The following is a 55,677-nucleotide window of genomic DNA, read 5'->3' as shown; positions in this document are numbered from 1 at the left end:
TTCGAGCACCTGGCCGCCGTCGAACTGCCGGTCCTCTTCGACGACTTCGGCCTGGACGCCGAGGCCAGGCGGGCGCTCACCGCCTACGTCGAGGAGCTGCGCGACTGGATGGCGGCGATCCTCCTGTGGCATCAGCGGACGCGCCGCTATGTCGAGTCGGAGCTGGAGCGGCCACCGGCGTTGGCGCGGCCGTTCGGCGGCCCCACGGGCCTCGGCACCTCGGCCGCGCGGATCGCCGCGCTGCTCGGCGTTCGTGGTGGCGTTCGTGGTGACGCGAGGTGACGGCCTTCGACGCCGGGGACTCCCGGGCACAGGGCCTGCCAGCCGTACAGAACCTGAGCCTCGGCACGGCGGCGGCGCGCAATCTGGCGACCACGGCGAAGTCGTTGCCGCAGATGCGGGAGATCACCTCACGCCACCTGCTGCGGGTGCTGCCCTGGGTCGAGGTGACCGGCGGCACCTACCGGCTCAACCGGCGGCTGAACTACCGCTCCGGGTGGGGGCTCCGGCGAGCCGAGGCCGGCGCTCCCGCGCCTCAGAACAAGTACGGCGAGGCGGCGATCGAGCTGGCCGCGGGGCATGTCGGCGAGGTGACGCTGCCGGGCACGTTCGTGGACTACGAGCTGGAGCCCCGGGAGTACGAGCTGAGCGTGGCGCAGACGATCCTGCGCGTACACACGCGGGTCGGCGACGTGTACAGCGAGCCGATGGACCAGACCGAGCAGCAGCTCAGGCTCACGATCGAGGCGCTGCGGGAGCGGCAGGAGCACGAGCTGGTCAACAACCGCGACTTCGGCCTGCTGCACAACGCCGACCCGCGGCAGCGCATCCGCAGCAGAACCGGCTGGCCCACCCCCGACGACCTCGACGAGCTGCTCTGCCGGCGGAGGAAGTCCCATTGCTTCGTGGCGCACCCGCGGGCGATCGCCGCCTTCGCCCGGCAGTGCAACCGGCGGGGCATCTACCCCGACACCGTCGAAGCCGGGGGATCGAGGGTCACCGCCTGGCGCGGCGTGCCGATTCTGCCGTGCGACAAGATCCCGATCAGCGGGCAGGGCCTCAGCTCGGTCATCGTCATGCGGATCGGAGAGGAGGACCAGGGCGTCATCGGGCTGCGGCGCACCGGCCTGCCCGACGAGTGTCAGCCCGGCCTTTCGGTCCGCCTGACGGGCGTGGACGACAAGGCGATCGCGTCCTACCTCCTCACCACGTACTACTCCGCGGCCGTCCTCGTCCCCGACGCCCTCGGCATTCTGGAAGCCGTCGACGTGACCTGAGTGTGCGGGTTCCTCCGTGGCCGGCCGCGGAAACGGCGGACGCCGGGGTGGCGTGGGGGCGGCGGAGGCTGGGGTGACCTGGAGCGGCGGAGGCACTGATTACGTTTCTCCCGGTCAGCTTAGCCGTCCAGGAATCCGTGCATGATCACGGCCAAGGGGGGTCGGCGTGCGGGGCTGAATGATCATGGATTACGGGACAATTCTCGGGTGACCGACACCCCCCATTCCGTCGTTCGTCTCCGGATCGCCACCCCTTCGCTGCGCTTCTTCGCCGCTGTGGTCGACAGCCTCGTGCTCGCTCTGGTCGCCTGGGGGACGGACAACGCGGCGGAGATCTTCACCCGGTCGTGGGACGAGATGATCGCGCCGGTTCCGGATTTCCTGTATTTCTGGCTGCTTCACGCCCGCTACGGCCAGACGTTCGGCAAGTGGCTCTTCGGCATCAAGGTGGTCTCCGTGCACACCGCCGTGCCGCCGTCGGTTCGCTCCTCCGCCATCCGGGCCGGATTCTTCGTGGGGGTCCCGCTGATCCCCCTTGTGGGCGGGTTCATCGGCGTGCTGAATCTGCTGCACATGTTCGGTGACGGGCGGCGCCAGTGCTATCACGACCGCTTCGCGGACACGGTCGTCGTCATCGTGCCGGCCCAGTCCCCGGCCGCGCCGCGGCCCTCCGATCGGTCCGAGCTCACGGCCGCCTGACCTCGTCGGGGGCGACGGCCCGGGCGAGAATGAAGAGTGGGCCGCTGGGTGTTGCACGTCGATCTCGACCAGTTCGTCGCCGCCGTCGAGCTGCTGCGCCGTCCGGAGCTGCGGGGGCTCCCGGTCGTCGTCGGTGGTGACGGTGATCCCACCAAGCGCGGCGTGGTCAGCACGGCCTCCTACGAGGCCAGGGCGTATGGCGTGCACTCCGGCCTTCCGCTGCGCACGGCGGCCCGGCGATGCCCGGACGCGGTGTTCCTGCCGGTCGATCGGGAGACTTACGAAGCGGCTTCGTCGGAGGTGATGGCCGCGCTGCGGGAGCTCGACGCCGTGCTGGAAGTGATCGGCTGGGACGAGGCATTCCTCGCGGTCGACACTGAGGACCCGGAAGAGATGGCGCACCTCGTCCGCCGCCGCGTGCGCGAGTCGACCGACCTCGAATGCACCGTCGGCATCGGCCGCAACAAGCTCCAGGCCAAGCTCGCGACCGGCTTCGGCAAGCCCGGCGGGGTCTTCCGGCTGACCGGTGAGACGTGGTTCGAGGTGCTCGGCGACCGGCCGGCCGACGCGTTGTGGGGCATCGGGCCCAAGACCGCCAAGCGGCTCGCCGCGGTGGGCCTCACCACGGTGGCGGAGCTCGCGGCCGCCGATCCAGCCGCCCTCGCCGCGCACTTCGGCCCGGCGATCGGGCCGTGGCTGGTCCGCCTCGCCCACGGCCGGGACGACTCGCCCGTGACGGCCACGCCGTACCTCGCGCGGTCGCGCAGCCGGGAGACCACGTATCAGCACGACCTCGGCGACTGGGAGGAGGTGCGGCGTGAGGTCGCCCACCTGGCGCGGCGGGTTGCCGAGGACGTCGCCGCCGAGCGGCGGCCCGCGACGCGGGTCGTGGTGAAGGTGCGCTACGCCCCCTTCGTCACCCACACCCACGGCCACGCGCTCCCGGCGCCGACCGCCGACGTCACTGAGATCGAGCGGGCCGCCCTGGCCGCCCTCGACGAGTTCACCGAACGGCGGCCCGTACGGCTGCTCGGCGTCCGGGCCGAGCTCCCCCGGGAGCTGTGAGGCCGCCCTACAGGTCGATTCGGCCCGGCGAGGATCTACGCGGGAGCGTGGAATGGGTGCCGGGCTGACTCTCACGGTTTCAGGGCCGCGGCAGTGGACCGGTCGGCCGCGAGGTGGAGCGCGAGGCCGGCGAGCACCGTGCCCATCACGTAGCGCTGGGCGCTCAACCACCTCGGCCGCCGCGCGAGGAAGGCGGCGACGGTGCCCGCGGTGAGCACGATCAGCGCGTTGACGGTCAGCGCGATGCAGATCTGGGTGAGCCCGAGCATGAGGCTCTGCAGGGCGACCTGGCCGCGCGCCGGATCGACGAACTGCGGAAGCAGCGACACGTACAGGATCGCGATCTTCGGGTTGAGCAGGTTGGTGATCAGCCCCATGGTGAACAGCTTGCGCGGCGGATCGACCGTCAGCTCCTTGGGAGCGAAGGCGGACACGCCGCCGGGCCGTACCGCCTGCCACGCCAGCCAGAGCAGGTACGCCGCGCCGGCGAGCTTGATCACCGTGTACACCGCGGGCACGAGGGCGAAGACGGTCACGATGCCCGCCGCCACGGCGGTGAGGTACACGAAGAACCCGGTCGCCACGCCCATCAGCGAGATCAGTCCCGCGCGCCGTCCCTGCGTGATCGACCGGGAGACCAGATAGATCATGTTCGGTCCTGGCGTCAGGACGAGTCCGAGGGCCACCAGCCCGATACCGACGAGAGCGTCGATGCTCACCATGTCGCCCGTGTCCCCCGAATCCTTGGAAACCCCTCGAAATACCTGTTCCGCAACCGACGATTCGAGGCTATGGCTGGAGCAATTGCGCGTGCAATAGTTATATTGTCCTCGGTGCAATCTCGGTGAATGCGGTGAGGTGCGATGGAGGACTACCGGCTCGTCGCCGATGACGTGGCGGCGGAGATCGCGGCCGGCAGCTTGCGGCCCGGGGACCGGCTGCCTCCGCAGCGGGCGTTCGCCCGGCGGCGCGGCATCGCGAACTCGACGGCGGGCCGCGTCTACGGCGAGCTGGCCCGGCGTGGCCTGGTCGTGGGCGAGGTCGGCCGCGGCACCTTCGTCAGGGCCGCCCAGCCGCCGCCCGGACCTGCGCTCGCCGAGCCCGCCGCCGCCAGGATCGACCTGGAGCTCAACTATCCGGTGGCGCCCGGCCAGCCCGCCCTGCTGGCCCGGGGGCTCGGCCCGATGCTCCGGCCCGACGTGCTCGGCGCCGCGTCGCAGCCGCTCGGGGCGGCGGGCACGCCAGCGGCGCGGGAAGCGGTGGCGCGCCTGCTCGGCCGGGCGGGCTGGCGGCCGGAACCCGCGCGTGTGCTGTTCGCGGGCAACGGACGGCAGGCCATCGCCGCCGCCATCGCCGCGCTCGTTCCTCCGGGCGAGCGTCTCGGCGTGGAGGCGCTCAGCTATCCCGTCGTGAAGGCCCTCGCGCACCGGCTCGGGGTGACGCCGGTTCCACTGGCCGTCGACGACGAGGGACTGTGCCCCGACGCGCTCGCGGCCGCGCATCGCGGCGCCCCGCTCCGCGCCGTCTACCTCCAGCCGACCCTGCACAACCCGCTCGGCATCACCATGGGCGAAGCGCGGCGCGAGGAGGTCGCTCGCACGATCCGCGAGCTGGGGGTGTGCGCGATCGAGGACACCATCTGGGCGTTCCTGCACGACAGCGCGCCGCCGCCGCTCACGGCCCTGGCCCCGGACCACGCGATCCTGATCGACAGCCTCTCCAAGCGGCTGGCCCCCGGCCTGACCGTCGGCTTCGCCGTGGCGCCCGCCCGGCATGCCGAACAGCTCGCCGCCGCCCTGCGCTCAGGCGCGTGGACCGCCGCCCGGTTCGCCCTCGACGCCACCACCCGGTGGATGGCCGACGGCACCGTGGCCGCCATCACCGAGGCCAAGCGGGCGGACGCGGCCGCCCGCCAGCGGATCGCGTCCGAGAAGCTCGCGGGCTTCGCCGTACGTGCCGACCCGCAGGCGTATTACTGCTGGTGGGAGCTGCCGGACCAGTGGCGGGCCGATACCTTCGTCGCTGCCGCGGCCCGCAGGGGGATCGCCGTCACGCCCGCCGCCTCGTTCGTCGTCGGCTCCCGCAGCGCCCCCAGCGCCGTACGGCTCGGCCTCGCGTCCCCGCCCATGGAGACCCTGTCGTACGCGCTGGAAGAGCTGGCCCGCATCGCCCGCGGCACCCCGGAGGACGCGGCGGAAGACTGACCCGGCACCGGAGGGAAGGCAGGGGGGCGCTCAGGTGCGCAGGGATTAGAGCCCCAACCTAATTGAGAGCGATCAGGCTGAGGTCGTTGGAGCCACGCTGATTGTCGGTGGGACACGGCACGATGTGCGCATGACTGACGCACCGCATGCCACGCCGCTTGCCGACCAGGCCGAATACGCCCAGGCCGTCCAGGTGGCCGTCGACGCCGCCGCCGCGTACTACGGGTCGGGCGACTCCGCCCTGGACGACGATGCCTACGACCGGTTGGTGCGCGGCATCGAGGCGTACGAGGCCGCGCATCCTGAGCATGCGCTGCCCGGCTCTCCTGCGGGGAAGGTCGCCGGCGGGGCCGTCGTGGGGGACGTTCCGCACACCGTTCCGATGCTGAGCTTGGACAACGTGTTCTCGGCCGAGGATCTCGCGGGGTGGGTCGCCGGGCTGGAGCGGCGCCTGGGCCGCCCGGTGGAGGCGTGGAGTGTGGAGCCGAAGCTGGACGGGCTTGCGGTGTCGGCCCGTTACCAGGGCGGTCGGCTGGCCCAGCTCGTGACCCGCGGCGACGGTGTGGCGGGGGAGGACGTCTCGCACGCGATCGGCACCGTTGTCGGCCTGCCGGAGAGATTGCCGGAGCCGGTGACGGTGGAGATCCGCGGGGAGGTGCTGATGACCAGTGCCCAGTTCGAAGCGGCGAACGTGGCCCGCACCTCGTTCGACGGGGTGCCGTTCGCCAACCCGCGCAGCGCCGCGGCCGGGACGTTACGCGCGAAGGACCGGAAGTACCGCTGTGAGATGACGTTCTTCGGGTACGGCGCGTTGCCCTTGCCGTTCGAGGACGGTTCCCCTCTAGCCGTGCGGTTGCGGGAGCTGCCGCACAGCCAGATCATGGAGCTGGTCGTCGGGCTCGGTGTGCAGACCACCGGCGCGACCCCGGTCGGTGTGATTGCCGTCGCCACGGTGGATGAGGTGCGGGCACGGGTCGAAGAGATCGCCGGGCTGCGCGCCGAGCTGCCGTTCGGGATCGACGGGATCGTCATCAAGGCTGACCTGGCCGCCGACCAGGAGCTGGCCGGGTTCAGCTCGCGAGCACCCAGGTGGGCGATCGCGTACAAGCTGCCGGCCGTCGAGAAGATCACCAAGCTGGTCGAGGTCGAGTGGAACGTCGGCCGCACCGGGATCATCGCGCCCCGCGCGGTGCTGGAGCCGGTACGGCTCGACGGGAGCGTGGTCACCTACGCCACGCTGCACAACCCCGCCGACATCACCCGCCGCGGCCTCATGCTCGGCGATCATGTGACCGTCTACAAGGCGGGCGATGTGATCCCGCGAGTAGAGGCTCCGGTGGTGCATCTGCGGACCGGTGACGAGCGGGCGGTCGTGTTCCCGCAGGTCTGCCCGCGGTGTGGTGGCGACATCGACACCTCCCAGCAGCGATGGCGGTGCGTCCGCGGCCGGGCCTGTCACGCGGTCGCGTCGGTCAGCTATGCGGTCGGCCGTGACCAGCTCGACATCGAAGGACTCGGGGAGACTCGAATCGTCCAGCTCGTCGACGCCGGGCTGATCGTCGACTTCGCCGACCTGTTCACCCTCACCCGTGAGCAGATCCTGGCCTTGGACCGGATGGGGGAGACCAGCACCGACAACCTGCTGGCCGCCATCGAGCGGGCCAAGGGCAAGCCGCTGAACAAGGTGTTCTGCGCTCTGGGCGTCCGGGGGACCGGCAGGTCGATGTCGCGCCGGATCGCCCGCCACTTCGCCTCGATGGACGCGATCCGCGCCGCCGACATCGACGGCCTTCAAGCCGTAGAGGGGATCGGGCCGGAGAAGGCGGCGATGCTGGTGGAGGAGCTCGCCGAGTTGGCGCCGCTCATCGACAAGCTCGTGGTGGCCGGGGTCACCATGACGGAGCCCGGCGCGACGGGACCTGGCACTGGAGCCGCCGATGAAGCCGAGGCGGACGCGGACCCCGCGGTCTCTCTACCGCTAACGGGCATGGCCGTCGTGGTCACCGGCTCCATGAGCGGTCCGCTGGAGGCGTTGTCGCGCAACCAGATGAACGAGCTCATCGAGCGTGCCGGAGGCAAGGCCTCCTCCAGCATCTCCGCCCGCACGGCTCTGCTCGTCGCGGGAGAGAAGGCCGGCTCGAAGAAGGACAAGGCCGCGGCGCTGGGCGTGCGGATCGCCACCCCCGAGGAGTTCGCCGCCATGGTCCACGACTTCATCTGACGGAAAGATTCGCGACGGGATAGGAGCCGTCGCCCCATCCGCGGATCCTGGCCGGGGCGCAGGGCCATCTCCCAGGTGGCGGCGGGCCGGTGTTGGATGGTGAGCTTGACCGCCGCTACTCGTATGTGTTCGGGGTCATCCGCCCAGCGGACCAGAGCGAGACTGACGTCGTACTCGCCGGGGCGAGTCTCCACGGTGAAGGGTTACGGATCGGTGTCAAGCCACCCCATGTCGGCTGCGGTCAATCGGCCGGTCGGCATCACCAAGGTGCCGCCGGGTCTGACCTCGGTGATGACCTCGCCCGCGTCCGCTGACATCCCACGCTCGCCCGCTGAGGAACGGCCGAGCATCGATTGGGTCTTGCGGACGGTGAGAGTTGTGCCTACGATCACTTCAAATTTTAGGAAAGTTTCTTAACAGAAGCCTAAGGCGGATCCGTCCGAGGTTCAGCCGACCGCACCGCTCGACCCCCCATGTGGTGCTCTCCACCACGTACCCGCCCCGAAGAGGTGTGTGATGCGCCGTACTCCGATAATCGCCGGTGCCCTGGCCGTCCTTCTGTTATTCCTGGGCCTGGGGGCGATGACCGCCTCGGCCGCGACCAATCTGCTGGCCAACCCGGGCTTCGAGAGCGGTCTGTCCTCATGGTCGTGCGCGGCGGGTGACTCGGTCGTCTCCGGCGGCGCGCACGGCGGCACGTCCTCCCTGGCGGGCGCGACCACCGGCTCGGACACGGCGCAGTGCACGCAGACCGTGACCGTGGTGCCCAATTCGCACTACACGCTGACCGCGTGGGTGAAGGGCACCTACGTCTACCTCGGCATAACAGGCGGCGCGAGCATCTGGACGCCGTCGGCGACGTCCTGGTCGCAGCTCTCGACCTCGTTCGACACCGGCGCGTCGACCACCAGCGTGCAGGTGTTCCTGCACGGCTGGTACGCCCAGGGCACCTACGGCGCCGACGACGTCGTGCTGGCCGGGCCGGGATCGGGGCCGACGGGATCGCCGTCGCCGTCACCGACGGTGTCGCCGTCGCCCTCGCCCACGCCGACCGTGTCGCCCTCGCCTTCACCGTCGCCGACGCCGACGATCACCCCGACCCCGCCGCCTCCGGGAGCCTGGCACCCGAACTACCTGGCGATCGGCACCGTCTACACGCCGGGCTCCACGGTGGACACGTTCTTCACGCAGCTCGCCACCCATGGCCCGCTGCCCAACTACGGGTACAAGTACCTGCTCGGCAACGAGATGACGAACTGGGCGAGCGTTGCCGGCACCCAGGTCAGCAGCGCCAAGAAGCTGGGCATGACGCCGGTCCTCGTCGAGTACGGCATGAACGGCAACATCGACGGGGCCGACGCGGCCTGGAACAACATGCGGAACTCCGGCTGGGTCTCGCAGTTCTTCACCGCGCTCAAGGCGGCCGCGCAGTCGGCCGCGTCGAAGGCCGGCGGCACCCCGGTCGGCTGGATCATCGAGCCGGACATGCTGGGCTACATCCAGCAGGGCCACGGATCGGCCTACGGCAACGACGCGACCAGGATGTCGGCGGCCACCTCGGCGGCGTACTCGTCGGGCGTCCTCGGCGCCGGCGACCCGACCTACCCGAACACGCTCACCGGCCTGGTCCAGGCGATCAACCACACCATCAAGAAGTACAACCCCAGCGCGTTCATCGGCTGGCAGGTCAACACCTGGGCGGTGCGCAGCACGATCAAGGACACCGACACCATGGGCGTGACCGCGGGCCACACCTCGGTCGTCAACACGGCCAACCAGGTGGCGGCGTTCCTGGCGACCGCGAAGATCGGCAGTGAGGCCGACCTGGTCGCCTTCGACCAGTGGGGTCAGGACTTCGGGTACTTCCGCGACCCCAACCCGGCCGGCAACATCCGCTACCTCAACGCCACGCACTGGAACAACTACCTGCTCTACGTGAAGACGATCCGGGGAGCGCTCAAGCTGCCCGGCGTGCTGTGGCAGATCGCGGCGGGGCACCTCAACTCGACCCGGACCGCGAGCCCGACGTACTGGAACTCCAGCGGTTCGTTCCCCGACCTCGACGACGTGTCGCCGAACCGCTACCAGGACTCCGCCTCGACCTACTTCTTCGGCGACCGGTTCGCCACCAGCGGCAACTACCTGTCGTTCTTCGGCTCCAACGCCGACGGCGACCCGAAGGTGTCGGTCAGCGGCGGCACGGTGACGTGGGGCTCGCACATCCCGGAGGCGGCGGCCGCGGGCATCGTGGCCATCATGTTCGGCGCCGGCACCGGGACGGGAACCTACAACGTGCCGGAGATGGTCGGCGCGTACCAGAGCACGCCGTCGGACTACTACTACTGGGCCACGCGGACGCAGTCCTACCTGAGGGCGCCCACGCCCCTGTAGACGGCGAGTGCCCCGGCCGGCCGCGAGGCGCGGCCGGCCGGGCGCACGCCTATTTCGCCTGCTTCCAGTCGAGCTCGCCCTTGGCGACGGACGGCCGCCAGCCGCGGAGGGAGCATCTCTTTACGGGCTTCCCTCCGCCGGCTTGGCCGGGACGATCTCGATCTTGAGAAGTTCATGAGGGGTTGGTCGCTTTGCTCGCTGTAGTCGGCTGCCGCGCACAGCGCGTTCATCTCCGGCATGTAACCCATGGCGCAGCCTGGCGGGATGTCGTACCGGATGGCCCGGTAGCCATGGACGGACCTGGTGCTGCCGTCCTTGGCGGTGCTGGTGATGTCCACCAGGCCGAGCTCTTCGATGCCTCGCGCGCGCATGTCGGCGGCGTTTCATAAAGACCAGAGTGCGCAGGTTCTTCACGCCCCGGTAGCGGTCGTCGTTGGAGTAGATGGTGGTGTTCCACTGGTCGTGGGAGCGCACGGTGGCCAGCGTGAGTCTCCCGGGGGCCGGGACGACGTCCGGGAGTGGCGCGGTCGAGAACTCCGCCCGGCCGGACGGCGTGAGAAAGATGAGCTCCCGGGCGGCCTGCCGGATGCGGAAGCCGAGGGGAAGGCGGACGCGTCTGTTGAAGTCCTCGAAACCGTTGAGCACCGCAGACATGGTGTCGCGAATGCGGTCGTAGTCCTCGGCGTACTCCTCCCTGCGTGAGCCGCGGTCGTACTGGCTGCCGCTCACCGTCGCCTTCGTCCTCAGACCCGACCTCGGCTCGGTCTACACGCGAGCGATCCACCGGTCGCTCGGAACGCTGCTCGGCGTCCTGCTGGCCGGAGCCCTGCTCGCCGTGTTCACGTCCCCCTGGGCCCTATCGCCGTCGCCGCCCTGTGCGCGGCACTGCTGCCGATCACCGTCGCACACCACTATGCGTTCTACACCGCGGCCGTCACGCCGCTGGTGCTGCTCCTCGTCCAGCTCGGCGGAGGGCCCGGCATCGACGCCCTGGGCCCGCGGCTGCTCGACACCGTCATCGCGAGCCTGATCGTGCTGCTGCTGGGGTACGCACCGTGGCCCCAGGCGCGCGCGGCACGGATCACCCCTCGGCTCCGGACGCGCGACGTGCCGCGTTCGACTGGCCGGCGACCACGAAAGCCGCTCTGGCGCCAATGGCCGGTCGGCTGATCGCTCGCCCGGTACGGCCACCGGCCGCACCGGGCGCCGCGCTCAATCCCCGACGGCCAGGATCAGGTCGGAGGCCTTGATGACCGCTGTGACCTGGCTGCCCTCGGCCAGCCCCAACTCCCGAGCGGCCTCCACGGTTATCGAGGCAACCAACCGCACTCCGCCCGCGTCGAGTTCGACGTTCGCGATCGCCTCACCGTGGGCGATCGCGGTGACCCGGGCGGGAATCTTGTTACGGGCGCTCAGCCGCATGACGTCCCCTTGCTCGCACCATCAAAAAGGCCGCCCCTGCGTTCGGGGTGGCCTGCCTCGACGGTAGACGATCAAACGCGGAAGAAGAACGACCCCGGTCGGGACGGTGAGGATGTCATCCATGGGGAACCCGCTCTCGTCGCTGACGTCCACGCTTCCACGCTTCCGCGCAGGCGGAACGGACTCCGGGGGTCCTTTCCGCGAGTCGTCGACGCCGGGCTCACCGTGGTGGTGCTCGCGGCCACGTTCTGAGCATTCAGGAAATTAGCCGACTCACCTTTTTGCCAGGCTGCGAGATCATTTGGTGATGCCATGACGACAGGATTCTTCTCACAGGCGTCAGTCTTCTGGGGGATCCGAATGAAACGTCTCGCAGTCATAGTCGCGGTGGCGGCATTAACCGGCGATACTCAGGCTGGTGATCTCGAAGGCCACCAGTCCCAAGCCTGGGGAGTATCGAGGCACCCTCACCGCCAAGGAGCTGTACAAGGACAGTTATGTCTTCTCCGACGTGGCCAAGATCTCCTTCAGGCTCTTCGTCAATCGTGACCAGTTGCCCGTCCGCCTGATCACGGAGCACAGCCAGAAGACCTACATCCCCGATCGGGACGGCAAATTGGCCAAGGGCACCGAGCATGACGTGGTCGACACTCGCTACAACGAATGGGGCGCGAAGGTGCAGATCGTGGCGCCTCCGGCGAATGAGGTCGTTGACTGGATCGATCTGCCGGGCCCTTTCGCTCCGCCGAATCCGCACGGCGGATCGTTGACGTTTCTCGTTGACCGCGCCACCCGGGCGAGCGAACACCGGGCAGCCACGCGCCCTTGACGACTCAGCCGTTCCGCTGAGCCTTCACCAGGACGTCGCCGGCGTCCGTCCGGTAGTAGAGGACGGACCGCCCGGCGCGTCGCCGCCCGACCAGGTGGGCGTCGAGCAGGACTTTGAGGTGGCGGCCCACCGAGCCCAGGCCCTGGCCGGTCAGCGCGACCAGTTGGGTCGTGCTCTTGGGGGTGTCGAGGAGGACGAGGACGCCCGCCCGCGCGGGCCCGAGCAGCCTGCCCAGCGCCTCGGGAGCCGAGGCCGCCCGGTTCGCCTCCGCCAGCGTGCCCGAGCACGGGTAGATCGCGGCATACCGGTGCGGAGCCTCCCATGAGACCCAGCCCTGGCGCGGGGTGACGGGGACGAACATCAATTGCGCCCCGGAGATCTCTCGCGGCGGGTAGTCGTGCGTGTTGATCTGGAGCCGACTCTCGCCGAGCCAGCGCATCCCGGGGCGCATGTCGTTCAGGGCCGCGGCCCAGCCCCCCTGGCTCAGCTGGGCCGTACGCGCGACGACGTCGGCCTCGATGATCCGTTGCCGCCGTGGCCAGTAGGGGAGCACCGATTCCGTCCAGACCCACTCGAGGAGGTCGGCGGCGCGTTCCGGCAGGTCGGGGCGGTCCAGTTGGGCGGGGAGCGGGCCGCCCAACGACACTGCCAGGTCGGCTCGGGCGGCCTCGGGCGGTGTCTCGCGGATGCGCGCCAGTTCCTCCCCGAAGGTGGGCGCACCCTCGCCGGTGGGCGTTGGGGTGAGGAAGTCCGCGTTCCAGATGCGGCACAGACCGGTCCGTACGAGCAGTGCGGTGACCGGGTCGCCCGTCAGCCGCTTCCGATAGGCGGGCAGGTGGATGTCGAGCCACGCGCGCTCGCCCGGGTCCGCCGCCGTCCCCCGCTCCAGGGTCTTCAGGGTCGCGGTCGCTTCGGCGAGGGGAGACACGACGAACCGGCTCCTCGCGAGCGTGTCCGCGTTGACCAGCCACCAGCCCATGCCTCGGGCCCCCTTGTCGTTTCGCGTCCCCGCGAAACAGTAACGGCTCCGCGAGGAGATCTTCGAGACTCCGGCCATGCGCACCTATCGAGAGCTCTTCCGGGCGCCGGAGTTCACGCCCCTCTTCCTGACGGCGTCTATGCAGGTGGCGGCCCAGACGGTGAGCGGGCTGGCCCTCGGCACGCTGATCTACACGGCGACCGGCTCACCCTTGCTCGCCGCCCTCGCCATGTTCGGCCCGGCCCTCGCCCAGGTGGTCGGCGCGACCACGCTGCTGTCGGCGGCCGACCGGCTGCCGCCGCGTGCCGCGCTGAGCGGCCTGGCGCTGCTCTTCGCTCTCGAAACCGCCGCCCAAGCCATTCCCGGCCTGCCCGTTTGGGCGGCTTTCACCATCCTCTTCGTCCTCGGCGTGCTCGCCTCGCTGGGCGGTGGAGTGCGCTACGGCCTGCTCAACGAGATCCTCGCGAGGGACGGTTACCTGCTGGGCCGCTCCGTGCTCAACATGTCCGTCGGCGCCATGCAGATCTGCGGGTTCGCGCTCGGCGGCGTGCTCGTGGCGACGCTGTCACCGCGTGGCACGCTGCTCACCGGCGCCGCCCTGTACCTCGCCGCCGCGCTCGCGGCCCGGTTCGGCCTCAGCGGGCGGCCGTCGCGTGCCGCCGGCCGGCCGTCGGCCGCCGAGACCTGGCGCAACAACGCACGGCTCTGGTCGTCCAAGCCTCGGCGCTACGTCTACCTCGCCCTCTGGGTGCCCAACGGGCTGATCGTCGGCTGCGAGTCCCTCTACGTCTCCTACGCGCCCCGGGATGCGGGGCTCCTGTTCGCCTGCGCCGCTCTCGGCATGCTCGCCGGTGACACCCTGGCCGGCCGGTTCGTCCCCCAGCGGTGGAGGGAACGGCTCGGCGGACCTCTGCGGCTGCTGCTGGCCGCGCCGTACCTCATCTTCGCCCTGAACCCGGCGCTGCCGTTCGCGGTGGCTGCCGTGGTGCTCGCCTCGGTCGGCTACTCGGCGAGCCTGCTGCTCCAGGAGCGGCTCATGTCACTGACACCGGACGAGCTGAGCGGGCACGCTCTCGGGCTGCACATGTCCGGCATGCTCACCATGCAGGGCGTGGGCGCGGCTCTCGCGGGCGTGGTGGCTCAGCGCACCTCGCCCTCGACGGGGATGGCCGTGATGGCGGCGACCTCCGTCGCCGTCACCCTGGCCCTGGCGCGTGGGCTGCGCCCCGAGCGGCGGAAGCCGCACGTCAGACCGTCTGGGGCCACGCGTGAGGTCGGCGCCGATCAGTCGGCAATCGATTGGTGATCGGCGCTTATTACGTTTGCGGCATGACGAAGGGTCGGAGATCCGGGGGCGGCCGGCGAGCGGCGGACGGGGTCCGTTCGCCGGCCGGGATCAATCACTGAAAGACGCCGACCAGCACAAACCGCGGCCACAGAACGGCCACACAGAAAAACGGGGCAAACCATGTTCACGATCCCCCTCACTCTCAAGAAGATCACGGCCACCGTCGCCGCCGGCGCCCTGGCGACCGCCTGCATCCTCGCCGTCGCACCAGGGGCCGCCCAGGCCAGCGGCTTCACCGTCCGGCTCGCGCCCGACTCCAACCAGTTCCTGTTCCTGGACGTCAGCGGCGGATCCACCGGCGACGGCGCCAAGATCATTCAGTGGTCTCTCAGTGGCTCCAACCAGGGCTGGACGTTCAGGGTGACCGGCGATCACTACCAGATCGTCAACGTGAAGAGCGGCAAGTGCATCACCACCAGCGGCGTCGCCGGTGACCAGCTCTACCAGTGGGTGTGCACCACCGACCCCCGGCAGTTGTGGGACACCGGCCTGAACGCGGGCAACGGCTACGGCTACGCGATCAGGAGCGTCGCCAGCGGCCTCTACATGGACGTCTCCGGCGACAGCCGCTCCCAGGGCGCCGCCATCGACACGTGGTACTGGAACGGCGGGCAGAACCAGTACTTCACCGCCCGAATCTACTCCTAGTAGGTCATTCGATTGGAGGGGTCCCGCTTCGTAGCGGGGCCCCTTTCGCTTGTGGAAACGCACACCCGCGGTAGTGGGAGCGCCTCTTCGAGCCGCTCGGCATGAGAGACACCGGGTTCCACGTTCCCGCGGGCAACCTGGACCGGCTGCCCGCCGCCTACCGGTCCGATCGGGAGACGGGAGCGCAGGCGCTGCACCGGGTGGACCTGACCGCCGAGGCGATCCGGCTGGCGCGGCGGCTCTGTCGGCTCCTGCCCGGCGACGGTGAGGCGGCCGGCCTTCTCTTATGCCTGGCCGGGGATCCGGTTATCGCAAACACTTCTTCGCGAAGAACTCTTTGCGAAGGAGTGTTTGCGGTTTAGAGTTCGTGACATGGCTGAGCGTGAGAAGCCGGGCAGGCCGTACGTGCCGAACCCCGAGACAGATGTGGTCCTGGACGCCAAGGGCCTGCGTGCCCTGGCCCATCCGGTGCGGGTGCAGTTGGTCGGGCTGCTGCGGATGTACGGCCCGTCGACGGCCACCCTGCTCGCCGGGCGGATGGGTCTCACGTCCGGGGCGACCAGCTACCACCTGCGGCAACTCGCCGCCGCCGGCTTCGTCGAGGAGGACACGGCGCGGGGAAACGCGCGGGAACGCTGGTGGCGGTCGGTGCACCGGTCGACCTGGTTCAACGACATGGACCTGGCCGACCGAGAGCCCGAAGCCGCGCTGATGTACATGCAGTCCGTGCTGACCGCGCACTCGCGGCGGGCGCATCAGGCGCTCAAAGAGCTCCAGACGATGCCCCGCGCCTGGCGAGACGTCTTCGACCTCAGCGACTGGTCGCTGCGGCTCACCCTCGAAGAGGCGGCGAGCCTGCAGGAGGAGTTGCGGTCGGTGATCGCCCGGTACAGGCGTGAAGCGCCGGAAGAGGCGGCGGCCGCCCCCGAGGGCGCCCAACGTGTCTCACTGATCACGCATCTGCTTCCCGAATTGGACGTGGAGGCCGAGACCGCGACGGGGTCCGGACCAGCGGAGACGACGTGAACAGGGCAGCTGTGAACGCGAGGGAGGAGACACCTGGCGGCACCCCGGGCGGACGGAGCCTGCGGCCGTTGACCGGGTTGCTGGCGGCCGAAGTCGTGTCCTTGACCGGCACCCGGGTCTCGGCCGTCGCGCTGCCGTGGTTCGTGCTCGTCACGACCGGCAGCGCCAGCCAGACCGGGCTGGTGGCTTTCTGTGAGATGGCGCCATATGTGGTGGTCAAGGCGTTCGCCGGACCGATGGTGGACCGAGTCGGTCCGCGAGCCGTGTCCTGGACCGCGGATTCGGTCAGCGCCGTCGCCGCCGGCCTGGTCCCGCTGCTCCACTCCATGGACCTGCTCTCCTTCTGGGTGCTGCTGGTCCTGGTCGCGATCGTCGGGGCGGTGCGGGGTCCGGGAGATCTGGCGAAGCACATCATGGTTCCGGAGGCGGCCGAGCGCAGCCGGGTGCCGTTGGAGCGGGCCACCGGTCTCGCCGGTGTGGCCGAGCGACTCGCCTCCACGGTCGGTCCCGCGGCCGGGGGAGCTCTGGTGGCGCTGCTCGGCTCCATGACGGGCCTGATCGTCAACGCGGTCTGCTTCGCCCTGGGGTCATTGATCATCGCGCTGGCGTTGCCGCGCGGCATGGGGCAGGCGGCCGGCCAGGAGCCGGGGCCGGAGGGTGAGAAGGAGCCGGGCTACTGGCGGCGTTTCGGCGAGGGCCTCGTCTTCCTGCGCGGTGAGCCACTGCTGCTCACCGTCATCATCGTGGTGGGCATCACCAACCTGCTGGACGCGGCGTTCAACGCGCTGCTCGTGCCGGTCTGGGCGAAAGAGTCCGGTGGCGGGCCAGGGGCGATCGGCGTGATCGGCAGTGTGTGGGGCAGCGCGGCGGTCTGCGGAAGTCTGATCGCGTCAGCGATGGCGCACCGCCTGCGGCGCCGGATCGTGTTCTTCGCCGGCTTCCTGCTCGCGGGGGCTCCGCGCTTCCTGATCCTCGCCTTCGGCGCGCCGATGTGGATGGTCCTGGTGGTGTTCGCCGTCGGTGGTTTCGGCGGCGGATTCCTCAACCCGATCCTTGGGGCGATCTCCTTCGAGCGGGTTCCGCGCCGGTTGCTGGGCCGCGTCGGAGCGCTGGGAGACTCGCTGGCCTGGGCGGGAATCCCTCTCGGCGGCCTCATCGCCGGAGTGGCGGTCGCCTCCTTCGGGCTCGTGCCCGTGCTCGTGGCCGGCGGAACGGCGTACTTCCTCACCACCAATCTGGCGGGGCTGCGCCCGGAATGGCGGGAGATGGACCGGCTGCGTGGCAAAGGCCGGGCGAGCGACGCGCCTGCGGCCGAGGTGGTTCGCCCGGCGAGATGACCTTCCGGGCCCTCCACGATCCGGGGAACCCCACGTCCCCGAGCTTCCCGGGAACCCTGCATGATCACGGCGACGGGTTCCTGACCGGCTTCCTAAGGGGCCCTAGCGCTCTTCGATCAGTGTGTGGTCGTCATCCGCCTGGCCGCCCTCCGGGATCGGGATCCACTTGTGCGACCAGGCGATCACGGCCTCCAGCGCCGGCTCCAGATCTCGGCCCTTCTCCGTGAGGTAGTACTCCACCTGAACGGGGGATGCCGGGATGACCCGTCGTTCGACGAGGCCCTCCGTCTCGAGCAGGCGCAACCGCTGGGTCAACATGGTGTCGCTCAGACCCGGCACCGCGGCCTTTATCTGCGCGTAGCGGCTCTGCCCCGTGAACATCGCGCGCAGGATGGCGCCGGACCAGCGAGAGCCGATCAGCTCGATGGCGGCGTGAAACCTTACGCAGACGGTGTGTACATCGCTCATCGATCTCACCTTTTCACATCCCGGATGAGCGCGCTTCCTCCCGAAGAGGGCGCAGGATGTCGCTCGTCCGGACCAACTCGTCGAACATGGCCTTGGCCGACGCGGTCATGACGTCGTTCGGGCTGACCTGGTTCTCCTCGTCGACGAACTGGTGGACGAAGGGGATGGACACCGCCTCGATGAGAGGAGTCATCTTGAGCGCGGTGAGGACCTGCTTGATCATCTGAGCGGCGCGGGTGCCGGCGGCCACCCCGCCGTAGCTCACCAGGCCGACCGGCTTGTACTGCCACTCGTTGTGCAGATAGTCGATGGCGTTCTTCAGCTCGGCGTTGTACCCGTGGTTGTACTCCGGCATCACGAAGATGAAGGCGTCCGCCCCGGCGACCTTGGCGCTCCAGTCACGGGTGTGCTGGTGGGTGTACTGCCCCAGCCGCGGATGGTTGGGCTCGTTCATGAACGGCAGGTTCACCTCGGCCAGATCGACGAGCTCGACCTCCGAGAAGCCGCCATGCGCCCTCGCCTCTCGCTCGATCCACTGCCCGATCGAGAGACCGACCCGGCCGGGGCGGGTGCTGGCGACGATGATTTCCAACTTGGCCATGACGCGTTCTCCTCAGATGTTGTACGGCCTCGCTTGGCGAACGAGCCCCGAAGGAGCCCGTTTCACCACGTCGGATGCTATCAACAAAACTGAGTGACAAATATTTCCTTAGTCCGCCCCTGTATGGGTGCCTACCACACCCGGGGGCGTCCCACAGGAAAGGCCGGCCACACGAGCCCGTGGCCGGCCATCACGTCGGAAGATCACTACAGGTCGGTGGCTATGATCTTCTCGATGTTCCGTTCGGCGAGCGCCGTGATGGTGACGAACGGGTTGACACTGGTGTTGCCGGGGATCAGCGAGCCGTCGATGACGTACAGGCCGGGGTAGCCGGCGAGACGGCCGTAGTTGTCGGTGGCCTTGCTCAGCACCGCGCCGCCGAGCGGGTGGTACGTGAGGTGATCGCCCCAGATCTTGTAGACGCCGAAGAGGTCGGTCCGGTAGATCGTCCCCTCCTTGGCGTTGATCTTGTCGAAGATCGTCTTGGCCATGTCGATGGACGGCTGCTTCCAGGAGGTCTGCCAGCTCAGGTCGACCTGGCCGGTCGCCGCGTTCCAGGTGAACTGGGCGCGGTTCGGGTTCTTGGTGATCGACAGGTAGAAGGAGGCGTAGGTCTCGATTCCGGTGGGGAGCGGCGCGACCTCGGCGAACGCGCCACCGGCGGCCCAGTTGTCGATGCCGCAGCAGGGAATGGCCGACTGGAGCGAGCCGGTCGGGTCCCACAGGTGGTTGGCGCGGCCGCACATGACGTTGCCGTTGTCGCCCCAGCCCTTGCCGACCTCGTCGTTCAGGCCGGGCAGCGCGCCGGTGGCCTTCAGCTTGACCAGCAGCTTGCTCGTTCCTACGCTGCCGGCGGCGAAGAACACCTTGTCCGCGGTCACGGTCTTGGTGGCCGTGGTGTCGCCGGTGGTGTTGATCTGGTCGATGACGACCGTGTAGCCGCCACCGGCCGCCGGGGCTACCGAGGTGACCTTGTGCAGCGGCGAGATGGTGACCCTGCCGGTGGCCCTGGCCTGGGCGATGTAGGTCTTCTGCAGTGATTTCTTGCCGTAGTTGTTGCCGTAGAGGATCTCGCCAGCCAGCGCCGACTGGGGGGCGGTTCCGGCCGCCTCCTGCTTCATGTAGTCCCAGTCGTACACGTCCGGCACGAAGACGAACGGGAAGCCGGATCGCTGTGCCTGCTTACGGCCGACCCGGGCGTACTGGTAGCAGGCCGTGGAATCGAACCAAGCCGGGTCGATGGTGCCGACCCCGAGCCCGGCCCGTGCGCGCGGGTAGTACGTGTCGTACATCTCGTCGGCGTTCACCGTCGGGAGGATGGCGGCGAAGTTCTCGCGCTTGGGGGTGACCGCCATGCCGCCGTTGACCAGTGAGCCGCCGCCGACGCCCCGGCCCTGGTAGACCGTGATGCCGCTGAACTCCTCGGCGTCCAGGATCCCGGTGTGGCGAGGGATGTTCCGGTCGATCGGGAAGCCGAGGAAGTAGTTGAGGGGCGCCTTGGTCCTGGTGCGCAGCCAGTAGGACCGGTAATCCGGCTCTCGCGTGTTGCAGAAGATCTTGCCGTCGGAGCCGGGGGTGTCCCAGGCCATGCCCATCTCGATCATCTGCACGTCGACGCCCGCCTGGGCGAGACGCAGAGCGGCCACGGAGCCGCCGTATCCGGTGCCGATCACCAGGGCCGGGACGCGGGCCCCGTCGGCGATCGGAGCGGCCGCCGGGAGGGTCGCGGCCTGGGCCGCGGTCACGCGACCCGCCAGGGCCGCGGCTCCCAGAATAGAACCGGTTCCAACAATGAATCGACGACGCGAGACTGGGCCGATGTGGGGGTCATTGTCCCTCATGTGACGTTCCTCTTTCTCAACGAAAATGAGAACATGTTCTATATTGCTCGCGCCGTGAGTCCCTACATGCCGATAAGTGGTTCTATGCCTGGTGGAGTCCCAGGTCAGATCGCGTCTGCCCGCCTGACGGAGGGCGATGAACCGCTGGGCAGCACGCAGACCGTGTCGAGGCCCAGCACATGATTGAGCCGGCCGAATGCCAGCCAGGAGCCGATGCTCATGCTCAGCTCCACGATTTCGAGCTGGCTGTAGTGCGCGGTCATCCGAGCCCAGAACTCGTCGTCCAGGCCGTGATGGTCCAGGGCGTACCGCTCGGCGTACTCGGCGGCCAACCGGGTGCGGTCGTCGAAGGCGTCTGTCGTGCGCCACTGGGTCACCGCGGCGGCGAACTCCTCCTCGACCTTCTGCCCGTCCCGTTCGGTTCGCCAGTCGAGGCAGAAGGCGCACCCGTTGATCTGGGCGATCCGCAGCCGCGCGGCCTCGAACTCGCGGAGTCCGAGGGTCGTGTGGGCGTACACCGCGAGCGAGAAGTTCGACGCGGCGAGCCCGATGCCGGGGACCATCTCGCCCCAGACGTACTGGATCGCGTCCTTGCCCTCGGGGATGTCGATGATCACGGGTGTTTCCTTCCAAGTTTGCCGACCGCGGGGCGAAGGGGGACGTCGAGCGCGTCGTAGAGCCCGGGCTCCGCGTCCACGAGCCAGTCGATGGCGCTCACCAACCGGCCGACCGCGGTGGCGTTCCCGCCCGCGGACCGGTTGCCGCCCTCGTCGGTGGCCTCGACCGTGACCTCGATCCGCGGCCGGCCCTCGATGATCACTCGATGTGCCCCCTCGCCGCCGGGCGGCGTCGGCCAGTCCGGAGCGCACGACGGATGGATGCGGGTGACGTGCTCGATGACGATGCGCGGCTCGCCCTCGACGATGCCCTGCACCTCGAACCGCACCGCGCCCTGGGTGCCGGCCTCGAACTCGCCCATCGCCTGAGTGCTCACCGTGGAGTCGAGCGGGCGCCGATCCAGGGTCTCGCGGATCTCGTCGAGCTCGACGCCGAGGGCCCTGGCCATGAGCCGGACCTGTCCTCCCCACACCATGGCCGGAACCGTCGGCGCGATCATCGGCGGCTCGTAGTCCATCGGCTGGCCCATGCCGACCAGGTAACGGACCGAGTCGGGCTGGTCGTAGGTCGAGTAGTCGAAGATCTCCTGGCAGCGGACCACGTCCACGGTGGTGCCGAGGCCGCTGATCAGCAGTGGCAGCACGTCGTTGCCCCAGCCGGGGTCGACGCCGGAGACGAACAGTGAGCCGCCGCCGTCCGCGACGGCCGCCAGCACCGGCTCCCGCAGCTCCGGCGGGGCGTTGCGCTGGTCGTACAGCGCGTAGATCGAAGGGGTGACGACCACGGCCCCGGCTCGGATCGCCCTCACGATGTCGGCGAGGGCCTCGTCGGGGCGGATGTCGCCGGACGCCGCGTACACCACGGCTCGGGGGCCGGCGGCCAGCACCGCGTCGACGTCGCCGGTCGCCGCGACACCCAGCTCGTAGCCGAGCCCGCCGAGGTCGCCCGCGTCGCGGCCGACCTTGTCAGGGTTGTTGACCAGCACGGCGGCGAGCTCCAGCGCCGGGTGGGCCTCGACGGCCCGGATGGCCGCCCGGCCGACGTTGCCGGTGCCCCAGACGATCGTGGGTATCATGGCCGGAGCGTAGCAAGCGCTTGGTACAGCGTATAGTGCCTTCACAAACCTGGACGACCGCATGTGAACTGGCCGCGCCCGGAACCGGAGGGCGCGCGGCCCGGACGGCACGCCCGTGGTGCGGGAGACCAGGCCGTCGGACAGTGCCGGCCACGGCACGGCGTGCGCGGGCCTCCCGTGGAGTTCTTCGCCCACGGTTCCAACGTGGAGGTCGCGTGGCCGGGAGGGAGGCTGAGCCGGTGCACCGGCAACAGCTTCGCCACCCCCCACGTCGCCGGCCTGTGCGCGCTGATCCTGGGCAAGCACCCCGGCTTGACGGCCTTCCAGCTCAAGAACGTCCTCTATCTGACCGCCTTTAACGTGAAGAGTGGCCAATGAGTACCGACACGTACGCCGCCTCCGCCGCGGAGGCCCGGACCGGCGGCGACCACGACCGCCGGCGGCTCCTGCAGTCGATCGTCGAGGTGGCCAGGGCCATCTTCGCGGCGCGGACCAGCTCGATCTTCCTGTGCGGTCGCGGCGCCAGGCGGGCCTTGGCGTCCGGCGCATCTCCGGGATCCGGCACATTTCGGCATCCGGCACGGCGGGGCTCGCTGGACGCGCCCCGCGCGGCCGGACGGGGTCATTTGGGCAGGTAATAGCAGCGCAGGCCGGTGTGGATGGTGGCCTGGAGGGCGTCACCGATGACGGAGTCGGCCTGCGCGACTCGTGCGATGGCACGCCGGATGGCCTTCCCGACGGCGACGCGGGCGCGCTCGTCGTTGCCGGTGAAGGTGCGCCACCGCCCGGCCATGCCCGTCGCGGCGGCCACTTCGTCGAGCAGCCAGCCGCGTTCGGCCCGGAGGGCGGCCGCGCGTTCGAGGTCGTTCAGCGACTCGCTTTCGTCGATCTCGGCCTGCAACTGCGACAGCCGCAGTTTGTACGTGCTGACGGCCCGCTCGTCCAGCACGGGCTGCGCCGAGATCCCCCCGCCAATGACCCCGCCGCTCTCGGGCGTCGCCGTTCCCCGCGATCCGGCGCCGGCGGCCAGTTCGGTGGCGGGGATCTCCTGCCCGGGGTTGGACAGCAGCGTGGCCAGATAGGCCATGCCCACGCTGTGGTCGACGGTCACGCCGCGCGCCCCCATGTCGATCTGCCACCGCCGGCCGCGGCGCCGGCACACCATGACCGGTGACGCCCTTCTGATCACCCTGCCGGAGCCAGAGCCGGAGCCGGCCGTATCGGGCGACTGGAGATCGCCGGGCAGCGCCATGCCCAGCCCGGCGGCCTCCCGGGCGGCCAGCGCCAGCTCATTCCGTGCGGCTCGGTCGCCCGGTCCGTCGCGTAACGCCAGCACCTGTCCGAGACGCCAACGGGACAGAGCGACGGCGGGCCAGTGTCCCAGCGCCAGGTTGTCGTGCACGGCCGACCGCAGGTGCCGCACCGCTCTGTCCAGATCACCGTTCGCCAGCGACGCCACTCCCAGGGGATGATGCGCCGATCCGAGGCAGGTGACGCCCAGGCTGGCGATCACCGGCAGATGCGCGAAAGGTTCGAGAAGGGCGTACGCTTCCGCCGCGGCGTCGGTTTCCCCGAGCAGACAGGCCGCCTCGGCCACGCCGTACATCGAGATCAGCCAGCTGCTCGACCGGGGAAGCCGAGCGAGGTCGCGGCCTCGCAGCCGGGCCAGCGTGCTCTCCGCCAGGCGCCGGTCGCCCGTGGTGGCGGCGGCCACGGCGAGGACGGCGAAATAGGAATTGTCCGTCGCGCTGAGCGTCGGAGAGTTCACCAGCTCGGCGAGGAACGGGATGAGCTCGCCGATGCGTCCCTGGAACCAGCGGATCGTCGCGAGCTGGCCTCCGTACCAGGCGGTGGCGTCCAGATCGTCGGCCGCCGCGCCGCTCTCGGCGCAGGCGGCGGCCAGCGCTTCGGCCTCCGCGAACTGGCCCTTCCTGATGGTCAGCATGACGTCGATCGCGTCGACGACGAAGCCGGTCGCGAGGTGGCCTTGGCGCGTCAGCATGCCACGCAGCTCCCCGAGGGAGCGCTCGGCGTGCGGATTCGCGTCAAGGAACAGGTCGACCGTGCGCCAGAGCAGTCCCATCAGCAGATCGCTGCGGCGGCCGGTTCTGGACGCCTCTCCGATCAGCTCTTGGGCCAGCTCCAGCCGGAGCGACCCGTGCTCGGGACCCAGGACGCAGTGGTGGGCCAGGCTGAGCGCCTCGGCCAGGGACACCGGATCTCCCGAGGCTCTGGCCTCGGCCACCGCCGCCAGGACCGCGGCGTGCGTGCCGCCGCGGTAATCCTCCTCAGCGGCCAGCCGCGTCCGCAGTCGTAGCGCCGGCGCCGACCGCGGATCGATCAGCGACAGGGCGTGGCGCTGACGCGCCCACACCTTCGCCGCGTCGGCAGCCGTGCGATGTTCGTGCACCCACAGCCCGCCCAGCCCCAGCGCGGCGCGCGCCATCGCCATACCGTCGCCCGCGCGTTCGGCCTCCCGGTAGGCCGCGTCGAACCAGCATCGGCCGACCCGCAGATCGCCGTCCACCGTAAGCGCGTGATCCCCCGCGAGCAGCGCCAGCTCGCAATCGTCCCCGCAGGCCGTGAGCTGTTCCATCCCCCATCCCCCATCCCCTTGCCACTGACCGCCCCTCCCCCGAGCGCCTGTGGGCGTGCGGAACCCCCGATCCGCGACGGCTGATCTAGGTCGTGGCCTTTGGATCTTCTTGGCCTACTGCGGTCGCCCAGATGGCACCTCGCGGCGTTGTCGCCCCACCCACGAAATTCCTCGCAAGCTCCGAGTTTCCGCGGGGCCCGGGAATGTCGTCCAGGCTCCGCTCCGGCCTCCTCCGCCTTGCGATGCGTCCATCTGGCCGATCCTCGCTACGGCAAAGATCCAAAGCACACTCCCTAAGACAGCGAACATCATTCGGAACGTGAGCGCCCGCACTTTGGTTCAATTGCGTACTAATTGGGTCTGGAACGCAATTGATCAAGCAACGGCACCGCCGGTCGCGTGTACGGCTCAGCCGTCGCGACCTTGCGGTTGTCGCCTTCAGGCCAGATGTGGGCGCGTCCGTCCGATCTAGCGTCTCCAGTTGTCGCCTGTCGCGCACGACCTGCGCGATATGCGATCGGCATGGTCGCCTGGACCGCTGAACTCGGCCCGACGCCGTTTCCGTGCGCCTTCCGAGAGGAGAAAGGCCACATGTCGCTGACCGTTCCGAACCGGTGACCGTTGTCACGGGGCGGCGGGAGCCTCCTGCTGGACACGGGCGCCCAGCAGCGCCAGGCAGTTCGCCCAAAGGACGTCGAGGTGGCTGGTGTTGTTGAAGAGCTTGGCGAACAGCACCTGGCCCTCCAGCTGAGCCACCACGGACCGTGCGGCTTCGCGCGTGTCCGCGACGTCGACCTCGCCGCGATCCCGGGCTTCCGCGACGACCGCCTCGACCATGCCGACCTGCGCGTCGAAGATCTCCTGCAGACGGACGCGGATCGCCTCGGCCTGGTTGCTCAGCTCCAGAGTGAGGTTGCCGAACAGGCAGCCGGACACGGTGCCGCAGCTCTGCTGGCCGGCGCGCTGTGCGGCCTCGGTGATCTCGAACAGCCGGCGCAGCCGCTCAAGCGGCTTCCCTTCCCCTGCCAGAACGCCGGTCCAGTCGCGGCGCTGGGCGGCCCAGTGCTCGTCGATGACGGCCAGCGCGAGGGCCTCCTTGGACTCGAAGAAGTAGTAGAAGCTGCCCTTCGGCACCCCGGCGGCCTTGCAGATCTCGGCCACGCCCAAAGCGGAGTAGCCGCGCAGCTCGATGAGCGACTGCGCGGCCGCGAGAATCTTGTTCCTGGCGTCACTGCTGCGTCCCATATTGCAAGTGTACGACCGGTCGTCTAGTTTGTAGTAGACCAGTTGACTATTTGCTCTCGCGACGTGAGGTCGCGGGTGGCCGCCGCAGACACGGAGCGGGGGAAAGACTCCGGGTGCGTGGCTTTCCGATCCGGCCGGTGCCCGGCTTCAGCAGCCGGGTCCCCGCATCGCCTGCACACATAGACGAGGAGCCAAAATGACGAGCAACCCGATGGAAGACGTGCTGGACCGCTGGAAGGCCGCGTTCGACGGCCATCAGGTGGACGCCATGGCCGACCTGTTCACCCCGGGCGCCCTCTTCCAGGGCTTCGGGCCCGAGGTCGTGTCGGGCCGCGACGCGGTGCGCGCCTATTACGAGGCGGTGCCCGACGACCGCAGCGCCGACGTGACCCTCCTGCACACCTACACGATCGGCCAGGAGGCAGCCGGGGGGTTCGCGGACGTCACCTTCCGGGATCCCGCGGGCTGGGAGGCCGCGGTGCACCTGTCGCTGGTCCTCCAGCTCCGCGAGGGCGCCTGGCGGATCCGGCAGTACCACGTGTCCCGGGTCCTCAAGGAGCATCAGTGACCTGATCGGCCTGGGTCACCGGCCTGCTCGTCCTCGGCACCGCGCGCCGGCGACGACTTGCGGCGCTCGCCGGTCGCGGTGTCTCCTTGGGCCGGAAGTGTTCCCCCACGTCGAGGGCGCGGGGCGGGCACCCGGCCAAGATCTGACCGTAAAGCCTCGGAGGAATGAAGCGATGGAGCCCACCATGATCGATCATCTGTCCGACCCGTCGAGGCCGGTGCGCGGCTTCGACGTGGTGGTGGTCGGCGCCGGGCCCGGAGGCGAGGTGGCGGCCGGGCGGCTCGCCGAAGCCGGTCTCGAGGTCGCGATCGTGGAGGACCGGAAGGTCGGCGGCGAGTGCTCCTACTGGGCGTGCATGCCGTCGAAGGCGCTCCTGCGCCCCGGCGAGCTGCTCGCCGAGGCACGCCGCGTGCCGGGGACGGCGGAGGCTGTGACGGGCCCGCTCGACCGGGCCGCCGTGCTGCGGCGCCGGGACGAAATCGTCAACGGTCTCGACGACAGCGCCCAGTTGCCGTGGCTTGAGGAGCGGGGCATCACGCTGTTCCGCGGCTGGGGCAGGCTGGCCGGCGAGAAGCGCGTGGTCGTCGGCGACGAGACGCTCGAAGCCCGCCGTGCCGTGATCCTCGCAGGCGGCACCGCGCCGGCGTTGCCGCCCATCGACGGGCTCGCCGACGCCCGTCCGTGGACGAACCGGGAGGCGACGACCGCGCCTGCCGTTCCGGCGACCCTGGTCGTGATCGGCGGAGGTGTGGTCGGCGCCGAGATGAGCCAGGCCTACTGCTCGCTGGGCACGCGGGTCATCCTGATCGAGGGCGAGCGGCGGCTGCTCCCGCGCGAGGAGGTGTTCGCCTGCGAGCAGGTGACCGACGCCCTGGTCGAGCAGGGCGTCGACGTTCGCACCGGCCAGAAGGCGACGTCGGTCCACCGGGACGGCGACTCGGTCGTCGTGACGCTCGGCGACGGCAGCACCGTGTCGGGCGACGAGTTGCTCGTCGCGGCCGGCCGTACCCCGCAGACGTCGGGGCTCGGACTGGAGAGCGTGGGCATCGAGCCGGACGGGTACGTCGAGGTCGACGCGCACGGCCGTGTCCCCGGCCTGGACTGGCTCTACGTGGTCGGCGACCTCAACGGGCGCGCGGCGTTCACCCACATGGCGAAGTACCAGGCGGCGATCGCCGCCGACCATCTGCTGGGCAAGGACATGGCGGCGCGGCATCTCGCCGACGCCGCTGGCTCGCCGCGGGTGATATTCACGGACCCGCAGGTGGCGGCCGTCGGCCATACGACGGCGACCGCGCGGGAGGCGGGGCTGCGTGTGCGCGTCGTCGACCTCCCCACGTCGGGCAACGCGGGCGGCTCGTTCTACGGCCGCGGCGCCCGCGGGACGAGTCGCTTCCTGATCGACGAGGAACGCGGCGTTATCGTCGGCGCCACCATCACCGGCTCCGAGGTCGCCGACTTCCTCCACGCCGCGACGATCGCCATCGTCGGAGAGGTCCCGCTCACGCGGCTGCGGCACGCGATCCCTGCGTTCCCGACCCGCAGCGAGATCTGGCTCTACCTGTTCAATGAGCTGGGCATGTAGCCCGGATCGCCTCAGCTGACCGCGTCTCGTACTGGGACGCGCCTGCCGTTGCGCCCCTGGATGACGCCCGTCGTCACGGCCAGTCGCACCTCAAGAGCATAGGGTCCCGCACGCGCTGTCACCGGGCTCCCAGCGCGTCCGACGCGTTCGGCCAGGTGCGGATGCGCAGCGGGCCCAGGTGGTCCGAGACGACGCCGACAACGACCTGCCCCGTGAGCCGCGAGTAGCCAGCTACCGCGCGGGCGCGAGTGCCACACCCGCCCCGCGCGGGGCCGCCGCGCCGACCCCTGCCAGGACGGCGCCGAGCGCCAGCCAGCCCAGCGCGCCCGCCGGGAAGACGACCGCGGTGAGGACGAGCGGCATCACGAGCATCTGGACGGTCGTGCCGAGGCTGAACCTGGCGAGGTAGACCGCCCGGCCGTGCTCGGGTGCGAGATCGAAGGAGAGCTTCCAGCCGCCCGCCGACTGCACCAGCTCCGCCGCGGTGAGGAACAGCACGGCGACGACCGCGAGCGCGATGCCGGGCACCCCGGACACGGACGGCAGCAGCACGGCCGTCACGCAGCAGGCGGCCAGCAGCGCGCCGGCGACGGCCAGCGACCGCGCGGCCGACAGGGTCGTGTCGACGCGGGCGCTCACCGGCACCTGGAGCAGGACCGCGAGCACCGTGTTGACCCCGAAGAGCAGCGGGACCGTCAGCTCGGGGAGATCGGTCGCACTGATGATCCACAACGGCAGCCCGACGGAGAGCAGGGTCATGTGGGTGGTGAGCACGCCGTTCACGACGGTCATGGCCAGGTAGCGGCGATCCTCCAGCAGGCCGGCCAGCTTGCGGGGCGCGGCGGTCCTCGCCGCGGAGGGCGCCTCGGGCCGGGACAGCCTCGTCGCGAGCGCGGCGGCGACGACGAAGCTCACCGCGTTGACGAGCACGACGCTCCGGTAGCCGCCCAGCACCGGAGCGACCGACACCAGCGCGGCGACCCCGGATCCCAGGGCGAAGCCGACGTTGCGGGTCGACCGGATCCAGGCGAGCGCCCGCTGCCGGTCGGCGTCTCCGACCACCACGCCGACCAGCTCCTGCTGGATCGGGGCGGTCGGCTTGTCCACGAGCCCGAGAAGGCAGACCACGAACAGGTAGGCGGGAAAGCTGCCGACGAGCGCGTAGGCCGCGAAACAGGCGGCCCTCGCGAGCAGCAGCCCGAGGTAGACCGGCCGCGCGCCCACGCGGTGAGCCACATGGCCCCACGGCACGGTCGCGGCCAGGCCGACCAGCGCCGAGACGGTGACCCCGACGCCGATCTGGCTGGACGACAGGCCCACCGTCCGGGTGAAGTACAGCGCCGAGCCCGCGAGGAACGTGCCGGTGCCCACGGCGTCGATGAGCGCGGCGACGCCGAAGATGGTGATGTCGCGGTTGCGAGGAGCCATCCAGGCAGCCATCCGGCCAGCCATCAGGGCTCGCTCGGTTCGATCACGATGCCGGCGTTGAACCACGCCGCCAGCTCTCTCAGCCGCCGCTCGCACTCCGCTCTGGTGGGGGCGGAGCCCACGAAGGTGGCCATGAAGTCCCCGGCGAAGAGGGCCCCTGGCGTGACCTGGCCGGGCCGCACGAGGAGCCGGTAGTGCTCCACCCAGTCGAACGGCGGCTGCCCCTCCGGAACGCTGATCACCTTGCCGGCGCGTTTGAGCAGCAGAAGCTGGCCCGCCATCTGCGTCGGCTCCAGCCGTGTGTCGCTCTCGGGCAGCGGCATCGGCAGCCCGAGCTGCGCCCGCACCCAGCACTCGCTCGGGTCGGCGGAGAACATCGTCCGCACGGTGTCCCGGATCGCCGCGCCGGCCGTACGGCAGGCGATCTCGCACAGCACCAGCCGGTCGTCCGGCGTGTGGAAGATCTCGGCGTGGAAGGTGAAGGTCTCGGGGGAGGGCAGCGCGCCGAGGATGCGGTCCACCAGGTCGATGAGCCGCAGGGAGAGCGGGTCGTCCGCGTCGAGCGTGAGGTCGAGCCGCGGGCTGTGGTCGCCCCTGAAGACGGCCAGCGCGTACTGGTACTGCGACGGCCAGGAGAACACGACCCGGCCGCCGACCACCAGCCCGTCGACGTGGCACATCAGCCCGGGGACGTACGACTCGACCATCAGGTTGGGCAGGCTCGGCCCGCCCAGGTCGAGGCCGTTGAGGAACGCGTCCAGGTCGGGCTCGGTGCGGATGATGGTGACGTCGATGGACCCGCCGCCGTCACGCGGCTTGACGACGACGGGAAGCCCCTGCTCGCGCACGAAGGCGATGATGTCGGTCGCGCACTCCACCTCGGTGTACGGCGCGACCTCCACGCCGGCGGCCTGGACCAGCTCCTTCGTGAGGATCTTGCTCCGGAACGGGGTGACGCTGGCCAGGTCCTGGCCGGGCAGGCCGAGGATCCCCCGGAGCTGGGCCGCCCGCTCCAGGTCCCGCTCCTGGGTGGCGACGATGTGGCGGACCCCGTGCTCTCGGGCGAGCTCCAGCGCGCGCACCTCGACCTGCCCGCCGAGGTCGTAGTCGTCGATCGCCTCCGCATGACGGTAACCGTCCCGGGGGAGCTCCTCGCCGAACTGGTCAAGCTGCTCCCGCGACGCGAGGAGCAGCAGGTCGCCGCCGTATTCCGCCAGCCACTGGTCGTACGCGCTGCCCGCGAGCGAGCCGCGATGCAGGATCAGAACGCTCATGAGACTTCCTCTAGCTGGGGGGCCAGGCCGGCCTGGGCGCGGACCGCGTCGCGCGCCCGCGCTTCGCCGAAATCGCAGGCCACCGAGCCGACGACCCACGCCCCGCCGGCCGTACGGCATGCCTCCACGGCGTAGGGGTAGGGGCCGGCCGGTGGCGGCAGGGCCGCGAACGCGGCGCGGGCGACGGCGGGCACGTCCGTGGAGTCGCCCGTGGAGTCGCCCGCGTCCGGTCGCCAGGAATCGAGGTCCGTCACGACCAGGCTCCGCTCGATTTGCGGCTCCGCCATGAGGTCCGGCAGGGATTCGAGCTTGCCGGAGATCCCGCCGAGCGTGAACTCGCGCACCTCGGCCTCGTCCCGGAGCGTCGCGACGGTGGGCCACCCGCTCGTACGGCGCCGCCGGACCGTCAGGGGGAAGCCCCATTCGTGGGCGAACCAGTAGAGGTCCGACACCCGGCGCACCGCCGCGAAGGGCACGGTGGGGACCGCCTCTCCGGCCAGCCTCTGCCGCATGGCCACCAGGTCCCGGAACAGGATCGCACTCTCCCGGCCCTGTCCCGGAAGGCCGAGATGGTCGCGCAGGGCTCCCGCCCGGATCGCGTCCACCGCGGCGGTCGCGACGATCGCCGCGACCGTCCGGACCTCCGCGAGCGCGAGCACGGCCCGCTCGACCTGGGCCGACGCCTCGTAACGGGCGAACGGGCGCACCTCGGCGTAGCCGTCCGTGTCCCGGATCTCCGCCGGGGAGCGCCCCGTGAAGAGCACCACGTCGGCCCCGGCCAGCCACGACGGGTAGGGCAGGAGCGGGCCGGACGGCGCGTCAAGCACCACTACGGTCATCGGGTCCCTCCTCATCCGGCCGCGTGCGCCAGGGCGGGGGCCGCCGTCCGGACGGTCACCGAGTCGATCAGCCGCTCGCAGAGCTCGACGGCGGCGTCGGTGTCGGGCCCGGAAACGGCGACCAGGCCGATACGGTCCCAGTTGTCCTGGAGGGACCGGATGTTGTCACCGGCCTTCACGCTGACCTCGGTGGCCAGCACGGCCGGGTTGGCGTGGACCTCCTCGACGCCCTCGATCGCCGCCACCTGGCCGGTCTCGCCGTGCAGGAAGCGCACGCAGGCCCCGCCCAGCGCCGGCGGCCGGTCCGGCAGCTCGTCGACCAGCCGGAACGGCCAGCCGACCGTGTAGGTCAGCAGGTCGATGCCGTAGGCCGACGTCACGAGGTCCCTGATCCGGTCGCCGCCGATGCGGTTGTGCCCCTCGATCACGATCGGCCCGCGCTCGCTGAGCCGCACCTCGGTGTGGGTGGGCCCGTCCTTGACGCCGATCGTGTCGAGGAAGGTGGTGACCGCCGCGACGATCGCGTCCTCGTCCTCCCGGCCGAGGCGGGCGGGCAGCGCGTGGCCCAGCTCCGCGAAGTGCGCCTCGTCCACCAGCTTCTCGGTGACCGCCAGCACGACGTGGCGCCCGGCGAAGCTGAACGCCTCGACGCTGAACTCCGGCCCGCTGACGTACTCCTCCATGATGAATTCCTGGATCGTGAACAGCGTGGTCCCGCGGGTGACGCCGACCTCCCGCAGGTGCAGCACCTCGGCGTAAACGCCGTCGATGTCCTGCGGGCCGGTGACGCGGTGCACGCCGTAGCCCGCCGTCATGTCGGTGGGCTTGACGATGAACGGATACCCGTGGCGCGCGCCGAACGACGCGAGGCTGTCCCGGCCGTCGACCAGCTCCGCGCCGATCGTCACGGCGCCGGACGCGGCCAGGTGCCGCCGCATCGCCCACTTGTCGCGCAGCCGGTGGGTCACCTCGTAGCCCGTGCCGCCCAGGCCGAGCAGGTCGTTGACCCTGCCCGCGATCTCCAGTCCGGGCTCGGTGAGCGACAGGGCGACGGGGAAGCGCCAGATCTCGTGGGCGGCCTGGGCCAGCGGCCCGGCCACCGACCAGTCGGTGTAGTCCACGTAGAAGGTGGCGTCGGCGAGCTTCGCCTGCACCGGGTCGATCTTCGTCGGGTGCTGGAAGAGCACCACGTCGAGGCCGAACGCCTTCGCGGTCCGAATGGTCTCCGTCTTGTGCCCGATGAGCAGGACGGTCTTCTCAGGTGTCATCAAAACTCCTTGAGCGTGGAGACCCCCGCCTTCAGGCGGGGGAGGAAACGCGGCACAGCGCCGCAAAGAAAATCGAACATAACCGCGATACTCGACCGATCTTTCGCTACCCCGTGTGGTCGCGCCCACTGCCCGAGGGTGCCGAGCCGTCCACGGTGACGGTGAGCAGGGACGCCGCTGGACGCTGGTTCGTGTCGATTCTGTGCCAGGACGCCATTAGCCTGCTGCCGGCATCGGCCGGGCGAGTGGGTGTGGATGCGGGTATCACCGCGCTGGTGACGCTGTCGACCGGGGAGAAGGTCGTCAACCCCGCCCATGAGCGGGCCGGCCAACGGAAACTGGCCAAGGCGCAGAAGGCGTTGGCTCGCAACGAGAAAGGCTCGGCCAACCGGGACAAGGCCAGACGGAAAGTCGCCCGGGTCTATGCGCGGATCGCCGACCGGCGCCGCGACTTCTTGCACAAACTGACCACACGGCTGGTTCGCGAGAATCAAGTGATCGCCGTGGAGGATCTGACCGCGCGGAACATGGTCAAGAACCACTCGCTGGCGCGTGCGATCTCGGACGCGTCGTGGCGGGAGTTGCGGACCATGCTGGAGTACAAGGCCGGGTGGTACGGGCGGGAACTGGTAGTGGTCGACCGGTGGTTTCCCTCCCCCATACTGTGCTCGGCCTGCGGGCATCTGCACGAGGCGATGCCGTTGCACGTCCGAGCTTGGCAGTGCGTCTGCGGCGTCACCCATGACCGGGACGTGAATGCCGCCGCCAACATCCTCGCCGCCGGGCTGGCGGAGAGGTGAAACGCCTGTGGAGCTGGTGTAAGACCTCAAAGGAGCCCTCCTGGCGGGCGACCGGCGACGAAGCAGGAATCCCCCTCCTTTAGGAGGGGGAGGAGTCAACTCAGTGCTCCTTCACGCTCGCGCTCATGGCCCGCGGGCCGTTGATGGTCGGCTTCGGCGGGCCGTACGACCGCCCGGAGCAGGCTCAGCGCGGCCGCGCAGCGCTCGGCCGCCTGGCCGGGCGAGTCGGCGTCGACGACGACATAGCCGTGCCTGGTCCTCGAATCCGTGACCGGGGGCAGCACGTCGCCCGGCTGGAACTTCACCTTGAGCGCGTGCACGTACGGCAGGGCCTCGATCTCGTCGAGACCGTCGAGGGACTCCAGCAGCCCCGGCCCGAGGTCGAAGAACTCGACGCAGCCCATCCGCTCGGCGGCGGGTGGCCGGGCCGGCTCGCCCCGGAGCGCCCGGTAGACCGCCGCCTCGACGTCGAAGCCGGTGGCCAGCTCGATCAGCAGAGGGATCCGATCGCCGCCGACCCTGGTCTGCGACTCGACGATCCTCGGGCCGCCGGCCGTCAGGATGACCTCCGTGTGCGCCGGCCCGAACCGGTAGCCCGCCGCGTCGAGGAACGCGGTGACCAGACCGGTCATCGAGGCCCATACGGCCTCCGTGAGCGGCGCCGGGTGCAGGTGGCCCGCCTCCACGAAGCCCGGCGGCGGCCCCAGCCTCTTGGCCGTCACGCCGAGGACGTGGTGCGTGCCGTCCGCGGTGAGGGTCTCCACGCTGAACTCCGGCCCTCGCAGCCGCTCCTCGACCAGGACCGGGCCTGTGTAGCCGTACGCGTCGAGGCTTTGGGCCCACTCGTCCAGGTCCGCCCGGTCACGGACGAGCCGTACGGCACGGCTGCCGTCGAGGCCGGTCGGCTTGACGACGACGGGCAGGTCGAAGGCGCCGAGCACGCGTGGCACCTCGGCGGGGGAGTCCACGGCGGCGAACCGCACCGGTGAGAGCCCGTGCTCCCGCAGCAGCCCCCTCATCGCGGCCTTGTCGTTGATCTGCCGGATGGCGGACGGCGGGTTCGGCGCGAGCCCCAGCGAGCCGGCCTCGTCGCAGACGGCCCACTGGGTGTCCTCCTTGCCGAGGTGCAGGACGTGGGCGACGTCGTGCCGCCTGGCCGTCTCCGCGACGAGGCGGCGCAGGGCCGCCACGTCGGAGAAGTCGGCCAGGATCAGCTCCTCGGCATGCGCCGCCACCGCGTCCAGGTAGGCGGGCGACTCGTACGAGGGATCCCAGATCGCGTAGACCTGGAAGCCCTCCGCCACCGCCTTACGGACGTACTGCTGGTACGGCATGAGCATGAGAATTCTCGTCAAAGAGACCTCCGTTCCGGTCCAGGTCGCCGGGCCGCCCGGCGGGAAGGAAGACGCCGCCGGGCGAGCCGAACCGGTCCCGTCCGGCGTCCCAGACGACCTCGCCCCGGCGGACGGTCAGCGTGGGACGGCCCACGAAAGTCCAGCCGTCGTAGGCTGACCAGCCACACTTGCTGCGCGGCTCGACCGGGCCGAAGGTCCATCGTTCCTGCGCGTCGAACACTACGAGATCCGCGTCCAGTCCCGGGGCGATTCGCCCCTTTCGGGCGGACAGGCCGAAGAGCCGTGCCGGGTTGTCCGCACACAGCCGGGCGATCAGCCGGAGCAGGACGCCGGGATCGGCGTCCGGACGGCGGGCCGCCATGCCGGTGAACACCGCGGGCAGCAGCTCCTGGACACCGGGAAGCCCCGGCGGGGCGTCGGCCGGAGCGCGTAGCTTCTCGTCGAGGCCGTGCGGGGCGTGGTCGCTCCCGATGGTGGCGACCTGGCCCTGCCACACGGCCTCCCAGAGCCGCTCCCGGTCGTGCATGGACCGGATGGCCGGGCTGAGCCGGGCCCGCGCGCCGAGCCGCGCCACGTCGGCGGCGGTGAACGACAGGTGGTGCGGGGTGACCTCGAACGTCACCGGCAGCCCCTGGGCCGCCGCCGCGGCGAGCAGGTCCGCCTCCTCCGCCGTGGACACGTGGACGATGTGGACGGCCGTGCCGTACCGCTGGACGAGCTCGATCACCTTGGCGACCGCCACGATGGCCCCGCTGCGGGGCCGGTGGGGCTCGTAGTCGCTGTAGGCCTCCGGGGCGCCGCGCCAGCCGTCGAGGAGCTGGAACACCGCGTCGTCCTCGGCGTGCAGCAGCAGCCGCAGCCCCGCTCCGGCCGCGGTGGCGAACACGTCGCGCAGCACCTCGGGGTCGCGGATGACGTTGGGTGCGGTGTGGTGGCCGGCGAGGAACGCCTTGGCGCTGACCGCGGCCGCCGGGTCCGCGCCGGCCAGCAGGTCCACGCGATCGGGCCGGACGCCCAGATGGAACCGGAAGTCGACCAGCGAATCGCCGCTGATCAGCTCCACCTTGCCCGCCACCTCGGCGGGATCGGCCAGCGGCGGCACCGTGTTGGGCATGTCGATCACGGTGGTGACGCCCCCGGCCACCGCGGCGCGGCTTCCGTGCCGCCAGTCCTCCTTGTGCGTCAGCCCGGGGGTGCGGAAGTGCACGTGGGAGTCGATCAGGCCGGGCATGACGTAACGCCCCCGGGCGTCGATCACGCTCCGCGCGGGCGGCTCTGCCGAGGGCGGCACGATCTCCGCGATGCGGCCGTCCCTGACCGTCACGCCGCCGGGCGTCACGCCGTCCGGGGTGACCAGCAGCGCGTTGCGCACGAGCAGATCGGCGGCCTCGCCGCGCGTGGTCAGCTCAGCCACTGGGCGCTCACCAGCTCCCGGCAAAGGTCGTTGGTCGGCCCCATGAGCGCCACGGCGCGGGCGTCCCGCTGGAGGCGGTTCACCAGGTGCGACCGGAGGAAGCCGGCGCTGCCGAGCATCCGCGCGACGTCGGCCATGACGTCCTCGCACACGGCCGAGGCGAACAGCTTGCTGTGCAGCGTGGTCAGCCCAGGGTTCTCGGCGTCCCTGCGACCGGCCTGCTCGACGATGGCCCTGGCCGCCTCGATCCGGGTGGCCAGGTCGACGAGCTGGTGGCGCACCGCCTGGTTCTCGAGCTGGCCGCGTTTGCCCAGCCCGGCCACCAGGTGGGCGTATCCGGCCTCGGCGACTCCCACGCTGACCGCGCCCAGCGACGCGCCGGAGTCCCGCACCCGCGCGATGATGCTCGCGGCCTGGCCGGGCTCGCCCAGCCGGTCCCTGTCGGGCACCAGGCAGCGGTGCAGGGTGATGCCGCCCGTCGCCGAGCTCCGCATGCCGACGAGGTCCATCGCCGGGTTGTTGACCAGCCCCGGGTTGGTAGCCTCCACCAGGAAGAACGTCTGGCCCGCCGCACCGTAGGCCACCTCCTGCACGCCCTTGTCCCCGGACTGGGTGAGCACGAGGTAGACGTCGGCGATCCCGGCGCCGGTCACGAAGGCCTTCACGCCGTTGATCTCCCAGGTCCCGTCGTCGTGGGCAACGGCGACGGTCGACAGGTCGCGCTTGTTCGCCCCGGCCCCGGTTTCGCTCCAGGCGGAGGCCGCCAGCCACCTCCCCGAGGCCAGCTCGGGCAGGATGCGCTCCCGCTGCTCGTGGGTCCCGTGCTCAACCAGCCGCGCCGTGACGGCGAAGTGCTGGAACAGCACGATCGCCATCGAGGCGTCCGCGCGGGCCACCCGTATCACCAGCCGGTTGGTGTCAGTGGCGTCGCCGCCCCACCCGCCGTGCGACACCGGGACGGCCGCGCCCAGCACCCCCGAGCCGCGAAGGGCCTCCAGCGCGTCATCGGCCGGCCTGCCGTGCTCGTCGGCGGTGGGCGCGGTGCTCTCCAGGACCGATAAGAGGTCCGATAACGATCGCGTCTTCAACATGGTCAAGCCAGCAGAGACAGGCATTCGGCACTCTCCTTGCCAACAAAGCGATGTAGTGGCTCGACGGCGACGGAACCGAGGAAGCGGACGGTCTTGCCGCTGATGCTCACCCAGTGCAGCGCGCTCTCCGGCGAGTTGCCGCTGATCGCGGTGGAGACGTTCGTGCTCCCTCCGGGAGTGTCGATCTCGACGGAACCAGGCGTGCAGCCCGCCCTGGTGGCCAGGCGGAAGGGGATGGTGCCCTCGATCGCGGAGGCCGCGCCGAGGCAGGTCGCCCCGGTGAGCGCCAGCGTCGGGTGCCAGCTCGGCACCGAGATGGCCCGTACGGCGAGCCGTCCGGGCGTGAACTGCCCGACCATCGCCACCTTCGGGAACGTCCCGGTGACCGGCCAGCGCAGCAGCGACGCGGCGGCGGCCCGCACCTCCGACATCCGTGAGAACAGCACGGGATCGTTCGCGAACAGCTCCCGCCGGCTTCCGACGCGGAGGTCCGCGGCGTCGATGAAGACGTACGGGTTGCCCATCGAGACCAGGGAGACGGGGATCCGGGTGCCGACGGCCTCGACCGAGGTGACCGGCTCACCGGTCAGCAGCAGGTCGCCGAGCCGGTTCGACGGCTGGTGGAAGAGGTGGACGGTGAACCGGTTGCGGTGCCGGTCGGCCTCGTCGACCTCGCAGACCATGTTGTCGCCGTTGTTCAGCACCTGCACCCGCACCCGGTCGCCGGGGGCCAGTGGCCGGAGCCAGCCCAGGCGGGTGGCCGCGACGACCGACGCCAGAATGGAGTGCCCGCAACTCCCGCCCAGGTCGAACCCGGAGCCGTCGCCAGGGAGGGCCTGGACGAACCGGTAGTCCAGGTCGAAGGCGGGATGCGGCGACCGGCCGATGAGTGCGATCTTGAGCACCGAGCCGACCCCTCGGGAGATCAGCCACTGCCGGACGGCGGTGAGCACGCCCAGCAGTTCCCCCTCCTCCTCGGGGAGCGGGGTCCTGTCCAGCACGAGCGTGGGGCAGGGACTCCCCTCGGCGTAGGCGAAGTACCCGATCACCTGACCGCCCCCTGGCCCGTGGCGGCCCATCTGCGCACGCCGAACTGGTCGATCCATAACTGGTAGATCAGCAGTGCCCAGATCGCCGACGCCGCTGTGGCTGACGGCCGCTGGAGCTGGTGCTCGAACAGCCCCGTCACGGCGGCCGGATCGAGCAGCCCGTCCCGCCGCAGCCGGGACGGCGACAGGACGCTCCTGGCGAAGTCGAGCAGCGGCTCCCCCGAGCGGAGCATGGCCTGGATGGGCAGGGTGAACGGCTGCTTGGGCCGGTCGAGCACCGAGCGGGGCAGGGACGTCCCGGCCGCCGCGTAGAGCACCCTCTTGCGCCGGTCCCCGAGCACCTTGTGGTCCACCGGCAGCCGGCCGGCCAGCCTTACGACCGCGGGCTGGCAGAAGGGCAGCCGCACCTCCACGGCGTGCGCCATGCTCAGGTGGTCGACCCGGCGGAGATGGTAGGCGGGGAGCCGGAGCCCGATCTCGATCTCCGACAGCCGCGCCATCCGGTCCAGCCGCGAGGTGCGGAGCTGCTCGGCCAGCCGGGAGGACACCGATCCCTCGCGCTCGATGTAGTCCCGGTACTCGCCGGTGTAGAGCCTGGTCCGCATGGCCGACGGCACGGCGGCAAGCGCCTCGACGTAGGGATCGACCCAGTCGTCGCCCGCCGTGGCGAGCGCCTGCGTGATCCGGTCGTATCCGCCGAACAGTTCGTCCGCCGCGTCGCCGGTCAGGGCGACCTTGAACCCGGCCTGGCTGACCTCCCGGAACAGCAGGTAGGTGCTCAGCGTGATCGGGTCGGCGTTCGGCTGCCCGAGATGCCAGACCACGTCGGGCAGCAGGTCGGGGAACGACCGCGGGTCGGCGAGCACCTGGTGGTGGACGGTTCCGCAGCGCTCGGCCACCTCGCGGGCGTAGTGGCGCTCGTCCGCGGGCCAGTCGCCCTGGTAGGCGATGTTGAAGCTGTGCAGCGCCGGCGCGGCCTCCGCCGCGAAGGCCGTGACCAGGCTGGAGTCCAGCCCGCCGCTGGTGATGGTGGAGACCGGGACGTCGGCGACCAGCAGGCGCTGCACCTCGCCGCGCAGCACCTCGCGCGTCTCCCGGACCGAGACATCAAAGCTGGCGCCGGTCGCCGCGCGCCGCGTTGTGTCCCGCGTTGTGTCCCGCGTCGTGTCATGCGTAGGGTCCTGGGGCGTGTCCCCACCGCGCCGCCAGATCCGTAACTCGCCGTTCGGGCGGACCACCGCCGTCGAGGCGGGTGGCATGACACGGATGTGGCTGAAGGCGGTCTGCTCGCCGAACGGCGTTTTCGTGGCCAGATAGGAGTCCAGGCTCCACTGCGCCGGCTCCGGATCCACGCCCGGCACGGCGAGCAGCGCCGGTATCTCCGAGGCGAAGTAGAACCGGCTCTCATGCGGTTTGCGGTGGTAGTACAGCGGCTTCATGCCGATGTCGTCGACCGCGAGGACCAGCGTGGGCCCGTCGCCCCGCAGGTCCAGCACGGCCACCGCGTACATCCCGTCCAGCCGCTCGGGGAAGTCGGCGCCGTGCTCCAGGTAGAGGGCCGGGATGACGGACCCGTCGCACTCGTCCGGGATGGCGTAGCCCTTGCCGCGCAGCTCGCTCCTGAGCCGCGCGTGGTTGTAGATCTCCCCGTTGAAGACGACCTGGATCCGGCCGCCCAGCTCGGTGTACGGCTGGTCCCCGCCGTCGACGTCCATGATGGCCAGGCGGTTGTTGCCGACAGCGGAGTCGCCCAGGAGGCGGCTGACCTGCGCGTCCGGCCCACCGTGCCGCTGGAGCGCCGACAGGGTCCGCAGATGGTGAGGGGTCACCTCCTGGTCGAGGCAACCGAAGATCCGGCACATCACCGGACCTCGGCGGACACGCCGGCGAAGTCGTACAGCGCCGGGTCGAACGGGGTCGGCCCGCCGAACGCGACGAAGCGGCGCGCCTCCTCGCCGGACTGCGGGTTACGGGCCCCGTGGAGGACGTTCGGCGGCGCGAAGACCCCGTCGCCGGGGCCCAGGTCGATCCAGCGGTCCTCGAGGTAGAACTGCCCGGTGCCCTCGAAGACGAAGTAGGCCTCGTCGCTCGCGGGGTGGAGGTGAACGTTGAAGGTCTCCTCAGGCATCATGATCCCGCAGTGCAGGCACAGGCGCGCGCTGCCGGTGCCCGGCCAGAACAGGAAGTTCATCGTGGCCGTACGGCTCGCCGACGCGACCTGCCCGGTGCCGGGGAAGCCGGCGAGCCGGGTCTCGGCGTTCCACAGCGAGCGGAACCTGGCCGGCCTGCTGCCCCGGGGGCTGCCCTCGGGCAGGACGCTGCCCCACACGTAGACCGTCATCTCCGTGTCGCCGGCCGACACGGAGTAGGCGCTGCCGGTCGGCGAGTACAGAGCGGAGGCCGCGCCCATCGGCGAGGACTCGGAGTCGACGGTGCCGGCCCCCGACCCGGCCAGCACCACCGCGACGTTCTCTTCGCCCGCGGCCTCCGGCGGCGCCCACCGGCCGCCAGGCGGGATCTTGACGGCGTCGACGGTGACGAACTGCGCACCGATCTCGGGGCCGACCATCGGGCTCACCCAGCACTCGCCGTGCGGCCGATACTCCAGCTCGGCACCGCGCAGCACCACGCCCGTCGCCCGCCTGATCAGGTTGCTCATGGGCACCAGCTCCCTATCTTCCGGCGGCCACGCGGCTGCGCCGACTGGTCCTCCCGGGCCGTCACTGGCCCGGCTTGGTCGCCCATACGACCCGGTTGAACAGCTCCACGGGCTCGGTCGCGACGATCCGCGGGTCCGCGAAACCGGCGTCGGAAAGCGCCTCGACCCAGAACTCGGCGGTGGCCAGGATCTCGCCGTCCTCGCGGATGAACAGCGGCAGCAGGTCGAGCTGGAGCAGCATGCGCTCAAGGCTGGCGTGCAGGAGGTAGTAGCGCGCCTTGGCGGTCAGCAGCTCGAAGACGTCGAGCACCCGGTCGCGATCGCCGGGCTCGCCCATCACCCGGCAGTACTGGTCGGCGTTGATGAACCGCCCACCGGGCTTGAGCACCCGGAACGCCTCGGCCGCCGAGACCCGCTTGTCCTCGTGGCTGAGGTGGTGGAGGGCGAAGCTGGAGATGATGACGTCGAAGGACTCGTCGGCGAACTGGGAGAGGTCCTCGGCCGCGCCCTCCACGAACCGGGTCTTCGGGTCGCCGGCGAACTTCACGCGGGCGTCGGCCACCATGTTCGGCGCAGGGTCCAGGCCGACGAACTCGGCGTCGGGGAGGATCTCCCGGCACATCGCGGTGAGGCGGCCGGTGCCGCTGCCCAGGTCCAGCAGGCTCTTGGCGTCGCGTGGCAGCAGGTCGAGCACGCCGGCCAGCAGCGCGACGTTCGACGGGTCGGTGGCCAGCACCACGTCGTAGTCGGTGTTCAGTTCGTTCCAGTGGGTGTCGGTGGACACAGCGGTCGTCATCGGATCCCTACTTTCGGTAATCGCCGGCTCATGCCGTTTTGATGGGGTGCCGCCGCCGGGGCGCCCATGTGGGTCCCCGGGGCGACGTCGTGCAGCACCAGTGACTGGGCGCCGATCACCGCGTCGTCGCCCACGTCGATCGGGCCGAGCACGGTGGCGTTCGCGCCGACGACCACGCGGTCGCCGATTCGCGGATGGCGGCGCTCTCCGGGGGGCCTCAGACTGTCGCGCCACCAGCCGACCGCACCCAGCGTGACCTGCTGGTAGATCGTCACGTCGTCGCCGACGATCGCGGTCTCGCCGATCACCACGGCGGCCCCGTGGTCGATGAAGACGCGGCGTCCCACCACGGCTCCGGGATGGATCTCGATGCCGCCGGAGACGACGCGCGCGACGTTGCTCACCAACCGTGCCAGCACGCGGTGCCGGCGCCGGATCAACGCGTGGGCCAGGCGGTGAGCCCAGATCGCGGGGATCATCGGATGGAGGAGCGCCTCTCCGACGCTGTGGATCGAGGGGTCCCGGACCATAACCGTGTGGAGATCCTCCTCGGCGCGAGCCAGAATTTGCGGCAGGCCAGCCATGATCAGTCTCCTAAGAGGAAACGGCGCGTTCCCATTCCTCTGGTGGTCCCGCGTCGGCGAACACGGTGAGGACGAGGGCGTCCGGCGGCAGCGTCTCGGCCAGCCGCCACGCCGCGAGCCAGTTGGCGGCCGAGGAGCTCCCGATGCGGATGCCGGTGAGGTCGAGGAACCGGCGCATCGCCGAGAACGCCTCGGGGGCGGTCAGCGTGATGTGCGTGGTGTCCGGGACGAACGACTCGACGAAGGGATGAAGGAGCCCGTAGCCGAGCCCGCCACCACCGGAGAACTTGGGTTGCGTGTTGGGAAGGGCGGGCGTGCCGTACGGCATCTCGGCGGGGGTGATGCCGGCGACCGCCAGATCGGGGAACTTCGCGCGCAGGGCGAGCGCGACACCGGCGAGCGTGCCCGCTGAGCCGATCCCGGCCATCCAGTGCGTGGGCTTCCTGTCGCCGAGCTGGCGCAGGATCTCGTGGCCGGTGCCGTAGAGGTGGACGGCGACGTTCGCCAGGTTCCGGTGCTGGTAGAGGAGCGTCCAGCTCGGGTCCTTCGCGGCGATGTCCAGGGCCAGGTCGACGATGCCCATGATCCCCTTGGCGCCGTCCACCAGGTCGGCCTGCACGCCGTACGCCTCGATGGCGCGCAGCCAGCTCGCGGGGATGAAGGCCGGCAGCGTGAACCGCATCGGGATGCCGGTGAACTGCGCCAGGTAGCCGAACGCCCTGGCCAGACTGCCGCCGGAGTAGTCGAGGATCTTGAGTGGCGGTCCGCTCTCGTCGTGGCCGCGGATCGCCTCGCACAGCAGCGCGTAGGCCACCCGGTCCTTCACCGAGCCGGCCGGGTTCTCGAACTCGCACTTGGCCGCGATCCGCGCGCCGCCCTCGGGGGACGGCACGTCAAGCAGAGTGGTGTTACCGATCAGGTCGCGGCATGCCGCGAGGCCCGGGTACCGGCGCAGGGCCGGACCGTCGTCGATGGGGGTGAGCCGGAGGCTGGGCAGCGGGTCGTCCAGCCGGCAGAAGGTTCCGCTGATCATTCGAGTCCTCTCCGGGGGTCGGACTTCGGCGTACGCGAGGCTGGGAGCCCTGTGCACGATCACGCTGCGACGCGGACTTATCGTCACAACCAGCCGGACAGGGGTGCATCTTCTCAATTGCGCGATTCGATTTGCTTGCGTGAGGGATGTAAATCGACAGCAGGGCTGTTATAATGCGCGCCATTTTCCGTGTCAGGCGAGGCGCTCAGATTCGGCGGTTTTTCCGCACGATTGCGATTGAGGACGTGAAACGGTTCGCGGAAACTATGACGATGACCGCCACCAAGAGGTCCGCTACCGAGAAGACCGCCACCAAGAACAGGGCCACCGTGTGGGCGACGTTCCGTGAGTCGCCGCTGGCGGTGAAGATACTTCTGGCCGGCATATTCGTGAACCGCCTGAGCGGGTTCCTCAACATCTTCCTGGTGCTGTTCCTGACCTCCAGGGGTTATTCGGCAGGCCAGGCCGTGATCGCGCTCGGTGTCCACGGCGCGGGCGCGATCGTCGGCGTCCTCATAGGCGGGGCGCTGGCCGACCGGCTCGGGGCGCGGAACGCGACCGTGATCAGCATGGGCAGCTCGAGCGCGCTGATCGCCTCGCTGCTGTTCCTCCCGAACTACGCGCTGCTGCTGTGCGCGGTGGCTCTGGTCAGCCTCATGGGCCAGATGTACCGGCCCGCCTCCGCCACGCTCCTTTCGGAGCTGACGCCCGAGGGCCGGCAGATCATGATCTTCGCGATGTACCGGTTCGGGCTGAACGTCGGCGCCACGGCCGCGCCGCTGATCGGGTTCGCGCTGTACAACCTCAACCACCAGCGCTACGACCTGCTGTTCCTGGGTCAGGCCCTGATCGCGCTCGTCTACGCCGCGCTCGCCCGGGTCGCGCTGCCGCCCGGCCGGGCCGCCGGCACGAGCACCGGGACCGGCGAGTCCGGACCGCGCCACCTGGCGGTGCTCCGCGACCGGCGCTTCGTCCTCTACCTCGCCGCCATGTTCCTCCACTCGATCGTCTACGTGCAGTACCTGTCCACGCTGCCGCTCGACGTGAAGGCGGCCGGGCTGAAGATCTTCTGGTACACGCTGGCGGTGTCCCTCAACGGCTTCATCGTGATCGCGTTCGAGCTGCTGGTGACGAAGCTCTCGCAGAGCTGGCCGTTCAGGGTGACGGTCGTGTCGGGCTTCGCCCTGGTCGGGGCCGGGGTCGCCTTCTACGGCCTGCCGATGGGCCCCGCCGTCGTCATCACCGGCACGCTGATCTGGTCGCTCGGCGAGATCGTCAGCGGCCCGGCGATCTACGCGTACCCCGGCATCGCGGCCCCGCCGGGTCTCAAGGGCAGGTACATCGGCGCCTTCCAGTTCGTCGTCGGGCTCGGCACGGCCGCCGGTCCGCTGGTGGGCGGCTGGCTGTTCATCCAGCTCGGGCACCAGGTCTGGCCGGTGCTCGCCGTCTGCTCGCTCACCGCCATCGCGCTCGGCCTCGTCGCCGTCCGTACGCCACCCGCGCCGGCGCCCGCCGAGACCTCGGGGGACAGCGCGGCGTCGGGGGAGGGCGCGGCGTCGGGGGAGGGCGCGGCCGAGCTCTCCCCCGCGAGCACCTGACCGAGCGAACCGGTCAGCCGTCGATGCGGTGAGTGGTCCAGAACGACGACAGGTCGACCGAGGTCGCGGCCTGGGCGGCGGCCTTGAAGTCCGCGGTGGTCGAGATCCCGTACCAGTGGGCGGTGGCGTAGCTCTTCAGCAGGTTCTGCATCGCCGTCGTGCCGATCGTGCGCCGCAGGTCGTGTAGCGCGCACTTGCCGTAGTTGTAGACCACGGTTCCGTACCGGCTCGAATGGGCGTCCCAGTAGGCCATCGAATTGCTGATCTTCTCGGCCGGCGACTGCCAGGAGACGCTGTTCCAGCAGTTGGTGCCCGAGATGTTGTTGTACAGGTCGGTCGCGTAGTCGGTGAACGACTCGTCCAGCCACGGGCTGTTGTACTCGTCGTCGCCGACGATGCCGTACCACCACTGATGGGCCAGTTCGTGGGCGAGGGCCGTGGAGCTGACCACGTCGAGCACGAAGCCGGGATACTCCATGCCGCCGAACCAGAAGTTGTTGTCCAGCACCACGTCCGTCTCGCCGTACGGATAGGCCCCGAACCGCCCGGCGTGGGCGACGAGCGCGTTCTTCGCGGTGGTCATCATCGAGCCGGCGCTGCCCGCACTGACCGAACTCACCCGGTAGACGTTCACCACGACGCCCGTGGTGGTGGTGCCGGTGGTCCTGACGAACGGCCCGGCCGCCCACGCGAACTCGCGGACGTTCTTGGCGGTGGCCTTGGTGATCGTACGGCCGGACGTCCCCGGCGTGTCGACGGAGGTGCCGGTGGCGGGCACGAGCAGCGAGGCCGGGTGGTCCAGCGTGACCGAGTAGTCACTGATGAGCGCGTAGAAGGACTCACCGTTGTTGGTATACGGGTCGAGGTGCCAGCCGCTCGCGTCGCGGACTGCCAGCACCGGCAGCGCGTTGCCGATGAAGTTGTAGGACCCGTCGTGGCCGAACCGGTCCGCGCCGGTGGGCACCACGATGCTCAGGTCGAACCCGACCGAGGTGCTCTGGTTCTGGTTGAGCGGGGTGGGCAGTGTGATCTTCAGCGCGGTACAGGCGACGGACAGCGGGGACGGCGTGCCCCCGGTCACGTTGGTCACGGTGACCGGTGTGGAGGGGCAGGTCCCGTGGTAGTTGTCCCACAACCGGAGGTAGACCTCGGCCAACGGGTCCGCGGACGGGTTGGTGAAGGTGACGCTCTCGTGTCCTGTCCATGTGCTGCCCGACGCGTTGCTGGTCAGGGCGACCGTGTAGGAGGGCGATGATGGAGTTCGCGTGCCGTCCACCGCGAAGGCGGCTGATGGAACACCCCAAACCAGGAAGAGTACGGCTGCCGCAGTGGAGATCAGGACTCGTCGCACCATGAGGAACGGTTCTCCCTTCGAGGACCCCCCCGATCTGCCGACGTAATGTAACTTCTTGTCAACTGCCGGTCAATGATCGCTCGTAGCGAGCGAATGACATTACTGTGCCGTCGAGCAGGCTTCAAGAGTTCGCCTTACGCGTGCGCGGCGAGGTCGGTGAGCAAATCGGGGAGGACGAGCTCCTCCTCGACCCGTACGGCGCGCCGCGTCATCGCGTGGGCCAGCTCCGGATCCCAGGGCGTCGCGCAGGCGCGGCCGGTCAGTGGCGCCGATGAGGGCACCGCCTCGTAGGAGGAGGCGTCGAAGCGCCACGGCAGGAAGCGGAGCCGTTCGTGGACTGCGGAGGCGATGGCGACCCCGCCCCAGTCGAAGTCCCCGTGGTAGGCGAACGCGGCGCCTCCGCACGCGAGAAGCTCCAGCAGCCGCCAGACGGCCGCCGACGGCCGGCCACCGGTGCAGACGAGCGGCGGGCAGGAGGGCCCGAGCTCGTCGGCCGCGGCGGCGACCACGACGGGGTTCTCGCAGATCCTGACCAGGCCGGCGCTGAGCGGAGTCTCGTGGCGGCGTAGCTGGCGAAGGGTCAGCACGCACGGCTCGCCCGCGGCCGTGGCCGCCTTGAGCATGCGCCCGGTGGGAGTGCGGTCGTCGCCGGGCAGGCCCAGGCAGAGCACGAGGGAGGACAGGTCGTCGAGGTGGACGCCGACCGCGGCCCAGGCCGCGCGGCGGGCGTCCGCTCCGCCTTCGCTCGCGTACGGCCTGCCGCCCAGCGCTCGCGCCGCCGACAGCGCGAATGTGGCCAGGGGGCGTCCCTCGTCCAGCGCATGCGCGTCGCCGCAGGTTTCGGAGGCCAGGCGGCTGAGAGGAACGCCCGGTGAGGGCAGCCGGTCCAGCGCCGCGGTGAGGTGGTCGAGCAACGGGCGCGCTTCGTCGGGGGTGGGAGCCAGCCTTCTGACCAGCCCGGTGGTCTCCAGCCATGAACGCCAGCCGGACAGCTCCGGACGACCGGCGACGAGAGCGTCGAGCCGCGCGAACGCCTGCCGCCAGGCCGCCGCATGGGCCGCGCTCTCTCCGGCCAGATCGCGAACCGGGCCGCGCAGCCGTACGACGGCCTCGTGCAGCCCTTCGGGCGCGACTCCGCTGGTTCGCAGCACCCGGTCCACCTCTCCGAGGGAGACCGACAGCGAGGCGCCCGCTCCCGCGCGGCGGCCGAGCAGCAGCTCGACCGCGCGGCGCTGGGCCGCCGACGCCCGGGGTAGCGTGACCGCGCCGGTCGCAGCCGAGCACACGGCGGGCTGACAGCGGGGCATGCCCTGCGGGCATCGGCGTGGAAGGCGTCTCCCCGATGGTGATCGCGGCGGAAAGCCGATCGGGCCCGCCTGGTGTCAGGTGATGGGGTCCGTGCCGGGACGCTCGTCCTTCTTCCTCCCGCCGAGCAGGGCCACCGCGCCGATGATCACCAGCAGGGCCAGACCCGCCCAGACCCAACCGGGAACGCCTGACGTCTGGTCGGCGGTTGACGCCGGAGTGGCGGGATTCGCCGAGGCCGCCGAGGTGGCCGGGGCCGCCACGCCCGCCGATGGATCAGCCGAGGACCGCACCGTGAAGGGGATCTCGCCTTCGACCGGGTGGCCGTCGGAGGAGACGACCCGCCACGCGATGACATAGCTCCCCGAGGGAAGCGGCCCGGCGACGCTTTCGAGGACCTTCGGGCCATCGGTGCGGGGAGCGCCGGACTCGAAGCGGCGCCCCGCCGCATCGTGGAGGATCACCACGGGATAGCTGACGTGCGCGCTGAACTCCAGCTCGATCTGGTCGACCCCGGACACGACGGCGTTGTTCGCGGGGGAACTGCTCTTCAGGCTGTCGTGAGCCAGCGCGGGGGCAGTCGAGACCGTCAGGAGCGCGCAGGAAAGGCAGAGCAGAAACAGGGCTCTGAGGCTCAGGAACTTCATATTTCCGACTCCGAGCGATTGGAGAAGAAATGCACGCCAAGGGGCGGCGATGATCACGCTGGATGGGGGCCAAGCGCCCACTGCCGGCGCTTGGCCCCTTTTCCTCTGCTGGAGTCGCTAAGCGCGGGAGCGCCGCAGTCCGGCGACACCGACGGCCGCCCCGGCGATGCCGGCGACGATGCCGATCCCGCCCAGCAGCCTGGCCGTATTGTCGGAGCTTCCATCCGTGGCGTGCGAGTCGTTCTTGATCGCGACGACTGCCGGAGCGGCGGACGGCGTCTGGCCCATGGACCCGTGGCCTCCGGCCTCGTCATCCGAGGGCGCGACCAGCTTGAGGGACGGAACGGGGTGCTCCGCCTCCGACCCGTCGGCCTTGGCAGGGTCGGCCCAGTTGACGACCTCGCCGTTGGAGTAGGTCTGGGCGGTCGGGAACTGCAACTGGTCGACGTCCTTGGGCAGCGGGCCCACCGACGCCTCGAACTCCTGGAACTGGCCCGGCTCGACCTTCCCGCCGGTCCAGGTGATCTTCAGGACGGACTCGGTGACCTTGTCTCCGTCGTCGGAGACCACAGGCTTGGGCAGCTTGCCCCGCGTCAGCTTCACCTCCCAGCCCGGAATCGGCCGGACCGAGACGAAGGGCAGCGGGTGATCGGTCGGGAATTGCACTTCCACCTTCGTGGTGGAGGCGTTGTCACGCTCGTTGGGAACGCGGAACGCGATCTTCGTCCAGCCGCCCTTCTCGGCGGTGCCCGGGTTGATCGTGACGTGGGCCAGAGCGGGCATGGCCAGGCCCAGGGTGAGCGCGAGGGCACCGGCTGTGATGGCCGCGGCGCGACGCGTGATGGCGGTCAGTGCCATGAGGGATTCTCCAGTCGTCTACGTGAATGCCGAAAATGCGCGAGCCGTACAGCTGACACGGCCGGCGCGAAAGCCGGCCCGACCGCGGATACGCATCCGCTCGCGCGAGAGCTCAGAAGACGGTGAGAACCGGCGGCCCGCGCCTGATGACCGAGTGCCGCAGGACCCGGCCCTGCCGCGGCCTTTCGACACGTTCGAACCCCACGACGAGCGGGCCCGACGCTCCGGCCAGATCGGCCTGAAGGACGGCGAGCAGGAGACCCAGCCATCGGATCGCGCCCGCCCCGAGCCTGTGGAGGATGCCCCACAGCGCCGCTTCGCCCCGGGCCAGCCACCAGCCGGTGATCAGAGCGGCGGTGAGGTGGGCGATGAGCATGCCCAGGCTCACGCTCAAGCGGTGCCCGTGCGGTCCTCCCACAGGGGTGACGGCCGGTCCGAACAGTTCGTGCAGGAACACCTGCGCCGCGAGGAGCAGACCGATGACGGTCGAAGGCGACCGCTCGCGTCCGGCCAGTGACGCCGAGACCGCCATGACGACCAGCCCACCCCACAGGATGATCTGCGGTGCCGGGCCGGCGCCTCCGGCGAACCTGTGCGCGCCGACGGCAAGGAGCACGCAGACGACAGCGAAGGCAGCCGACCGCGCGAGCCGTAAGGGCAGATTGGCGCGCATGACGCCAGAAGATTATCCGATAAAGCCCTCGATATCTCCGGCGAGGCTGGAACAGCGACCCGCCGCTCGTGATTGCGCGCGGATATCAGGCGACCTCCGCGCTTTGCGTATTCGCTGTTTCGAGCAACATGCGGTCGTTGTCTTCCGCGTTTGCCTCGTCCCCGGCGCGGCTTGCGGACATACTCGGGAAAACAGGTGGATCACCGCGGCGGGTCGGTCCTGATACGAGGAATCCGACGATGAGATATCCGAACCGACGTCAGGGCGCGCTCGCCGTCGCCGGCATCCTCGCTGCGGCATTGGCCGTACTGCTGCTCGCGCTGTGGTTCGGCGGCGGCCGGCCGAGGCCGACCATCGAAGGGCTGCCCTCGCCGGGCACACTGACGACCTTCGGCCTTCCCCTCATCCGGCTCGTCCACGACATCTGCGCGGTGGGCACCGCCGGAACATTGCTGGCGGCCGTGGCGCTCGCACGCGGCACCGGCTCACCGGCGGCGATCACCCGGTCCGCCGGGCGCTGGGCGCTCGGCTGGGCGGTGAGCGCGGCCCTCACGCTGATCTTGACCCTGTCGGACTTCCTCGGGCTGCCCATAGGTGAGGCACTGCGATCCGGGGTGCTGCCCACCTTCCTCTTCTACATCCCGCAGGGCCAGGCGTTCGTGCTGGTCACCCTGCTGGCCCTGATCATCGCGATCGGAGCATTCCTGCCGCTCGGAGCCTGGGGGCGCGCGCTCCTGCTCGGCGTGGCGATCTTCGCTGTGCTGCCGCCCGCATACGTCGGGCATTCGGCATCGGCCGCGGACCACAACCTCGCGATCTCCAGCCTGATGCTGCACATCGCGGCCGTCACGGTCTGGGTCGGCGGGCTGTTCGGGCTCGTGACCGTCCTGCGCGGATCCGCCGATCTCGTCTTGGCGGTGCGACGGTTCAGCACCCTCGCGCTGTGCTGCTTCGTCGCCGTCGGCGTCTCGGGCACGATCAACGCGTGGATCCGCGTCGGTTCTGTGGCCCAGGCCTGGCAATCACGGTACGGAATCCTCGTGCTGGCCAAGGTCATCGCCTTGATCGCCTTGGGCTGGTTCGGCCGGCGGCATCGCCGTACGACGATCGCGGCTTTGGAGACCCGCGCCACCCGCACGCCGTTCCTCCGGCTCGCCACCGGCGAGATCGCGGTGATGCTCGCCACGATCGGGCTGGCGGTCGCGCTGTCGCGCACCGCCCCGCCTCAGCCAGGAGAGGGCCTACTGCACGAACACGAGGTGCTCGGCTACGCCGTCCCCCCGCTCACCCCGAGCGCCCTGGTCTTCCAGACACGCCCCGATCCGATCGTGCTGCTGGCCTTTGCCGGCGCGGCGGTCGCCTACCTCGCGGGAGCACGGCGACTCGCCCGGCGGGGACAGGCCTGGCCCATCGGCAGGACCGCCTCCTGGCTGGCGGGCCTCCTCGTCCTCCTGTACGGCCTGGCCGGCGGGGTCGGCGCCTACGGGCCGGCCGTCTTCTCCGTCCACGCGGTGCAGTACGCGCTGCTGGGCGCCGTCGGCCCCGCCCTCCTGGTGCTCGGCGCTCCGCTGACCCTCTACCAGGAGGCCAACCCGCTCGCGCGGGATCGGGTCAACAGCGCCGCCGGACGCGCGCTCTCCCATCCCGGGGTCGCGCTGGGCCTCTACGCCGCGCCGTACCTGGCCCTGTATCTCACCGGCCTGTTCGAGCTCGCCCAGTCCAGCCTCGCCGTACGGCTCGCCCTCCAGACCCTCGTGGTGGCATCCGCCGCCGTCTTCCTCGCTGTCGCCATGGGCGTCGACCCACTCCCACGGGCCATCGGGCCGGTGATCCGCACCAGGATGCTCGTGGCCGCCATCGCCGTGCAGGCCTGGATCGCGCTCCTTCTGATGGCAGGACCACTGCAGGGACCAGGGTGGTACGCCTGGCTCGCTCTGCCATGGGCTCCGGAACGTGAGCATGATCAACGACTCGGGGCGCTGCTCGGCGCCGGCCTGGCCATGACCACGATCGCGATCCTCGCGATGCTCCTGCTCGGCCGGTGGCGCAGCGCCCTCCGGCGCGTCTCGTCGCCGGCGTCGGCGGCGACGTGACGAGCGGCCCGCCCGCCTCGGCCTCCCGGTAGTGGATCAGGTGGTCGCTCAGTCCGCGAAACGCGCTCCCGTCGTCAGCCCGCGAGGACGCCCAAGAGGTGGGTGACCTCGCGGGCGACGGCGTCTCGGCCGTGTCTGACGTAGGTCCGTGAGTCCACCGCGGAGGGGTTCACCGCGAGGTAGTCGCGGACGGCGTCGGTGAAGGCCTTGTTGAGGTGGGTGGCGATGTTGATCTTCTTCATGCCGTGCCGTACGGCGGCGCGGATGGTCTCGTCCGGGACGCCGGAGGAGCCGTGGAGCACGAGCGGCACGGGAACGGCGGCGTGGATTTCGGCGATCAGGGCGAGGTCGAGGGCGGCGTCTCTGGTGGTCATGGCGTGGGAGCTGCCGACGGCCACCGCGAGGGCGTCGACGCCCGTCCGCGTGACGTAGCCGGCGGCCTCGTGCGGTCTGGTCCGGACGCCGGGCGCGTGCACTCCGTCCTTGCCGCCGATCTCGCCCAGCTCGGCCTCCACCCAGACGCCGCGTTCGTGGCACCAGGCGGCCACGTCGGCGGTCGCCGCCACGTTGGCCGCGTCGTCGAGGGCGGAGGCGTCGAACATCACCGAGCCCAGCCCCAGCCGTACGGCCTCCTCGACCAGCGCGCGGTCGGTGGCGTGGTCGAGGTGCACGGCCACGGGCACGGCCGCGGCCTGGGCGACCGCGAGTGAGGCCGCCGCGATCGGCGCCAGCGCGCCGTGGTACCTGACGGCGTTCTCGCTGATCTGCAGGACCACGGGAGCCCCGGCGGCCTCCGCCCCCGAGACGATGGCCTCCGCGTGCTCCAGCAGGATGACGTTGAACGCGCCGACACCCGCGGGCGCGTTCCGGGTGATGTCGTCGATGCCGACGAGGGGCATGGGCGGTTTCTCCGTTCGGGGGATGGGGCGTTCGCGCCGGCCGTACCGCCCGGCGCCGGTGCGGCGGGGCCGGTTCCGGGGTTGGAGACCACGAGCGTGGTGCGGGACTCGGCGGCGATCGGCGCGAAGGCGGCGGCGATGCCCGCCAGGGCGAGATCGGCGAGCACGGCGTCGCCGGTAGGTCCTCCGGCGAGGCCCGTGGTGAGGACCTCGTGGCCGAGAGCGGCGAGCACGCGGGCGACGTTGACGCCCTTGCCGCCCGCGCGGCGGTGGACGGCGCGGACGCGGTTAACCCCGTCCCAGTCGACGCCGTCTACCAGGTACGTCACGTCGAGGGCGATGTTGAGTGTGACGGTGAGGATCATGTCAGCGGGCGTGGAGGGCTACGGGGGGTGCGTCCATCATCGGGGTTCCTTCGTGTCGCGCCGGTTCGGAGGACGGCGAGGTGTGCTGTCTCGTGCGGGTCCGCCGCGCGGGTCACGCGGGTGGGCGTCAGGCAGGTCGTCAGGCAGGTCGTCACGCGGGCTGTCACGCGGACTGTCACGCGGGGAGGATGACGGATCTGGTCAGGTGAAGAGGCTGGTCCGGGTCGAGGCCGCCGGCGTGGGCGCGGGCGACCGCCAGGCGTTGGATCCGGATGAGCTCGGCCATCGGGTCGAGGGTGGTTTCCAGGAGCGTGCCGCCGGTGGCTTCGACCTGGTCGCGCAGCCCGTCGGGGGCGGTGCCGAGCATCCAGGTGATTCGGTTGGGCCCGGCGATGCTGATCGGGCCGTGGCGGTACTCCATCGCGAGGTACGCCTCGGTCCAGGAGCGTGACGCTTCGCGCATCTTCAGCGCGGCCTCGCGGGCCAGGCCGTACGTCCAGCCGGTGCCGAGGAAGGAGAGCTGTTCGGCGGCGACCAGTTCTGCGGGGATGGGAACGGTGAGCGCGTGCTCGGCGTCAGTGATGGCCTGGGTGAGGTCTTCGCCCAGGTGGGCGCGCAGGAGGGCGAGCTGGGTCGTGGCGAACCGGGTCTGCACGACCGACTTCTCGTCGGCGAAGTCGAGGACGACGACCTCGTCGGCGAGGCCGGTGACGGGGGTGTCCGGGTCCGCGGTGATGGCGGTCGTCCTTGGCGCGGCGGCCGCGGCGGGTCGCGCCTTGGCGCGGCGGAGGACGTCGAGGACCTCCGTGGTGGTGCCGGATCTGGTCAGGGCGAGAACGCGGTCGTAGGGACGGTGGAGGGGGGTCTCCGAGGCGGGGAAGGCGTCGGTCTCGCCGTGGCCGGCCTGCTCGCGGAGCGTCGCGTAAGCCTGGGCGATGAACCACGAGGTGCCGCAGCCGATCACGGCGACGCGTTCGCCGGGGGAGGGGAGCGCCTGCGTGGAGAGGGCGAGGGCCATGCGCCAGCAATCGGGCTGGGAGGCGATCTCAGCCTCGGTGTGGGTCGTCATTGCCGCCTCCAGGAGGGAGAGTTCATTTCTGCATCTTTAATAGCAGTATTGAACAGTTTTGTGCAGGGGGAGGGGCAGGGGACGGGTCCGACCCTTGACGCCCCTCCATGGCGCGCCTACGCTGCCAAAAATATGTAAGGAAGGTTTACTAACAATCAGTGGGGGTTCCATGGGTGCCGCGGTTTCCCGGTCCTTGGCGACGGTGTGCGCCGCGGCCATCGCCATGGCCGGCATTGTGACCACCGCCTCGACCGCGGCGGGAGCCCCCGTCAAGGAGCACGGGGATGTGCGTGTCGACCAGGTTGGATACGGCACCCAAGAAGCCAAGCGCGCCTACGTGATGTCCGATGTCGACCTCTCCCAGGCGTCCTTTTCGGTGATCGGGAAGTCCGGGAAGTCCGCTTTCACCGGTACGGTCGGCCCCAACCTCGGCCGGTGGAACGCCACCTTCCCGTACGTGCACGAGCTGGACTTCACCGCCTTCCGGCAGTCGGGTGAGTTCCGCGTCCAGGTGAACACCGGTGCAGTACGGCCCGTCTCGCCCGCCTTCCGGATCGGTGACTCCGCGGATCTGTTCGGCGGCCTCGTCGGGGACGTGGCCACTTTCTTCCAGACGCAGCGAGACGGCGCGGACACAGTCAACGGGAAACTGCACCGCAGGCCTTCGCATCTGACCGACGCCAAGGCGACGGTGTACGAGAGCGCCGGGCTGTACAGCGATGACAGCATGAATCACGCTCCGGTGGCGATCCCGGGGGCGCCCACGGTCGACGTCGCAGGAGGCTGGTTCGACGCCGGCGACTTCCTGAAGTTCGTCGAGACCACCAGCTACGCGCTGCCGATGATGATGGCGGCGCAGAGCAACCTGAACCGACCCGACAAGACGCTGGCCGGCGAGATCGACCACGGGCTCTCCTGGCTGGACAAGATGTGGGACGGGAAGTCCAAGACCCTCTACATCCAGGTGGGCATCGGCGACGGGCTCGAGGGTGTGGCCACCGGCGACCACGACGTGTGGCGCCTGCCGGAGCGGGACGACGCGCTGCAGGTCAAGCCCGGCGACGCCGGCTACTTCCTGAAGTACCGGCCCGTCTTCCGCGCCGCGCCGCCTGGCGAGCCCATCAGCCCGAACCTCGCCGGACGGGTCGCGGCGACGTTCGCGATGGCGGCCCAGGCCGAGGCC

50 protein-coding genes and 4 pseudogenes (2 of these 54 running past the window's edge) are annotated in these 55,677 nt (G+C 70.4%); 21 read left to right on the top strand and 33 right to left on the bottom strand.

Annotation, left to right across the window (positions count from 1 at the left end):
• The 4 genes from ABH927_RS07205 to ABH927_RS07190 all read left to right on the top strand — a co-directional run.
• On the top strand, positions 1-282 hold the 3' portion of the coding sequence (locus ABH927_RS07205) for a family 2 encapsulin nanocompartment cargo protein terpene cyclase (protein WP_370019226.1). It extends 1,995 nt beyond the left edge of the window; the window shows 282 of its 2,277 coding nt (coding positions 1,996-2,277); its start codon lies off the left edge, out of view; its stop codon occupies positions 280-282.
• On the top strand, positions 279-1,277 hold the full coding sequence (locus tag ABH927_RS07200; protein ID WP_370019224.1) for a family 2B encapsulin nanocompartment shell protein: 999 nt from the start codon (positions 279-281) through the stop codon (positions 1,275-1,277). Before ABH927_RS07205 ends, ABH927_RS07200 begins: the two co-directional genes overlap by 4 nt.
• A gap of 207 nt (positions 1,278-1,484) precedes the next feature.
• Positions 1,485-1,976 (top strand): RDD family protein, encoded by a 492-nt coding sequence (locus tag ABH927_RS07195; RefSeq protein WP_370019223.1) that lies wholly within the window; start codon positions 1,485-1,487, stop codon positions 1,974-1,976.
• Between the two features lie 36 nt (positions 1,977-2,012).
• The gene (locus ABH927_RS07190) at positions 2,013-3,041 is read left to right on the top strand and encodes a DNA polymerase IV (RefSeq protein WP_370019221.1); all 1,029 of its coding nucleotides are present in this window, start codon (positions 2,013-2,015) and stop codon (positions 3,039-3,041) included.
• Positions 3,042-3,112: 71 nt separating this feature from the next.
• Here the strand turns inward: ABH927_RS07190 and ABH927_RS07185 are convergent, their stop codons facing one another.
• Complete coding sequence (locus ABH927_RS07185; protein ID WP_370019220.1) at positions 3,113-3,763, bottom strand: LysE family translocator; 651 nt, start codon at positions 3,761-3,763, stop codon at positions 3,113-3,115.
• A gap of 141 nt (positions 3,764-3,904) precedes the next feature.
• On the opposite strand from ABH927_RS07185, the gene ABH927_RS07180 reads away from it, so the two are divergent.
• Positions 3,905-5,245 (top strand): PLP-dependent aminotransferase family protein, encoded by a 1,341-nt coding sequence (locus tag ABH927_RS07180; protein ID WP_370019219.1) that lies wholly within the window; start codon positions 3,905-3,907, stop codon positions 5,243-5,245.
• A gap of 130 nt (positions 5,246-5,375) precedes the next feature.
• On the top strand, positions 5,376-7,466 hold the full coding sequence (gene ligA, locus ABH927_RS07175; protein ID WP_370019217.1) for an NAD-dependent DNA ligase LigA: 2,091 nt from the start codon (positions 5,376-5,378) through the stop codon (positions 7,464-7,466).
• A gap of 53 nt (positions 7,467-7,519) precedes the next feature.
• On the opposite strand, the pseudogene ABH927_RS07170 reads toward ligA, so the two are convergent.
• A pseudogene (locus ABH927_RS07170) lies at positions 7,520-7,660 on the bottom strand (DUF4241 domain-containing protein); the annotation flags it as partial.
• A 322-nt stretch (positions 7,661-7,982) separates the two neighbouring features.
• On the opposite strand from ABH927_RS07170, the gene ABH927_RS07165 reads away from it, so the two are divergent.
• On the top strand, positions 7,983-9,857 hold the full coding sequence (locus tag ABH927_RS07165) for a carbohydrate binding domain-containing protein (protein WP_370019215.1): 1,875 nt from the start codon (positions 7,983-7,985) through the stop codon (positions 9,855-9,857).
• A 120-nt stretch (positions 9,858-9,977) separates the two neighbouring features.
• Here ABH927_RS07165 and ABH927_RS07160 read toward each other — a convergent pair whose 3' ends face one another.
• Positions 9,978-10,586 (bottom strand): hypothetical protein, encoded by a 609-nt coding sequence (locus tag ABH927_RS07160; RefSeq protein ID WP_370019214.1) that lies wholly within the window; start codon positions 10,584-10,586, stop codon positions 9,978-9,980.
• Here ABH927_RS07160 and ABH927_RS07155 point away from each other — a divergent pair.
• Positions 10,552-11,027, top strand: a pseudogene (locus ABH927_RS07155) (FUSC family protein). The gene ABH927_RS07160 and the pseudogene ABH927_RS07155 sit on opposite strands and share 35 nt — an antisense overlap.
• Before the next feature lie 42 nt (positions 11,028-11,069).
• Here the strand turns inward: ABH927_RS07155 and ABH927_RS07150 are convergent.
• Entirely contained in the window at positions 11,070-11,279 is a 210-nt protein-coding gene (locus ABH927_RS07150; RefSeq protein WP_261586641.1) for a molybdopterin-binding protein, read from the bottom strand.
• A 418-nt stretch (positions 11,280-11,697) separates the two neighbouring features.
• Here ABH927_RS07150 and ABH927_RS07145 point away from each other — a divergent pair, with 418 nt between their 5' ends.
• Positions 11,698-12,108 carry a hypothetical protein gene (locus ABH927_RS07145; protein WP_370019212.1) on the top strand — a complete coding sequence of 137 codons (411 nt, stop codon included), beginning with the start codon at positions 11,698-11,700 and terminating at the stop codon, positions 12,106-12,108.
• Positions 12,109-12,112: 4 nt separating this feature from the next.
• On the opposite strand, the gene ABH927_RS07140 is transcribed toward ABH927_RS07145, so the two are convergent.
• A complete protein-coding gene (locus ABH927_RS07140; protein WP_370019210.1) occupies positions 12,113-13,087 on the bottom strand; it encodes an ArsR/SmtB family transcription factor in 975 nt (324 codons plus the stop codon).
• A 76-nt stretch (positions 13,088-13,163) separates the two neighbouring features.
• Between ABH927_RS07140 and ABH927_RS07135 the strand changes: the two genes are divergently transcribed.
• From ABH927_RS07135 to ABH927_RS07120, 4 genes are all read left to right on the top strand, one after another.
• The gene (locus ABH927_RS07135; protein ID WP_370019208.1) at positions 13,164-14,393 is read left to right on the top strand and encodes an MFS transporter; all 1,230 of its coding nucleotides are present in this window, start codon (positions 13,164-13,166) and stop codon (positions 14,391-14,393) included.
• 162 nt (positions 14,394-14,555) lie between these two features.
• Complete coding sequence (locus ABH927_RS07130; RefSeq protein WP_370019206.1) at positions 14,556-15,083, top strand: RICIN domain-containing protein; 528 nt, start codon at positions 14,556-14,558, stop codon at positions 15,081-15,083.
• Positions 15,084-15,455: 372 nt separating this feature from the next.
• Entirely contained in the window at positions 15,456-16,109 is a 654-nt protein-coding gene (locus ABH927_RS07125; protein WP_370019205.1) for an ArsR/SmtB family transcription factor, read from the top strand.
• Entirely contained in the window at positions 16,106-17,446 is a 1,341-nt protein-coding gene (locus tag ABH927_RS07120; RefSeq protein WP_370019203.1) for an MFS transporter, read from the top strand. Before ABH927_RS07125 ends, ABH927_RS07120 begins: the two co-directional genes overlap by 4 nt.
• Positions 17,447-17,548: 102 nt before the next feature.
• On the opposite strand, the gene ABH927_RS07115 is transcribed toward ABH927_RS07120, so the two are convergent.
• The 5 genes from ABH927_RS07115 to ABH927_RS07095 form a co-directional block, all read right to left on the bottom strand.
• Complete coding sequence (locus tag ABH927_RS07115; RefSeq protein ID WP_370019201.1) at positions 17,549-17,914, bottom strand: winged helix-turn-helix transcriptional regulator; 366 nt, start codon at positions 17,912-17,914, stop codon at positions 17,549-17,551.
• A gap of 13 nt (positions 17,915-17,927) precedes the next feature.
• Entirely contained in the window at positions 17,928-18,515 is a 588-nt protein-coding gene (locus ABH927_RS07110) for an NADPH-dependent FMN reductase (RefSeq protein WP_370019199.1), read from the bottom strand.
• A gap of 206 nt (positions 18,516-18,721) precedes the next feature.
• A complete protein-coding gene (locus ABH927_RS07105; RefSeq protein ID WP_370019197.1) occupies positions 18,722-20,260 on the bottom strand; it encodes a GMC oxidoreductase in 1,539 nt (512 codons plus the stop codon).
• Between the two features lie 200 nt (positions 20,261-20,460).
• Positions 20,461-20,973 (bottom strand): carboxymuconolactone decarboxylase family protein, encoded by a 513-nt coding sequence (locus tag ABH927_RS07100; RefSeq protein ID WP_370019196.1) that lies wholly within the window; start codon positions 20,971-20,973, stop codon positions 20,461-20,463.
• Positions 20,970-22,049: a dihydrodipicolinate reductase gene (locus tag ABH927_RS07095; protein ID WP_370019194.1), complete on the bottom strand. Its 1,080-nt coding sequence runs from the start codon at positions 22,047-22,049 to the stop codon at positions 20,970-20,972. Before ABH927_RS07095 ends, ABH927_RS07100 begins: the two co-directional genes overlap by 4 nt.
• 63 nt (positions 22,050-22,112) lie before the next feature.
• On the opposite strand from ABH927_RS07095, the gene ABH927_RS07090 reads away from it, so the two are divergent.
• Both ABH927_RS07090 and ABH927_RS07085 read left to right on the top strand, forming a co-directional pair.
• The gene (locus tag ABH927_RS07090; RefSeq protein ID WP_370019192.1) at positions 22,113-22,427 is read left to right on the top strand and encodes a S8 family serine peptidase; all 315 of its coding nucleotides are present in this window, start codon (positions 22,113-22,115) and stop codon (positions 22,425-22,427) included.
• Positions 22,424-22,687, top strand: a complete 264-nt coding sequence (locus ABH927_RS07085) for a hypothetical protein (protein WP_370019190.1) — start codon at positions 22,424-22,426, stop codon at positions 22,685-22,687. Before ABH927_RS07090 ends, ABH927_RS07085 begins: the two co-directional genes overlap by 4 nt.
• Here ABH927_RS07085 and ABH927_RS07080 read toward each other — a convergent pair.
• Both ABH927_RS07080 and ABH927_RS07075 read right to left on the bottom strand, forming a co-directional pair.
• The gene (locus tag ABH927_RS07080) at positions 22,672-24,645 is read right to left on the bottom strand and encodes a hypothetical protein (protein WP_370019189.1); all 1,974 of its coding nucleotides are present in this window, start codon (positions 24,643-24,645) and stop codon (positions 22,672-22,674) included. The two genes, ABH927_RS07085 and ABH927_RS07080, sit on opposite strands and share 16 nt — an antisense overlap.
• Positions 24,646-25,269: 624 nt before the next feature.
• Entirely contained in the window at positions 25,270-25,890 is a 621-nt protein-coding gene (locus tag ABH927_RS07075; protein ID WP_370019187.1) for a TetR/AcrR family transcriptional regulator, read from the bottom strand.
• A gap of 196 nt (positions 25,891-26,086) precedes the next feature.
• Between ABH927_RS07075 and ABH927_RS07070 the strand changes: the two genes are divergently transcribed.
• The gene (locus tag ABH927_RS07070; protein WP_370019186.1) at positions 26,087-26,458 is read left to right on the top strand and encodes an SgcJ/EcaC family oxidoreductase; all 372 of its coding nucleotides are present in this window, start codon (positions 26,087-26,089) and stop codon (positions 26,456-26,458) included.
• Positions 26,459-26,642: 184 nt separating this feature from the next.
• Positions 26,643-28,043 carry an NAD(P)/FAD-dependent oxidoreductase gene (locus ABH927_RS07065; protein WP_370019184.1) on the top strand — a complete coding sequence of 467 codons (1,401 nt, stop codon included), beginning with the start codon at positions 26,643-26,645 and terminating at the stop codon, positions 28,041-28,043.
• Positions 28,044-28,274: 231 nt separating this feature from the next.
• Here ABH927_RS07065 and ABH927_RS07060 read toward each other — a convergent pair whose 3' ends face one another.
• From ABH927_RS07060 to ABH927_RS07045, 4 genes are read right to left on the bottom strand one after another with little or no spacing between them, the layout of a single operon-like run.
• On the bottom strand, positions 28,275-29,471 hold the full coding sequence (locus ABH927_RS07060; RefSeq protein WP_370019182.1) for an MFS transporter: 1,197 nt from the start codon (positions 29,469-29,471) through the stop codon (positions 28,275-28,277).
• 23 nt (positions 29,472-29,494) lie between these two features.
• Entirely contained in the window at positions 29,495-30,745 is a 1,251-nt protein-coding gene (locus ABH927_RS07055) for an acetyl-CoA carboxylase biotin carboxylase subunit family protein (protein ID WP_370019181.1), read from the bottom strand.
• On the bottom strand, positions 30,742-31,584 hold the full coding sequence (locus ABH927_RS07050; RefSeq protein WP_370019179.1) for a hypothetical protein: 843 nt from the start codon (positions 31,582-31,584) through the stop codon (positions 30,742-30,744). The genes ABH927_RS07055 and ABH927_RS07050 overlap by 4 nt, the downstream gene beginning before the upstream one ends.
• A gap of 11 nt (positions 31,585-31,595) precedes the next feature.
• Positions 31,596-32,852, bottom strand: a complete 1,257-nt coding sequence (locus ABH927_RS07045; protein ID WP_370019177.1) for an ATP-grasp domain-containing protein — start codon at positions 32,850-32,852, stop codon at positions 31,596-31,598.
• 23 nt (positions 32,853-32,875) lie between these two features.
• Here ABH927_RS07045 and ABH927_RS07040 point away from each other — a divergent pair.
• Positions 32,876-33,796: pseudogene (locus ABH927_RS07040) on the top strand (RNA-guided endonuclease TnpB family protein); the annotation flags it as partial.
• Here the strand turns inward: ABH927_RS07040 and ABH927_RS07035 are convergent.
• From ABH927_RS07035 to ABH927_RS06995, 9 genes are all read right to left on the bottom strand, one after another.
• On the bottom strand, positions 33,748-35,007 hold the full coding sequence (locus ABH927_RS07035; protein ID WP_370019175.1) for an ATP-grasp domain-containing protein: 1,260 nt from the start codon (positions 35,005-35,007) through the stop codon (positions 33,748-33,750). The pseudogene ABH927_RS07040 and the gene ABH927_RS07035 overlap by 49 nt on opposite strands.
• On the bottom strand, positions 34,961-36,421 hold the full coding sequence (locus tag ABH927_RS07030; RefSeq protein ID WP_370019174.1) for a dihydroorotase family protein: 1,461 nt from the start codon (positions 36,419-36,421) through the stop codon (positions 34,961-34,963). The genes ABH927_RS07035 and ABH927_RS07030 overlap by 47 nt, the downstream gene beginning before the upstream one ends.
• On the bottom strand, positions 36,409-37,536 hold the full coding sequence (locus tag ABH927_RS07025) for an acyl-CoA dehydrogenase family protein (protein ID WP_370019172.1): 1,128 nt from the start codon (positions 37,534-37,536) through the stop codon (positions 36,409-36,411). Before ABH927_RS07025 ends, ABH927_RS07030 begins: the two co-directional genes overlap by 13 nt.
• Positions 37,515-38,561 carry a PrpF domain-containing protein gene (locus tag ABH927_RS07020; RefSeq protein WP_370019170.1) on the bottom strand — a complete coding sequence of 349 codons (1,047 nt, stop codon included), beginning with the start codon at positions 38,559-38,561 and terminating at the stop codon, positions 37,515-37,517. The genes ABH927_RS07025 and ABH927_RS07020 overlap by 22 nt, the downstream gene beginning before the upstream one ends.
• Entirely contained in the window at positions 38,558-40,423 is a 1,866-nt protein-coding gene (asnB, locus tag ABH927_RS07015) for an asparagine synthase (glutamine-hydrolyzing) (protein WP_370019168.1), read from the bottom strand. Before asnB ends, ABH927_RS07020 begins: the two co-directional genes overlap by 4 nt.
• Positions 40,423-41,220: a cupin domain-containing protein gene (locus tag ABH927_RS07010; RefSeq protein ID WP_370019167.1), complete on the bottom strand. Its 798-nt coding sequence runs from the start codon at positions 41,218-41,220 to the stop codon at positions 40,423-40,425. Before ABH927_RS07010 ends, asnB begins: the two co-directional genes overlap by 1 nt.
• A 61-nt stretch (positions 41,221-41,281) precedes the next feature.
• A complete protein-coding gene (locus ABH927_RS07005; RefSeq protein WP_370019166.1) occupies positions 41,282-42,016 on the bottom strand; it encodes a class I SAM-dependent methyltransferase in 735 nt (244 codons plus the stop codon).
• The gene (gene epsC, locus ABH927_RS07000) at positions 42,013-42,600 is read right to left on the bottom strand and encodes a serine O-acetyltransferase EpsC (RefSeq protein ID WP_370019164.1); all 588 of its coding nucleotides are present in this window, start codon (positions 42,598-42,600) and stop codon (positions 42,013-42,015) included. Before epsC ends, ABH927_RS07005 begins: the two co-directional genes overlap by 4 nt.
• Before the next feature lie 10 nt (positions 42,601-42,610).
• Positions 42,611-43,633: a PLP-dependent cysteine synthase family protein gene (locus tag ABH927_RS06995; protein WP_370019162.1), complete on the bottom strand. Its 1,023-nt coding sequence runs from the start codon at positions 43,631-43,633 to the stop codon at positions 42,611-42,613.
• Between the two features lie 272 nt (positions 43,634-43,905).
• Between ABH927_RS06995 and ABH927_RS06990 the strand changes: the two genes are divergently transcribed.
• Positions 43,906-45,231, top strand: a complete 1,326-nt coding sequence (locus ABH927_RS06990) for an MFS transporter (RefSeq protein WP_370019160.1) — start codon at positions 43,906-43,908, stop codon at positions 45,229-45,231.
• A gap of 13 nt (positions 45,232-45,244) precedes the next feature.
• Here the strand turns inward: ABH927_RS06990 and ABH927_RS06985 are convergent, their stop codons facing one another.
• The 5 genes from ABH927_RS06985 to ABH927_RS06965 form a co-directional block, all read right to left on the bottom strand.
• Positions 45,245-46,585 (bottom strand): M1 family metallopeptidase, encoded by a 1,341-nt coding sequence (locus tag ABH927_RS06985; protein ID WP_370019158.1) that lies wholly within the window; start codon positions 46,583-46,585, stop codon positions 45,245-45,247.
• 134 nt (positions 46,586-46,719) lie between these two features.
• Positions 46,720-47,892 (bottom strand): TIGR02679 family protein, encoded by a 1,173-nt coding sequence (locus ABH927_RS06980; RefSeq protein WP_370019157.1) that lies wholly within the window; start codon positions 47,890-47,892, stop codon positions 46,720-46,722.
• A 75-nt stretch (positions 47,893-47,967) separates the two neighbouring features.
• Positions 47,968-48,537, bottom strand: coding sequence for a copper resistance protein CopC (locus ABH927_RS06975; RefSeq protein ID WP_370019156.1), 570 nt, complete (start codon positions 48,535-48,537; stop codon positions 47,968-47,970).
• 117 nt (positions 48,538-48,654) lie between these two features.
• A complete protein-coding gene (locus tag ABH927_RS06970; RefSeq protein ID WP_370019154.1) occupies positions 48,655-49,395 on the bottom strand; it encodes a YcnI family protein in 741 nt (246 codons plus the stop codon).
• Positions 49,396-49,507: 112 nt separating this feature from the next.
• A complete protein-coding gene (locus ABH927_RS06965) occupies positions 49,508-50,068 on the bottom strand; it encodes an MFS transporter (protein ID WP_370019152.1) in 561 nt (186 codons plus the stop codon).
• 239 nt (positions 50,069-50,307) lie between these two features.
• Here ABH927_RS06965 and ABH927_RS06960 point away from each other — a divergent pair, with 239 nt between their 5' ends.
• Positions 50,308-52,161 (top strand): cytochrome c oxidase assembly protein, encoded by a 1,854-nt coding sequence (locus ABH927_RS06960; protein ID WP_370019151.1) that lies wholly within the window; start codon positions 50,308-50,310, stop codon positions 52,159-52,161.
• Between the two features lie 74 nt (positions 52,162-52,235).
• On the opposite strand, the gene ABH927_RS06955 is transcribed toward ABH927_RS06960, so the two are convergent.
• The 3 genes and pseudogenes from ABH927_RS06955 to ABH927_RS06945 form a co-directional block, all read right to left on the bottom strand.
• A complete protein-coding gene (locus ABH927_RS06955; RefSeq protein ID WP_370019149.1) occupies positions 52,236-53,060 on the bottom strand; it encodes a ketose-bisphosphate aldolase in 825 nt (274 codons plus the stop codon).
• Positions 53,061-53,164: 104 nt separating this feature from the next.
• Positions 53,165-53,425 (bottom strand): annotated as a pseudogene (locus ABH927_RS06950) (PfkB family carbohydrate kinase); the annotation flags it as partial.
• A 175-nt stretch (positions 53,426-53,600) separates the two neighbouring features.
• Complete coding sequence (locus ABH927_RS06945) at positions 53,601-54,494, bottom strand: SIS domain-containing protein (RefSeq protein WP_370019147.1); 894 nt, start codon at positions 54,492-54,494, stop codon at positions 53,601-53,603.
• A 169-nt stretch (positions 54,495-54,663) separates the two neighbouring features.
• On the opposite strand from ABH927_RS06945, the gene ABH927_RS06940 reads away from it, so the two are divergent.
• Positions 54,664-55,677: the 5' portion of a glycoside hydrolase family 9 protein gene (locus tag ABH927_RS06940; RefSeq protein ID WP_370019145.1), read on the top strand. 930 nt of this gene lie beyond the right edge of the window; only the first 1,014 of its 1,944 coding nucleotides appear in the window; it begins with the start codon at positions 54,664-54,666; its stop codon lies beyond the right edge, outside the window.

It is taken from the genome of Planotetraspora sp. GP83 (assembly GCF_041262585.1).
Lineage (GTDB): Bacteria > Actinomycetota > Actinomycetes > Streptosporangiales > Streptosporangiaceae > JAOEGB01.
The sequence above is the reverse complement of the archived record's forward strand: the minus strand, read 5'-3'. Positions and strand labels throughout refer to the sequence as shown.

Excerpts from the sequence above, each read along its gene's own strand:
- ABH927_RS07055 (WP_370019181.1), bottom strand. The coding sequence starts at position 30,745 with ATGAGCGTTCTGATCCTGCATCGCGGCTCGCTCGCGGGCAGCGCGTAC.
- ABH927_RS07060 (WP_370019182.1), bottom strand. The coding sequence starts at position 29,471 with ATGGCTCCTCGCAACCGCGACATCACCATCTTCGGCGTCGCCGCGCTC.
- ABH927_RS07110 (WP_370019199.1), bottom strand. The coding sequence starts at position 18,515 with ATGGCCAAGTTGGAAATCATCGTCGCCAGCACCCGCCCCGGCCGGGTC.
- ABH927_RS07065 (WP_370019184.1), top strand. The coding sequence starts at position 26,643 with ATGATCGATCATCTGTCCGACCCGTCGAGGCCGGTGCGCGGCTTCGAC.
- ABH927_RS07050 (WP_370019179.1), bottom strand. The coding sequence starts at position 31,584 with ATGACCGTAGTGGTGCTTGACGCGCCGTCCGGCCCGCTCCTGCCCTAC.
- ABH927_RS06965 (WP_370019152.1), bottom strand. The coding sequence starts at position 50,068 with ATGCGCGCCAATCTGCCCTTACGGCTCGCGCGGTCGGCTGCCTTCGCT.
- ABH927_RS07165 (WP_370019215.1), top strand. The coding sequence starts at position 7,983 with ATGCGCCGTACTCCGATAATCGCCGGTGCCCTGGCCGTCCTTCTGTTA.
- ABH927_RS07080 (WP_370019189.1), bottom strand. The coding sequence starts at position 24,645 with ATGGAACAGCTCACGGCCTGCGGGGACGATTGCGAGCTGGCGCTGCTC.
- ABH927_RS07185 (WP_370019220.1), bottom strand. The coding sequence starts at position 3,763 with ATGGTGAGCATCGACGCTCTCGTCGGTATCGGGCTGGTGGCCCTCGGA.
- asnB (WP_370019168.1), bottom strand. The coding sequence starts at position 40,423 with ATGTGCCGGATCTTCGGTTGCCTCGACCAGGAGGTGACCCCTCACCAT.
- ABH927_RS07150 (WP_261586641.1), bottom strand. The coding sequence starts at position 11,279 with ATGCGGCTGAGCGCCCGTAACAAGATTCCCGCCCGGGTCACCGCGATC.
- ABH927_RS06960 (WP_370019151.1), top strand. The coding sequence starts at position 50,308 with ATGAGATATCCGAACCGACGTCAGGGCGCGCTCGCCGTCGCCGGCATC.
- ABH927_RS06970 (WP_370019154.1), bottom strand. The coding sequence starts at position 49,395 with ATGGCACTGACCGCCATCACGCGTCGCGCCGCGGCCATCACAGCCGGT.
- ABH927_RS07095 (WP_370019194.1), bottom strand. The coding sequence starts at position 22,049 with ATGATACCCACGATCGTCTGGGGCACCGGCAACGTCGGCCGGGCGGCC.
- ABH927_RS07135 (WP_370019208.1), top strand. The coding sequence starts at position 13,164 with ATGCGCACCTATCGAGAGCTCTTCCGGGCGCCGGAGTTCACGCCCCTC.
- epsC (WP_370019164.1), bottom strand. The coding sequence starts at position 42,600 with ATGGCTGGCCTGCCGCAAATTCTGGCTCGCGCCGAGGAGGATCTCCAC.
- ABH927_RS06945 (WP_370019147.1), bottom strand. The coding sequence starts at position 54,494 with ATGACGACCCACACCGAGGCTGAGATCGCCTCCCAGCCCGATTGCTGG.
- ABH927_RS06975 (WP_370019156.1), bottom strand. The coding sequence starts at position 48,537 with ATGAAGTTCCTGAGCCTCAGAGCCCTGTTTCTGCTCTGCCTTTCCTGC.
- ligA (WP_370019217.1), top strand. The coding sequence starts at position 5,376 with ATGACTGACGCACCGCATGCCACGCCGCTTGCCGACCAGGCCGAATAC.
- ABH927_RS06995 (WP_370019162.1), bottom strand. The coding sequence starts at position 43,633 with ATGATCAGCGGAACCTTCTGCCGGCTGGACGACCCGCTGCCCAGCCTC.
- ABH927_RS07180 (WP_370019219.1), top strand. The coding sequence starts at position 3,905 with ATGGAGGACTACCGGCTCGTCGCCGATGACGTGGCGGCGGAGATCGCG.
- ABH927_RS06980 (WP_370019157.1), bottom strand. The coding sequence starts at position 47,892 with ATGCCCCGCTGTCAGCCCGCCGTGTGCTCGGCTGCGACCGGCGCGGTC.
- ABH927_RS07115 (WP_370019201.1), bottom strand. The coding sequence starts at position 17,914 with ATGAGCGATGTACACACCGTCTGCGTAAGGTTTCACGCCGCCATCGAG.
- ABH927_RS06985 (WP_370019158.1), bottom strand. The coding sequence starts at position 46,585 with ATGGTGCGACGAGTCCTGATCTCCACTGCGGCAGCCGTACTCTTCCTG.
- ABH927_RS07005 (WP_370019166.1), bottom strand. The coding sequence starts at position 42,016 with ATGACGACCGCTGTGTCCACCGACACCCACTGGAACGAACTGAACACC.
- ABH927_RS07075 (WP_370019187.1), bottom strand. The coding sequence starts at position 25,890 with ATGGGACGCAGCAGTGACGCCAGGAACAAGATTCTCGCGGCCGCGCAG.
- ABH927_RS07025 (WP_370019172.1), bottom strand. The coding sequence starts at position 37,536 with ATGCCTGTCTCTGCTGGCTTGACCATGTTGAAGACGCGATCGTTATCG.
- ABH927_RS07125 (WP_370019205.1), top strand. The coding sequence starts at position 15,456 with ATGGCTGAGCGTGAGAAGCCGGGCAGGCCGTACGTGCCGAACCCCGAG.
- ABH927_RS07070 (WP_370019186.1), top strand. The coding sequence starts at position 26,087 with ATGACGAGCAACCCGATGGAAGACGTGCTGGACCGCTGGAAGGCCGCG.
- ABH927_RS07130 (WP_370019206.1), top strand. The coding sequence starts at position 14,556 with ATGTTCACGATCCCCCTCACTCTCAAGAAGATCACGGCCACCGTCGCC.
- ABH927_RS07045 (WP_370019177.1), bottom strand. The coding sequence starts at position 32,852 with ATGACACCTGAGAAGACCGTCCTGCTCATCGGGCACAAGACGGAGACC.
- ABH927_RS06955 (WP_370019149.1), bottom strand. The coding sequence starts at position 53,060 with ATGCCCCTCGTCGGCATCGACGACATCACCCGGAACGCGCCCGCGGGT.
- ABH927_RS07010 (WP_370019167.1), bottom strand. The coding sequence starts at position 41,220 with ATGAGCAACCTGATCAGGCGGGCGACGGGCGTGGTGCTGCGCGGTGCC.
- ABH927_RS07085 (WP_370019190.1), top strand. The coding sequence starts at position 22,424 with ATGAGTACCGACACGTACGCCGCCTCCGCCGCGGAGGCCCGGACCGGC.
- ABH927_RS06990 (WP_370019160.1), top strand. The coding sequence starts at position 43,906 with ATGACCGCCACCAAGAGGTCCGCTACCGAGAAGACCGCCACCAAGAAC.
- ABH927_RS07140 (WP_370019210.1), bottom strand. The coding sequence starts at position 13,087 with ATGGGCTGGTGGCTGGTCAACGCGGACACGCTCGCGAGGAGCCGGTTC.